The sequence below is a fragment of the Trinickia sp. genome, from assembly GCF_051954495.1.
GTDB lineage: Bacteria > Pseudomonadota > Gammaproteobacteria > Burkholderiales > Burkholderiaceae > Trinickia.
Map to the genome: position 1 here is coordinate 1 of NZ_JBQCHR010000041.1, position 42,398 is coordinate 42,398.

At 65.7% G+C, this 42,398-nt stretch carries 28 protein-coding genes; 8 read left to right on the top strand and 20 right to left on the bottom strand.

Going from position 1 to position 42,398, the window contains the following annotated elements; all coding sequences use genetic code 11:
* The coding region (locus ACTHNR_RS07000; protein WP_440546868.1) for an RNA-guided endonuclease InsQ/TnpB family protein at positions 1–1,165 on the bottom strand (1,165 nt) is incomplete at its 3' end.
* Positions 1,166–1,187: 22 nt separating this feature from the next.
* On the opposite strand from ACTHNR_RS07000, the gene tnpA reads away from it, so the two are divergent.
* Positions 1,188–1,604: an IS200/IS605 family transposase gene (gene tnpA / locus ACTHNR_RS07005; RefSeq protein WP_440546843.1), complete on the top strand. Its 417-nt coding sequence runs from the start codon at positions 1,188–1,190 to the stop codon at positions 1,602–1,604.
* A gap of 220 nt (positions 1,605–1,824) precedes the next feature.
* Here the strand turns inward: tnpA and ACTHNR_RS07010 are convergent, their stop codons facing one another.
* Positions 1,825–2,403 (bottom strand): hydrolase, encoded by a 579-nt coding sequence (locus tag ACTHNR_RS07010; RefSeq protein ID WP_440546844.1) that lies wholly within the window; start codon positions 2,401–2,403, stop codon positions 1,825–1,827.
* Between the two features lie 92 nt (positions 2,404–2,495).
* Here ACTHNR_RS07010 and ACTHNR_RS07015 point away from each other — a divergent pair, with 92 nt between their 5' ends.
* From ACTHNR_RS07015 to ACTHNR_RS07035, 5 genes are all read left to right on the top strand, one after another.
* Positions 2,496–3,206 carry a TetR/AcrR family transcriptional regulator gene (locus tag ACTHNR_RS07015; RefSeq protein ID WP_440546845.1) on the top strand — a complete coding sequence of 237 codons (711 nt, stop codon included), beginning with the start codon at positions 2,496–2,498 and terminating at the stop codon, positions 3,204–3,206.
* Positions 3,207–3,322: 116 nt separating this feature from the next.
* Positions 3,323–4,063, top strand: a complete 741-nt coding sequence (locus ACTHNR_RS07020; RefSeq protein ID WP_440546846.1) for a FadR/GntR family transcriptional regulator — start codon at positions 3,323–3,325, stop codon at positions 4,061–4,063.
* A 218-nt stretch (positions 4,064–4,281) separates the two neighbouring features.
* The gene (locus ACTHNR_RS07025) at positions 4,282–5,496 is read left to right on the top strand and encodes a porin (RefSeq protein WP_440546847.1); all 1,215 of its coding nucleotides are present in this window, start codon (positions 4,282–4,284) and stop codon (positions 5,494–5,496) included.
* 407 nt (positions 5,497–5,903) lie between these two features.
* Entirely contained in the window at positions 5,904–6,086 is a 183-nt protein-coding gene (locus ACTHNR_RS07030) for a type II toxin-antitoxin system RelE/ParE family toxin (RefSeq protein ID WP_440546869.1), read from the top strand.
* A 42-nt stretch (positions 6,087–6,128) separates the two neighbouring features.
* Positions 6,129–6,461 carry a helix-turn-helix domain-containing protein gene (locus ACTHNR_RS07035; RefSeq protein WP_440546848.1) on the top strand — a complete coding sequence of 111 codons (333 nt, stop codon included), beginning with the start codon at positions 6,129–6,131 and terminating at the stop codon, positions 6,459–6,461.
* Between the two features lie 94 nt (positions 6,462–6,555).
* Here ACTHNR_RS07035 and ACTHNR_RS07040 read toward each other — a convergent pair whose 3' ends face one another.
* Entirely contained in the window at positions 6,556–7,473 is a 918-nt protein-coding gene (locus ACTHNR_RS07040) for a LysR family transcriptional regulator (protein WP_440546849.1), read from the bottom strand.
* Positions 7,474–7,580: 107 nt separating this feature from the next.
* Between ACTHNR_RS07040 and ACTHNR_RS07045 the strand changes: the two genes are divergently transcribed.
* Complete coding sequence (locus tag ACTHNR_RS07045) at positions 7,581–8,330, top strand: SDR family oxidoreductase (RefSeq protein WP_440546850.1); 750 nt, start codon at positions 7,581–7,583, stop codon at positions 8,328–8,330.
* Between the two features lie 86 nt (positions 8,331–8,416).
* Here the strand turns inward: ACTHNR_RS07045 and ACTHNR_RS07050 are convergent, their stop codons facing one another.
* The 16 genes from ACTHNR_RS07050 to ACTHNR_RS07125 form a co-directional block, all read right to left on the bottom strand.
* On the bottom strand, positions 8,417–9,223 hold the full coding sequence (locus tag ACTHNR_RS07050; protein ID WP_440546870.1) for a hypothetical protein: 807 nt from the start codon (positions 9,221–9,223) through the stop codon (positions 8,417–8,419).
* A gap of 232 nt (positions 9,224–9,455) precedes the next feature.
* A complete protein-coding gene (locus tag ACTHNR_RS07055) occupies positions 9,456–10,967 on the bottom strand; it encodes an AMP-binding protein (protein ID WP_440546851.1) in 1,512 nt (503 codons plus the stop codon).
* 9 nt (positions 10,968–10,976) lie between these two features.
* Positions 10,977–11,234 carry an acyl carrier protein gene (locus ACTHNR_RS07060; protein WP_440546852.1) on the bottom strand — a complete coding sequence of 86 codons (258 nt, stop codon included), beginning with the start codon at positions 11,232–11,234 and terminating at the stop codon, positions 10,977–10,979.
* Positions 11,235–11,258: 24 nt separating this feature from the next.
* On the bottom strand, positions 11,259–12,866 hold the full coding sequence (locus ACTHNR_RS07065; RefSeq protein WP_440546853.1) for an MBOAT family O-acyltransferase: 1,608 nt from the start codon (positions 12,864–12,866) through the stop codon (positions 11,259–11,261).
* Positions 12,867–12,877: 11 nt separating this feature from the next.
* Positions 12,878–14,089: an alginate O-acetyltransferase AlgX-related protein gene (locus ACTHNR_RS07070; RefSeq protein ID WP_440546854.1), complete on the bottom strand. Its 1,212-nt coding sequence runs from the start codon at positions 14,087–14,089 to the stop codon at positions 12,878–12,880.
* Positions 14,086–15,099 (bottom strand): alginate O-acetyltransferase AlgX-related protein, encoded by a 1,014-nt coding sequence (locus ACTHNR_RS07075; RefSeq protein ID WP_440546855.1) that lies wholly within the window; start codon positions 15,097–15,099, stop codon positions 14,086–14,088. Before ACTHNR_RS07075 ends, ACTHNR_RS07070 begins: the two co-directional genes overlap by 4 nt.
* An 89-nt stretch (positions 15,100–15,188) precedes the next feature.
* Entirely contained in the window at positions 15,189–15,944 is a 756-nt protein-coding gene (locus tag ACTHNR_RS07080; protein ID WP_440546856.1) for a hypothetical protein, read from the bottom strand.
* 39 nt (positions 15,945–15,983) lie between these two features.
* The gene (locus ACTHNR_RS07085; protein WP_440546857.1) at positions 15,984–18,530 is read right to left on the bottom strand and encodes an NfrA family protein; all 2,547 of its coding nucleotides are present in this window, start codon (positions 18,528–18,530) and stop codon (positions 15,984–15,986) included.
* Complete coding sequence (locus tag ACTHNR_RS07090) at positions 18,527–20,761, bottom strand: glycosyl transferase family protein (RefSeq protein WP_440546858.1); 2,235 nt, start codon at positions 20,759–20,761, stop codon at positions 18,527–18,529. The genes ACTHNR_RS07085 and ACTHNR_RS07090 overlap by 4 nt, the downstream gene beginning before the upstream one ends.
* Complete coding sequence (locus ACTHNR_RS07095; RefSeq protein ID WP_440546859.1) at positions 20,758–22,983, bottom strand: cellulose synthase; 2,226 nt, start codon at positions 22,981–22,983, stop codon at positions 20,758–20,760. The genes ACTHNR_RS07090 and ACTHNR_RS07095 overlap by 4 nt, the downstream gene beginning before the upstream one ends.
* An 89-nt stretch (positions 22,984–23,072) precedes the next feature.
* Positions 23,073–24,260 (bottom strand): non-hydrolyzing UDP-N-acetylglucosamine 2-epimerase, encoded by a 1,188-nt coding sequence (wecB, locus tag ACTHNR_RS07100; RefSeq protein WP_440546860.1) that lies wholly within the window; start codon positions 24,258–24,260, stop codon positions 23,073–23,075.
* Between the two features lie 385 nt (positions 24,261–24,645).
* Positions 24,646–26,826: an HlyD family efflux transporter periplasmic adaptor subunit gene (locus tag ACTHNR_RS07105; protein ID WP_440546861.1), complete on the bottom strand. Its 2,181-nt coding sequence runs from the start codon at positions 26,824–26,826 to the stop codon at positions 24,646–24,648.
* A complete protein-coding gene (locus ACTHNR_RS07110) occupies positions 26,811–28,166 on the bottom strand; it encodes an efflux RND transporter periplasmic adaptor subunit (RefSeq protein WP_440546862.1) in 1,356 nt (451 codons plus the stop codon). Before ACTHNR_RS07110 ends, ACTHNR_RS07105 begins: the two co-directional genes overlap by 16 nt.
* Complete coding sequence (locus tag ACTHNR_RS07115; protein ID WP_440546863.1) at positions 28,163–29,077, bottom strand: efflux RND transporter periplasmic adaptor subunit; 915 nt, start codon at positions 29,075–29,077, stop codon at positions 28,163–28,165. The genes ACTHNR_RS07110 and ACTHNR_RS07115 overlap by 4 nt, the downstream gene beginning before the upstream one ends.
* Before the next feature lie 30 nt (positions 29,078–29,107).
* Positions 29,108–30,892: a TolC family protein gene (locus tag ACTHNR_RS07120; protein ID WP_440546864.1), complete on the bottom strand. Its 1,785-nt coding sequence runs from the start codon at positions 30,890–30,892 to the stop codon at positions 29,108–29,110.
* Positions 30,893–30,920: 28 nt separating this feature from the next.
* A complete protein-coding gene (locus ACTHNR_RS07125; protein ID WP_440546865.1) occupies positions 30,921–40,205 on the bottom strand; it encodes a DUF4347 domain-containing protein in 9,285 nt (3,094 codons plus the stop codon).
* Positions 40,206–40,683: 478 nt separating this feature from the next.
* On the opposite strand from ACTHNR_RS07125, the gene ACTHNR_RS07130 reads away from it, so the two are divergent.
* Positions 40,684–41,946, top strand: coding sequence for a multidrug effflux MFS transporter (locus tag ACTHNR_RS07130; RefSeq protein WP_440546866.1), 1,263 nt, complete (start codon positions 40,684–40,686; stop codon positions 41,944–41,946).
* A 9-nt stretch (positions 41,947–41,955) separates the two neighbouring features.
* Here ACTHNR_RS07130 and ACTHNR_RS07135 read toward each other — a convergent pair whose 3' ends face one another.
* Positions 41,956–42,279 (bottom strand): type II toxin-antitoxin system HicB family antitoxin, encoded by a 324-nt coding sequence (locus ACTHNR_RS07135; RefSeq protein WP_440546867.1) that lies wholly within the window; start codon positions 42,277–42,279, stop codon positions 41,956–41,958.
* Positions 42,280–42,398 lie beyond the last annotated feature (119 nt).

Below are 42,398 nucleotides of genomic sequence, written 5' to 3' on the forward strand. Positions count from 1 at the left end.
CCGACTGCACCGGCTCTCCACAGGCTGCAACGCGGTGTCCCCGCGCCAAAATGTTGAGCGCGCCGACAACATCGGCGTTCTCTTCGTAACCGCATTCGACACAGGCGAACTTCGCCTGTGTGGTCCGGTTATCCGCGCTCAGACATCCACAAGCTGGACAAGTCCGGCTTGTATTCACGGGCAGCACGGCAACCAGCCACCCTCCACTCCACGTCAGCTTGTATTCCAACTGCCGGCGGAACTCGAACCAGCCCTGGTCGAGGATGGCTTTGTTCAGCCCCGACTTGGCTCGGACGTTCTTGCCTGGCGCATCGACACGGCCTGCCGCGGACCTGGACATGTTCCGCACCTGCAAGTCCTCGATACACACCATCGCGTGGTTTTTGCTGATCGTGGTCGTGGCTTTATGCAGGTAGTCGCGGCGGGCGTTGCCGATTCGGGCATGGAGTCGCTGGACGCGGGCTTTCGCCTTCTTCCAGTTGTGGCTGAATTTGGTCTTGCGGCTCATCGCCCGCTGCGCGCGGCGCAGGCGAGCCTCATGTTTCTTGAAACTGTTGAGCGGGGCGAGAAAGCTGCCATCGCTCATCGTGGCGAAACGGGCGATGCCCATGTCGATACCCACAGCGCTCATGGCTTGCGGCACCGGCTGCTCGACCTCACGCTCGGTCTGGATGGAGACGAAGCACTTACCACCCGACAAGCTGACCGTGACATTGCGCAGTTCGCCCATGACCGGGCGCGACAGGCGCAGCCTCATCCAGCCCAGCTTGGGCAGGAAGATGCGCCCGTTGGCTTGGTCGAGCTTGAATTGCTTGGGGTCGGGGTAGCGGAAGCTGTCATGCTGCCCGCGCTTCTTGAACTTCGGGAAGGCGGCACGCTTGGCGAAGAAATTCTTGTACGCCCGCTCCATGTCCTTGAGGGCATGTTGCAGCGGATGAACGGGGGCATCCTTGAGCCACGGCGTCTCTGTACCGTTGCGCCACTCGGTCAGGTGCTTGGCCATCGTCACGTACCCGATGAACTTGCCGCCCGCCTCGTAATTGGCCTTCTGCAACGCCAGCGCCTTGTTGTAGACGAACCGGCACGCGCCAGCGAAGCGGCGCATGTCGCGCTGCTGCTCGCCGTTAGGACGAAGCTCGAACTTGAAGGCTTGGAGACGCTGCATCGGACTATTGTACACTTGGTCCATGCGAGAAAATCCAGACATTCGGCATGGCCGACACTGCGTCTTCTTGATGCATGTGCATTTGGTCTTCGTCACCAAGTATCGGCGCGAGGTCTTCACCAAGGAGATCCTGGACGACATGCGCAGCATCTTTGCCAGCGTGTGCCGCGACTTCGAGGCCGAACTGGTGGAGTTCGACGGCGAGGACGACCACGTTCACCTGCTGGTGAACTATCCGCCCAAGGTCTCGGTGTCGTCGCTCGTGAACAGTCTCAAAGGCGTGTCCAGTCGCATGATCCGGCAAAAACGTTACCCCAGTATCCGCAAGAAGTTGTGGGGCGGCGCACTATGGTCGCCGTCCTACTTTGCCGGGAGCTGCGGCGGTGCGCCCATCGAGATCGTGCGCCAGTACATCGAGCAACAGAAAACGCCACACTAACCGCAGGCGAGGACGCCTGCGGCGTCCGCGCTATCCTTCCCCGCCCTGAAGGACGAGGTTTGACGCGCATTTCGATCAAATGCGAAAGCTGGAAAGCCGTGTATCTAGTTCGATTCGGCCCACGCGCCGCCATCGCGGCAAGAGGTGCCGCAGCCGCGAGCGGGCGTGGGGGCATGATGTGTTACGCGCTTGCTCGCGCTTCCTCGCGCATGCTCCGGGCTCACGCACTCAACGCCGCCAGCACCTCTTCTGTCCGACGCACATGCCCGAGGCGGGGAAAGATGTAGCGGACCGATGCTTCGTGTTGTTCGATCGATGCGCAGCTCATGGCGTCTTCGACGAGCACGAGCGAGTAGTTTTGCTCGAACGCGGCGCGCGCCGTCGATTCCACGCCGATGTTGGTCGAGATGCCGCCGAGCACGATCGTTTCGATGCCGCGTCGGCGCAATTGCAAATCGAGTTCCGTGCCGTAAAAGGCGTTCCACTGCCGCTTCGTGATCAGAATGTCTCGCTCGCCCACGCCGAGTTCGGGCGGGAACGTCCACCAATTCTCGGGCAGGCCGCTCGCCGGCACGGGCGTGGGCTGATCGACGCTTTGCTTTAACGTGTCGCCAAAATCGGGGCTGGGGCCAACGCGCACGAGGACCACCGGCGCGCCCGCTTCCCGGAAGCGTTTGAGGAGCTGCACGCTCGCCTCCAGCACAGCGTCGCCCGTGCGCGGGCCTTTGGCGTACGGCAGAATGCCCTGCTGCAAATCGATGAGAACGAGCGCCGTCGTACGGGGATCAAGGGTGTCCATGCTGAATGCCTCGGGTACGGTGATGTCGATCGGGATCGACCGACGAAGACAAAACGGGTTTAATTACGAGGTTACCCTCACAAATTAATTATATGAGGACACCCTCACAAAACGCAAGCGAGGCGCAGGACGACGCTCGGCCCGATGCAAAGGCGCCGCGGCGCGAGCGCGGCCGTGCGCGTGTGGCTGCGCTGCTCGACGCGGCCGGGGCGGAATTCGCGCAGAAGGGCTTCGATGCGGCGACGATGACGGCGATCGCCGCGCGCGCGGGAGCTTCCATCGGCTCGCTCTACCAATTCTTCCCCACGAAGGACGTGCTCGCTCATGCTTTGCTCGAAAGCTATGTGGAAGCATTGGTGAGCGACTTCCAGCAATTGCGCGACGCCGCCGCTACGCTCGATTTGCCCGCGCTTGCGCACCGCCTTGCACGCGCGCTCGTCGCCTTTCGCTCGGCGCACCCGGCGTTCGCCCCGCTTGCCGAGGCGCATGGCGGCGCCCACCCGCTCGCAGCCGGTGTGCGCGAGCGTCTGCGCGGTGAGATCGCGGCGGTGCTGCGCGCGAAAGCGCCGCACATGAAACCGGCGCAAGCGCAGGTGCGCGCCGCCGTGGTTCAGCAGCTGATGAAGGCGGCCGTGGCCGTGCAGGGCGATTCGACGATGACGCATCGCGCCGCGGCCGTCGACGAGCTGGAGCACGTCATGGGCCTGTACTTGCAGGATGCACTCGGCGATTCGATACAAGCGGGCGGCAACTCTTCGGCGGCGCAGCCGAAACGCCGCGTCAAGCAGACGGATGGAGCATGAGCGAGCGAGTTGGCAGTCGCCCTTGCGCCGGGTGCGCCGCCATTCGTCCGTCATCGGACAACCACACGGCTATAATGGGTACGATTTCGTACCGAGTCGTCTCCAAGAGGTAACCGATGTCCGCATCGCCCCTCGCCGCCCCGCCGCGGCGCGCCCGTAACCTGGCTGAACTCGTCGTCGGTCGTTTGACGGAGCAGATTGAAACGAGCGTGTTGAAGCCCGGCGACAAGCTGCCGACTGAAACGCAGCTCATGGAGGCGATGAACGTCAGCCGCACTGTCATTCGCGAAGCGATCTCTCGCCTGCAGGCGGCCAAGATGATCGAAACGCGTCACGGCATCGGCAGCTTCGTGCTCGAATCGCGCGCGAAGGCTCTCGACATCGAGATGATCCCGGCCACGACGCTGCGCGACGTGCTCGCCATTCTCGAGTTGCGCATCAGCCTCGAAACCGAATGCGCCGGGCTAGCCGCGCAACGCGCGCAGCCGGACGACATCGCACGTATCCGGGCCGCGCTCGATGCCCTGAACGTGGCCCGCGATACCGGGCGCGCCAGCGTCGACTCCGATCTGAAGTTCCATATTGCCGTGGCACGCGCCACCGGCAATCGGTACTTCGTCGATATCCTCACGCAACTCGGCACCGCGCTGATTCCGCGCGAGCGCATCGATTCGGCCGGCATCGCGGATGAAGATCCGCAAGCCTATCTCTCGCATGTGAACCGCGAGCACGAGAGCATTCTCGACGCGATCGGCCGGCACGACGCGGAAAGCGCCCGCGCCGCCATGCGCATGCACCTTTCCAACAGCCGCGAACGTCTGCGCCGCGCCTACAAGCAGGCGCGCAGCCACGACTGATCGACCGCGAAGTCATCGTACATCCGCCGTATACGACGCGCCTCGGCGCGTCTTCTTAGTACTTTCCCCACTAAAAAATCGCTTCATCCCTGACTCACAATGCGCCTTGTTGCTAGTCATACGATGACGTATGACATACCACTTGCCGGCACATGCGCGGCGAATTTCCAGCCGAGCGGCAACCGGTCGGCGCGATGCAGGCATCAAACGGAGACAAAATGAACAAGCGCGTATGGAAACTCTCGGCTGCCGCCTTGGCCGCCGGTCTCGCAGCAGGTGCGGCGCAGGCCCAAACCAGCGTCACGCTGTATGGCGTGGTCGATACGGGGATCGGCTATCAGAGCAATACGGCGCCCTCGCTCGGCGCGACGTCCGGTGGAAAGGCCGCGACGAGAATGATCAACGGCATCTGGGCGGGCAGCCGCTTCGGTCTGAAGGGCAGTGAAGATCTCGGCGGCGGCACGAAGGCCATCTTCCAACTCGAAGAGGGATTCAACAGCGCGAACGGGTCGATGAGCGTCTCGGGCCTCGCGTTCAATCGGCAAGCCTATGTGGGCTTGGCCGACGCACGGCTCGGCACGTTCACGGCCGGCCGGCAGTACACGGCTTACTACACGCTGCTTTCGCCGTGGAGCCCGACGACTTGGCTGACTGGCGCATTCGGGGCGCATCCGGGCGATATCGATTCGCTCGACACGAACTACCGCGCGAACAATTCGTTCGTCTACATGTCGCCGAAGATCGGCGGCTTCACGCTGGGCGGTTCGTACTCGATCGGCGGGGAGCCCGGCAGCTTCAACGCCGGCTCGACCTGGAGCGCCGCGGCGCAGTACACCAATGGGCCGCTCGGCATTGCGGCGGGTTTTCAAAGGGTGAACAACTCGGCTGAAGGCGGCGGCGCCTGGGGCTCGTTCTCGACGGTGAGCAACGCCGGCAGCCAGCCCGCGGTGTCGGCGCTGAACAACGGCTATCAGCTCGCGCAGGCGCAGCAGCGCATCGCCGTGACAGGCGGATGGCAATTCACGCCGTCGTTCGATCTGTCGGTGTCGTATTCGAACGTGCAGTACATTCCAGGCCCGAATTCGAAGTTCGCGAGCGAGGCGGTGTTCAATACGTACGGCGCGGTGCTGCATTGGAAGGCGACACCCGCGCTGGATTTGGCCGGCGGCTATAGCTACACGAAGGCGTCCAAGGCTAATGGGGTGAACGACGGCGCGCAATATCACCAGATCGTGCTGTCGCAGTACTACTCGCTGTCCAAGCGTACGGCGTTCTACATGCTCGAGGCGTACACGCACGCGAACGGTCAGACGCTCAATGCAAACGGCGGCGTGATCGACGCGACGGCCACGATCGGCGACGGGTTCAACGGCACGCCGTCTGCATCCAATGGTTTGTTCGCCGCGGGCGTGGGCATCATCCATCGGTTCTGATTTAGCAGCGGTCGTACAAGACAAAGCGGCGATCGGCCGGGCATGCCCCGGCCGGTCGCCGTTTTTTTTCGGGCTCTTAAACAACGATCGCGCGCGAGTCGATCGCGCCTGCATCGTTTGAGGGTTTGTTCGTCTGATTTTCACGGCGAAAACGCCCTGCGGCGGGGTATTTCGTCCATAGTGCGCCCGCTGTTGGCGGCCATGCGCACCGCCGATCGCCCGTCGGCCGATAGTCGAGCATTGGCACTGCTCGACCAAGGTGGCGGCATCTTCGATTGCGCCAACATAGCAAGTTTGCTAACATGCCGCACAATTGGACCATCACCTATTACAGCGATCGAGTCAGGCGCGAGGTCTTCGCTCTACCAGCCGGAATACTGGCTGACTACCTCAGACTGCTCGGAATCATGCAAGAATTCGGCGCTGATTTGCGCATGCCTCATTCACGCGCCATGGGTGACGGACTATTCGAACTGCGAGCCAAAGGTAGGGAAGGCATCGGTCGCGTTTTTTACTGCACGCATGTTGGCCGAGAGGTCGTCATCTTGCATTCCTTTGTCAAAAAAAAAAAACGCCGGAAACGCCCATGAACGAGCTACGCAGTGCACGCTCTCGCCTCAAGGAGGTTCGCGATGTCTAAAAATCCGCTAAACCGTCGGAAGTCCGAGGAATTCCGCCCCGTACGGCATACCGACGAAGACACCAATCGATTGCTAGCCGATCCCGCCGTCGCGGCGGCGTATGCAGCGCTCGAAGACGACTACGCCGCACTTCGCGCACTGCTGGCCGCCCGCCGTGATGCTGGACTGACGCAAGCGCAAGTTGCCGAGCGAATGGGCACGACGGCCTCGGCTGTATCGCGGCTCGAAAGCTCGCTATCGAGCGAGAAGCACTCGCCGTCGTTCGCGACGCTGCGCAAATACGCGACTGCGTGCGGCAAACGACTTGTCATCTCCTTTGCGTGATTAGCGTGCGGCCAACGCCAGCAGTCGCGACTTCCGAACCGGAGCCAAAGGGCAGCTAAGCTGGCACCCTCCCAGTGCGGCATGCATAGACCCACTAACCGAACGCGTCGATCCCCCTAACGATCCGCTTCGCCAGTCTCGGCTGCTTCATCTGTTCGATCCACCATTGCTGTGCGCGCCCATCCTGGTCGCCGCGCCATGCGGCATACAGCGTGTTGGGCTCGCGCGGATCGGCCGTCTTCATCTCCACCAGCGCTCCGCGTTCGAGCAGCGACGCAATTCGATGCCGCGGCAGCCACCCCACGCCGAGCCCCTCGCGCTGAGCCAGGATCTTCGCGTGCATGGTCGGAGCCGCCAGCACCGCCTGCCCGCCCAGCAATCCGTACGCCCGCCCGAGCGTCATCCGTGAGCTATCGGCCACGACCACGGCCCGATGCGCCGCAATGCGCTCGCGCGACAGCGGCGCCCTTTCCCGCGCCAGCGGATGCCGCGGCGACACCGCGAACACCCAGTCCATCGCCCCCAGTTCGAGCCAACGCAGGTGAGCAATAGCGGGCGGCTCGTTCGTCGCCCCGATGACGAGATCCGCGCGGCCGTCGCGCAGCGCCTCCCACGTTCCGCCCAGCACCTCATGCGTCACGCGTAGCGTCACGCCCGAATCGAGCGCATCGAATGCGCGAATCACGGGCAACAGCAATTCGAATTCGATCACCTCGTCGGTCACGATCCAGAACCGATCCTCCCAGCCGCTCGCCACCTGCCGCACGCGACGCGTCAGACGGTCGACATCCTGCATGAGCCGCGCGGCGTCATCGGCCAGTAGCTGCCCCGCAGGCGTGAGCCGCAGCCGATATCCCCGCCGATCGAACAACAGTGCATCGAACCGAGTCTCCAGTTGGCGGGCCGCATGAGACACCGTCGACGGCGCCTTGCCGAGCCGCGCCGCGGCACGCGACAGGCTTCCCGTGGTGCGGATCGCCTCCAAAAGGGACAGCTCTTCTTCCGACAACATGTTCGACTCCTTCGAACGAGTGCATCAGCAAAATCGTATGGCAATCTCGCACAGGGCGTCCATTATGGTTTCACCGTCGTCGAACGACATTTCTTTCGGAGAACATCATGGAACGCTTCACGGGTAAAACGGTATTGGTCACGGGCGGCAGCAGCGGCATCGGCTTCGTCACGGCACAGGCATTCGCGGCGGAAGGCGCGCGAGTCGTCATCACCGGCCGCGACCCGCAAGCGCTCGAACGCGCTCGGAGCGAACTCGGCTCCGCCGTGCTCGCGGTGCGCAACGAGACGGGAACGATCGCCGCCGCACGCGATCTAGCGCGGACGCTGGAGGAAGCGGGCATTCGGCTCGACGCGGTGTTCGTCAATGCCGGCGTCGCGAAGTTCGCCTCGCTGGCGGAGGCGGACGAAGCGGTATGGGACCTGATCTTCGACAGCAACGTGAAAGGCGTCTTCTTCCAGCTGCAGGCGCTTGCCCCGCTGCTGAACCGGGGCGCATCGATTGTACTAAACGGATCGATCAACGCGCACATTGGCATGCCTTTGACCGCGATTTACGCGGCCAGCAAAGCCGCGCTGATTTCGTTTGCGAAGACGTTGTCGGCGGAATTGCTGCCGCAAGGGGTACGCGTGAACGTCGTGAGCCCCGGCCCGGTCGCAACGCCGCTTTACAACAAGCTCGGCCTCGATGCACAGGCGCTCGACTCGGCCGCGGAAAACATCCGCAGTCAAGTTCCGGTCGGCCGCTTCGGCGAGCCGCGCGAAATCGCCGCGACGGTGCTGCATCTAGCATCGAGCGAATCGGCGTTCATCGTCGGCACGGAGATCATCGCCGATGGCGGGATGAGCCAGCTGTAAGCGTTGCGGACAAACGCCGCGCACCATGTCGCGCGCGGCGCATCGGGCGGATGCCGGCACCGTCTGCCGGCGACGTGCGAGACCCTTTAACGATCCTGCGGTTGCCGCTCACCGCCCCCGCGCTCCACGATCTCCCGCACGAGCGTTGGCGACACATAGTGCGGCCCATCGAACAGGTAGGTGCGGTAGCCGCGGTACGCTTCCAACTGGGGCGTCAGTTCAGCCGCCTTGGCCGCGCGAAAACCACCCTTGGGCATGCCGCGGAACGCTTCGGCGATGATGCGCACGCGCGCCGAACCCAAACGCGCGGCGAGCGCGTCGGCATAAGCGCGCGCCACGCGCGGTTCGCGCACGTAGTCGCCGCAGCCATCTTGGAAGAACACGCCGACGTCGTGCGGAAGCCAGGTATCGAGCCACGCCGCCAGCGCCGCACCGCCGATGTTCGAGTTGTCGTACACGCTGATCCAAAGCGGCTTGGGCAGCCGCTCCAGCAGCGGCGTCAGCGCCCGCGCATTCTTCCACGTCGGATCGACTTCCACCGGGAAATACCACCCCGTCACGTTCATCGGCCAACGGGCCGAAGCCAGCGCCAGCGATTGCGCAATGAGCTTTGGAGCACGAGCGCGCGCCTCGGTTTCGTCGAAGCGCCCCGCCAAGCCGACGATCACGTCGCGCGCCCACGGCTCTTTGCCGATGCGCTTCCAATCCGGTAGCCGCGGCGCGGTCGGCATTCCCGCGCCGGGCATCAGAGCCTCGTCGTCCACCGCCGTCCATTGCACAAGTAGATCGGTCACGCCCAGCGCATCCCACGCGCCGTGCGGGTTGGCATGGCTCGAATCCGGCTGCCAGACGATACCCTGCGCGAGCGGCGGCGATACGGCGCCGGCGATCATCGATGCAACCGCGGCCGGTTCAATCGATCCGGCCGCGCCGGTTGGGGCCGCGGCCAAGTTCGCCGACGAGTACGCCGAGGTCGAGATCGAAGCCCACGCAAGCGCCGCGACCGTCGCGAAGCGGGCGGCTGCGGCTGCGTTCACAGTGCGCGCGCCGCCACTATCCCCCGCCATGAACCGCATCCACCGCCAACTCCGTTCAACCCGGCCGGCGCCTGCACGTGTCACCCGCTTATCGTCCATCGCTGCGCACCAACGAGTCGGTCATCGCATTCCGATAATCATCCGCCAAGCGCGCCCGATCGATCTTCGCGTTCACCGTCAGCGGCAACAACCGGCACGGGATCAGTTCCGACGGAATCATGTACGGCGGCAAGCGCTCGGCCAGCCGCGCGCGCCAATCGGCCGGCAGCGCGAGTTGTGCGCCCTCCTCGTCGTTCGCGCCCGTTTCGACGAAAGCGACGATTCGAGCCACTGCCCCGTCGGGCCGGCGCAACGGCACCGCCGCCGCATGCGCCCCGCCGGGCATCGAAGCCAGTGCCGCGTCAATCTCCGCCAGCTCGATGCGATAGCCGTTCAGCTTCACTTGATCGTCGATGCGGCCGTGGCAGAACAGCAGCCCGCGCGCATCCGCGCTGCCGATGTCGCCCGTGCGAAACGCGCGCTGTCCCGCATGCGAGAACATGCGCGTCGCATTCAAATCGGCGCGATTCAGATAACCTCGCATGACGTAAGGGCCAGCGATGCACAACTCGCCGTCCTCCACGAAGACCTCGCCGCCCCGCCGAGCGACGCCGATGGGCAAACGCTCCGGATTCGCGGCCAACACGGCGTCGTCGACGACGATCCACGTCGCCGCCACAGTCGCCTCGGTCGGGCCATAGGTATTGATGATGCGCGCCTGCGGAAACCGCTCGCGCAACCGCCGTGCGAGCGGCGCCGGCAGCATCTCGCCGCAGAACAAGAACGTGCGCAGCATGGGCAGCGATGCCTGCGCGAAGCGCGGGTCGAGCAATTGCTGCTGAGCGAAGGAAGGCGTCGACACCCAAGTGGTGACGCTGGCCCGAACGAGCGCGTCGATGAAGGCCGCCCCGGGCAGGCACGCCGCGCGCGACATCATCACGATCGTGCCGCCCAACGCCAGCGTGCCGAAGACTTCATACATCGACAGATCGAAACTGAACGGCGCTTGATTCATGAAGACAGGCGTCGGACCTAGCGCGAAGTCGCCCGTCATCCACTCGGCCAGCGATTGCACGCTTTCCCGCCCAATCTGTACCCCCTTCGGCTCGCCCGTGGTGCCCGATGTGAACAAGACGTACGCCAGGTTCTTTTCTCGCAGCGTCGCCGGCTGCGCTTGCACGACGGCGTGTGCGGCAACGGCGCTCTGCGCCGGTTCGAATCGTTCGAAGGCGCCGCGGCGTGCGTCGAAGTACACGGCGGCGTCCAATGTACGCGCGATGCGGCGCAGGCGTTCGTCGGGATAAACCGTATCGACCGGCACGAACGGAGCGCCGAGCAACAGCGCGCCCGCCATCGCGACGAAAAACGCGGCTTCCTTATGGCCGCGCACGATGATGGGCACATCGCGTTCGATGCCTTCGGCCATGGCTGCATCGCGCCAAGCGGCCGCGGCGTCGGCAAGCTCGCGCCAGCTCAGCGTCCGGTCGGCGGCAATGACGGCGGGCGCATCGGCGCACCGGTCGGTTTCGACGAATCGGCTTTCGGCAAGATCGAAACGCATTCTCGCCGCCTATCGCTGACCGGCGTTCGATGCGTGCTCCGCGATGAACGCCGCGAGCGCGGACACGCTGGCCAGATGTTCGGCAATCTCGGTGGGCGGAAGCTGCACCCCGAATTCCACTTCGACACGCAGCACGATTTCCACGGCAAGGACCGAATCGACGAGTCCCGATTCGAGCAACGGCGTATCGGCATCGACTCGCCTCAGCACCACCGACTCCACGATCGCTTGGGCCTGTTCCAACAAGCCGGCTTGGATTGACGTCATCGACAACTCCTTCGAATCGAACATTTAGAACTGGAAATAGAGAAAGCGCGCTTCGCCATGCAACTGCGCGGCGCAGACGAGCAGCACCAGCACCACCGCGGCCGTCCAGCGCCACGACGGCGCCCATGCGAAGCGCGCCGGCACGGTAGTCGATGCGCGCTCGAGGGCTGGCGAGAAGCGGCCCATCAACTCGTGCGAATTCGGCGCGAACCAAGCGATCGCCAACAGCAGTGCAAGTTGCGGCGCCGGCATGGCGCGACCCAGCGCAAGGCGTAGCCAACCGAGCACATCGGAGGCGGCATCGAGCGGGGGCCACTCGCCCACGCCGAAGCCGTGCAAGCCGACCATGCCCGCCAGCATCGCAAGGGCGTCGCCCACCCCATGCGCGCGAAAGAACACGAACGCCACCAGCGCGGCCGCGAACGTCGTCAGGACACTCGCGGCATGACGCAGTTTCGGCCACGCCGGTGTCGCACGCGGCGCGCCGGGCTGCGCCGTCGCACGCCAGCTCCGCCAGGCGTGATTGACGGTCAGGTAGGCCGCATGCAGCAAGCCGTAGATCAGGTATTGCAGACCCGCCCCATGCCAAATGCCCGCCAACCCCATCGTGTAGAAGGTCGGCGCCGCGACCGTGGCGACGAAGCCCGAAGGCGAGCGCTGGGCCGCACGGCCGATCGGCAAACCGCGCGCCGCGCGGCGGCGATTGATGCGCATCGAAAGCGGGTAGTACAGGTACGCAGTCAAATAGCGCGTGAGCGTCATATGCCAACGCTGCCAAAAATCGATGATGCTCGTGGCCTTGAACGGCGAATTGAAGTTCAACGGAAACCGCACGCCGAAGAGCTTGGCCAATCCGATCGCCATGTCCGAGTAGCCGGAGAAATCGAAGTAAAGCTGCAGCGCATACGCGAGCGCCGTGCCCCACGCTGCCCACGCGCCGAGTGCGGCCGGTGCGGCGAACCCGGCGTCGGCATAGGCGGCGATCGGATCGGCGAGCAGCAGTTTTTTGGCAAGGCCGAGCGCGAATACGCTCGCGCCGATCGAGATGTTTTGCGCGCGCAGCCGGTACGTTTCAGGCTGCGCGAACTGCGTCATCATTTCCTTGTGATGCAGGATCGGCCCGGCGATCAGATGCGGAAAGAACGTCACGAACTGCACGAACCCCAGCGCGTCGGGCCGCTTGACGATGCGCGCACGGCAATCGAGCAGATAGCCGATCTGCGTGAACGTGAAGAACGACACGCCGAGCGGCAGCACAACGCTGGATGCGGCCGGCGCGAGCCAGCCGTGCGGCGATAGACCGAGCCATGCGATGAGCGCACTCGCCATCGTCGACAAATACTTGTAGCGAACGAGTACGCCGAGGTCGATGCAAATCGCGAAGGCGAGCCACCCGCGCCCGCTGCGCGAGCCGGGCTCGGCGGCGAGTATCGCGCGGCTCATCGCATAGTTGAATGCGATGGAAGCGACGAGCAAGCCGACGAAGGCGGGCGCCCATGCCCCATAGAAAACGAACGACGACAGACACAGCCACAACGCCGCCGTACGCGGCGAACGCGCGCCCGCGGCGTAATAGACGATCAGTGCGATAGGCAGAAAGAGCGTCAGGAAGATGAACGAATTGAACAGCATCGGGGCTCGCCTTACGCTCGGTTGCGGGAGAGAGGGCCGGCGGCGGCCGGTTCAGGCTCAAGCTGGGACGGCTTCGCCGCCGCGGGCCGCTCGGACAGCGCGTCTTCCGACATCTCCCAGATCACCACGCGCAACCCGGCCGGCCAGTTCGGTCGCTCGCGCCACACCGCGGCGAGGGCGCGGTCGAATCGACCATCGTCCACGCTGACGTTCCACACCTCGCGGCCCAAGGCCTGCCCCAGCCGATCCGCGAAACCGCTGCGTCGAGAAAACGAGCTGCCCGCCAGCAACACCTGGGCGGGCGGCGTATCGTCGAGCAAACCGCCGGACGGTTCGGGGCGAATCGTTTCGGGCACTTCGACATCGAGCGCCGGGCGCCAACCGTCGGGCGCCGCGTCGAGTCCCGCAAGCCGCACCAAGTCGCCCATCCGAGGTTTGACGCCGGACGCATGCTCGAACGTAAAGCGGGCGCTCCCGCGTCCCCCGACGAGCGGCAATACCGTCCGCGCGACGACGTCGGCCGCGGCTTGCGCGCCTCGCGCATTCCAATGCACGTCGGTCCGATAGAAGGCCGGACGCACGGCCTTGAGCGCATCGAGCAGATCGACGTGCGCGACGCCCGCTTGTGCAAGCGCCTGCCGCCAGGCATCCCAGCGCGCCGTCATTCGCGGGTCTTGCCGTAGGCCGCACAGCGCTTCGGTTTCGACTCGCGCCTTGTCCGGCACGGTCACGACGACGAGCGTCTTGCCGTCACGACGCAGCGCATCGGCATAGCGATGCAGCGTCGCGATTCGCTCGCTCATCGCAGCATCGTGCGGACCCGCCGGCAGGGACGTCGGCGCGGGGCGCAGGCCGTCGGCATAGAACAGCCACCCAGGGCAGCCTTCGCGCACCTGCGGTCCCAAATCCCCGAGCAGGCGATATCGCGCCGCGGCGCCGGCACGACGCAAAAGCGAGGCGTAGGGCACGTCGATCGCGCGGTCGATGCGATGCATGGCTTCACCGTTGCGCCACGCCGCCCCATCGTCGATCGCGAACTCGGCGTCGGTTCTCGCGTGCGTGACGAGCGAGGCCACGCCGAGCGCCAGCGCGCCCGCGAGCAGCACCAAGAGGCACGCGGCCGTCGGACGGTGCGCGCGTTCGGCCCGACGCGCCTCGCGTTCGGCGGCGGCGTCGCTGCCGCCCCGCGTGCCGAGCTCCTGTCGAACGGCGGTATCGCTCATCGCATCAAAGCCTTGTCCAAACGGTCGAGCCACGCCGCTTCGCTCATGATCGACGTGGCGTCCCATTGGCCAGACGCGCCGGGGCCATAGGCCATCTGCCCTTCGTTGAACTGCCAAACGATGGCCTGCGGCCGCTGCGAAGAGAACGCCGGCGATTCGAGGTAGTCGAGCAGCGTCTTCCACGGGCCCGTGTCGCCGAACTTCCAGGTGAGCCCGACGGGACGCCCGAGCGCATGCGCAAGCCGCTGCGGGAAACCGAGATACGGCTGCACCATGCTGTTGCCCACCACTTGAACGACCGGCGTCGCATCGGCGAGCAAGCCGCCGCCGCCCGTCTCTTCACGGACGATGAAGCGGTCTTTGCCGACCGCGCGCTTGCGCTCCGGTGAAAGCAGCGCGGCCAGGTCGCCGTATTCCATCTCCTCGGTCCAGTCGCCGAGCGCGGGCTGGTCCGTCGGCTCGCCACGCAAGACGCCGGGGGCGGACAAACGATCGGCCGTCGCATCGGCGACCGCTTCGGCCGTATGGGCCGACCAGTGATAGTCGGCGCGGATGTAGGTGCTGTCCTCGCGCGTATCGACGTTCGCCAGCGCGGCGGCCGCGTCCACGAAGTCGAGGCCGGCTTGTTTGCCCTTCGCGAGAATGGCCGCATAGCGCTGTGCGACGGCGGGTGACAGCGCGGCCCCCTCCGGCAGCTTGTCTGCTGCCGCGCGCGCTTTCAGCGGCGCGACGACGAGCGAGCAGCGAACGTCATGCGCCGCGAGCTTGGACACGGCCGCACCGATCAAATCGACGACTTTCAGGCAAGCCTGCGTATCGTCGGCTGCGTAGCTTTCCCAAGCGGGAAACAACCATCGGTCGCGGCCCTCGATCACGCCCTGTGCGGCATGGGCATCGCGCGGCATAAGCGATAAGCCGCTCGCGAACGGCGCTGCCGCAAGGGCGAGCAGCAAGCGGCGTCGGCGCATCGAAGCAACGGCTTTGGAGTCGGAGAAGTACGTAGGTCTCATCGCGAAGGTCGTTCGTCAATCGTCGTTCATGAGTGGACGCGCGGGTGGCCTCGGCTCCACTTCTTGTTGCGTGTCCGCCGCGGGGCCGATCAGCGCGCGCCTCGCGGCCAGTCGAGCGTGTCCAGCACGCCGCGCAGGACAGGCCGCGAGGCGGGGCCGGATAGAAACAGGCTGTAGCTCTGGCCGGCCGCGAGTCGAGGCAGCGCGAGCGGCGCCGAGACGGCATCCCCGCAGATGGCCACGAGCGTCGCCGCCACCGGGTTGATCGAGCGCGCCAGCGCGTGCCTCGGCGCGACGTGCTCGAACACGACCGGTGCGCCGCTTTGCGCGCCGGTTCGTTCCAGGGCGACCTTGCCGTCGCAGCCCTCGGCGAAATTGAATAAGCGCAACTGCGCGCGCAGCGCATCGGTGCTCGCCGCCGGGGCGGCGATCGGCACAGCGCGCCAGGCGCCTGCCTCCGTATGCTCGATCGCAAGCGTGATCGTCGCGCCGACCGTATCGGGGCCGGCGACGGGCGCGCTGCCGGCCTGAAGGACCGGCGCCAGCGCGTCGACTTTCACCTGCAGCGACGTGCCCGGTCGCACGACGTCGAGCGCGGTCGCGGCGCCGGGGCCCAGATCGACGGGCCGCGCCCCGCTCGGCAGAGACACCTTCGCCGTGAGCGTCGAGAGATTGAGCACGCGTAGGTAGGTGGCGTCGGCCGGCGGTTGCGGGCCGTACAAACTCGCGACGTCGTCGGCGGACGCGTACGCCGCGATCGGCGCGGCGCAAACGGCCGTCGCCAATGCGAGCAGACGCAACGTCGCCGAAAGCGGTTTAGAGGCACAGTGTCCTTTTCGAATCATCTTCATCGTCTCGCTAGAAAGTGTCCATGGCGTCGGCCATCAGTACGAAAACACCGCGCCGCAAAACACGCCGCGCGCACGGTCGTCGCCGGTGATCTTCCATCGGTACTGAATCGACAATTCGATCGAAGAGCGCAACGCGTCGTATTTGCCGTCCCGAAACGCGTAGCGCGCGGACACGCCGACACCCGCGCCGATCGGCACGCTTCGATCGACGGTCGTGTCGTAGTCGGCCCCCGCCACCGCAAAGGGAAACACCGTCACGCGCGGGCTGATGCGATCGATCCGGTAGGTGCGGCCCGCTTCCAAGGACGCGGTCGCGTAGTTCGACGCGTGGCTGATGTAGTGGCCGCCTTCGGCATAGCCCGAGACCGTCCACCACGACGGTACGTCGATGCGTCGCTCCGTGCCGATGCCGCCCGAATACGAGAGCCGGGCAAGCCAATCGCCTTGCGCCTGAGAGCCGATCGGAACGATGCGCTCGAACGCCACGATGGCGTCGATGTTCGCGAACGGTTTGCCTCGCACGCCGAACGCCGCCTCGAGCGAGCTCGCGCCGCTCGGCCCGCCGCCTTCAACGCCGAAGCTCTCGTAGCCTCGCGCGTAAAGTTCGAGCATGCGATCGCCCAAGCTGCCGAGCGGGCGCCAATAGACCTCGGCCCCCGTTTGCCAGCTGTTGCTCGTGCTCGGCTGCGGCGCGGCCTGGTAACCGGACTGCAACCCGGCGCCGCGATAGTCGATCGATACGTCGAAGCCCCATCGGCGCGTCGCTTCGGCATGCGCCTCGCGCAGGTCTTCTAGCGCTTGCGCGTCGCGCGCCTTCTGGGCCCCGCGCGGCGCGCGTCGGCCCTCGGCGGCGAGCGCGTCGATCGCTCGCTCGAAATAACGCGCCGAATCGGCGTCGCGATCGGCGGAGGCGGCGGCAAAGCCCGCATCGGCCAAGGTTCCCGCAGGCAACTTGCCTTGCGCGTCGGCGCGGCGGAACGCGGCGAGCGCGCGCGCGTTGTCGCCGGCGCGCAGGGCGACGTAACCGGCGTCGAGCGCCGGCAGCGCATCGAGCAGGCCGTCGGCGATCAATGTGCGCGCGGCGTCGGCCGCCTCGCGCGTTTGCCCCGCATCGTCGAGCGCATCGATCAACGCCACCCGGTGCTGCGCGCTATCGGGGGAGGCCGCGACGGCTTCTCGCGCATAGCGCAGCGCGGCCTGTTTGTCGCCGCCCTCGCTCGCACGCTCGAGCGCGCGACCCGCCGCGAACCCCGGATCGGCAGGCCAGACGTCGCAGCTCGCACCGAAATCCGGGTCGTTTTCGCAATCGACGATGGGCCGCGCGGCCGCCAGCGTCGGCGCCGGCGTCGACGTCGACTGCGCGGCGGCCTGCCGACGAGCGCGTGACAGACGTTCAGCGACGAGCGCATCCGAGTCGTCGCCCGTCGGCTTCAGCGCCGCAAGCCGGTCGACCGCGTATTGGGCGCGAGCCTCTGCCATCCATAAATCGGCCGCGATGGCGCGCGCGCTGTTTTGTGTCGTGCGCGTCGCGTCTCGTATGCGCAGCGCAGCGTCCAGATCGGCGTCGGCTTGCTCCACGCGTTGCTGGGCCGCCCGCGCATAAGCGCGAAACACGTACGGCATGACTTCGGTGTCGTCGTAGGCGATCGCATCGCCGGCCGCTGCCTCGAGCCCAGGCCAATCGCCGGCTTGAATGAGCGCATCGAATAGCCACACGCGATAGTCGATGTTATCGGGCGCGTAGGCCACGGCCTCGCGGCCGATCGCAATCGCCTCGGCAAGATCGCCCGCTTCACGCGCGGCGATCGCACGGCGAGAGGTCTTCGGCGCCAGGCCATTGCCGATGAACGTGCGCCGCAATCGGAGCTCGTCGTTGTCGCCGAAACGCCGCACGGCCTCGACATCCGACTGCCAAGCGAGGACGTCGTTGCCCGCGCCGCTCGCTGCATCGATCAGCAAGAGACGTAGACGAAGCAGATCGGGCCGCAGCGCGATCGCTTGCTGGGCTGCTTGCGCCGCATCGGCGAAGCGCTTCTCGCCGTAGGCGCGGTAGGCCTGTTGCGCAGCCTGGAAAGCCTCGCCGGTCAATACGTCGCCCGGCGCTCCCGATGGGTTTTGCACGCCTGGAGCGCTCGCGCTCGGCCCCTGCGCAAGTCTCTTGGCGGCGGCCGCGACGGCGTCGATTTGCGCCCGGCGCTTGATGAGCGGATGCAACGGCCCGAACACGCCGATAGCGTCGCCGAGCGCGTGGCTCGCCTGAGCATAGCGATGCTGCGCGGCCAGCGCATTGGCGAGCAAGAGCCGCAATTCGACGACATCGGGCCGCTGACGAATCGCCTCTCTCGCACGCGCTTCGGCATGCGCGTAGTCATGTTGCCGATAATCCACGTAGGCCTGGGCTGCCACGCGATAGGCCGCGCCGGCCAGCGGAAGCGGCGCAACGGCGGGCTCGGCCGCATGCGCCGCGCCATGGGCGAACGCGAGACATGCCGCCCCCGCTTGCAGCGTCAGCCGCATGCGGCCTGCGCATCGTTTGGAGAAGGCGTGCCGAATCACGGGATGGAGCCTTGGATGGTTCATGCCAGGGCTCCCGACAGACCGCTCGCGCGCCGCTGCTCCTCGACCACACGCTCGACGGCTTCTCGCGAAACGACGCCGCGCGCCACCATGAAATCGCCGATGCGGCCGTGCCGATCGGGATGGTAGTCGGTCAAGGCCGCTTCGAACGCCTGCCGGCGCACGTAGCCTCGCTCGATCAGCAAATCACCGATTAGCGGCACGGTCGATGCGGAGGGTGCTACACCCGGCGCCGCAGCGTCATTCGTCGATACCGGCCCGGCTTGATCGCCCGCGCTCCCACGCCCGTTTGCATCCGCATTCGCGTCCGTATTCGTATTCGTATTCGCCACGCCTCGCAGCGCGCGAAGGCCGAATGCAATTTCCCCCTCCCGCACGATGCGTTGCTCGATGCCGCCCCCGAGTTCAGCCGCAAGCTGCGCAATCGCGGCATCGCCGAGCGGGCTCGCCGTCAGCAAGACGAGCCGCCCATCCGCGTCCACGCCATGCGGCAGCACGCGATAGCGCACGATCGTGTCGAGCGGCAGCTGTTCCCGATAACGTTCCAGCGCGCCCATATCGAGCGCGCCGCGTTCGATGTCGGCCTGAAACGCAATGGCCTCGGCCAGCGTCTCATCGTCGAGCCAGCCCTTGGCCATCAGCACGCGACCCAGCGGCGCCTCGCGCGCATGCGCTTCGTCCAGCGCGCTTTGAAGCTGATGCGCATCGATCGCTTGCCAGGAGATCAAAAGCTCGCCAATCCTCTGCCGCCGGTCCGCCAACCCGTCCGCCGAAGGAAAATCGTGCATCGTCTTGTCCCAAGCCAGCCGCTTTCCCGTGACGAGGTGCACGATGAACAAACGCCAAGCGCGCGTCACGGCCAAGAAGTTGATGTAGTTCGCAATGACCATGCGCGGCGCCGAGAGAATGCCGTGCTCCCAGCCGTACAAACGCGTCACGAAATACATCCGTTGCACGGCGCGCAGCATCAAGGCCGTAGCGTTGAACCAGAGCAGCGCGCGAAACCAGGCGGCATCGGCAAGCGGTGAAGCGGCGAAAGGCGGTGCGATGCCAAGCGCTTGGGCGAGCGCGAAGAGCAGGAACTGCGCGACGAGCACATACGCGAGCATGCCGACGATCGCGGTCACCGTCCCCTTGCGATCGCGCAGCAGCAAGTATCTATTCGCGAGCGAGCCGGTAAAGCCTGTTTGCCGCCATCCTTGCAGCCCGATGCCGAGCGTCCAGCGCGCGCGCTGACGATAGGCCGTGCGCAGCGTATCGGGGAAAAACTCGCGCACGCACAGCGGCATGGTCAACGTGAACTCGCGCACCGGGCCGAAGCCGAACCAGCTCTTGCGGCGTGCGGCGAACGTGACGGGAAAGCGCGCGAAGATCGACTGCATGCCGAGCTTGGCGAGGCGCGCGCCGACGTCGTAATCCTCCGTCAGGCTCTCGGTGTTGAACGGCTGATTGTCCGTCTGCTCGATCAAGGCGAGCAGCGCCCGCCGAGAAAAACACGTCCCGACGCCGGCCGACGGCACCGCGCCGGCCAGGCTTTCGCGCACCACGAGATCCTTCGCGTGCCATTCGGCGAATTCGTCCATGTACGTGCCCGCGACGAGCTCGAACCAATGGCGCTCGAGCGACGCGACGGGCAACTGGATCATGTCCTTGCGCGGCAGCAGATAGTTGAAGAACTTCAGCTCGATCGGATGCAGCACGTCTTCGCTGTCATGAAGAATGACGCCGGCAAACTCGTAGCCCGCCTCTCGCTCGTGCTTGAAGATCGCTTGAATGACCCAGTTCAAGCAGTCGGCCTTGCAGGTGGGGCCGTCGTGCGGCACTTCCACGCGGCGCAATTGCCGGTAGCGGCGCCGCATGCGCTCGACTTCCGCGATCGTGCGCGCATCGTTGCGGTACGTGCCGACGAATACGATGTAGCGGCGGTAGTCGAGCACGCGCACCATGTCCTCGAGCATCGCGGCGATCACATCGTATTCGAGCCATGCCGGCACCATGATCGCGAGCGGCTGCTCTTCGCGCGCGTGCAACTGCGCGACCGTGAGCGGGCTGTAGCGCCGCCTGACCGTGAATCGCCGATAAAGCTCGCGCGCCCAGTACCACAGGTCGACGAACAGATCGTCGAGGCTCGAGATGAAAATGGCGACGGCGACCACGGCGGCCAACAGTTCGAGCACCGTGAAATAGCGGCCCACGAAATAGCCGCCGTACCACTGCAGCGCCGTCAGGTTCATTGCGCGTCGTCCTTCGCCTGATGGCGGCGGCGCTCGATCCCGGCGACGACGATGAGTGCGACGAGCAACGCCACGATACCGGCGGCGACGAGCCATGGCAGACGACGCGAGAAGCCGTCGGCGCGCGCGCTTTCGGTGACGATTTGCCCCGGATTGCGCGAATCGAACAAACGCGCGACACCGGTCGAGGAAACGAGCGCTACGTCGCCGCGCGCGAGACGCAACGTGGCGGGCACGCGCGGCGCCGCACTGCCGAGCGTACGGTAGGCGATGCCGGCGTTGCCGTTCGCATGCGCAATCGTGAAGACGGCGAGGTTCGAAAGACCCGACACGTCGGCGTAAGCGCGGCCCGATCCGTCGACGAGCTTCAGGCGATCCGTCGACCACTGCGCACGAGGTTCGTTTTCGTCGAGGCCCACGTCGATGGCGAAGAACGGACCGGCAGGCGCGCCGTTCGCGCCGTTCGCCACCACCGACAAGCTCGAATGCGTCGGCGACACGCCGGCCACGTGCGTCAACCGCGCGACTCGCCCGATGCTCTCTGTCGCCTCGTCGAGATAGGCCGCCGGCACGAGCACGTTCGCCGTGCTCGCGTATTGAGCGAGCATGCCGATGAAGTCGTCGCCGGCCGTCGCGGCCGCGAGCGTCAAATGGCTCGTGGGCAGCACGGCCACGGGGTAGCCTTTCGAACGCGCGGCGCAATCGCTGTCGGGCCGGCGCTGGAATACGACGCGCAATGCATTGGTCGGCGCGAGCGCATAGCGCGGGACGTGCGCGGCGATACGCTGCGGCTTGCCGTCGTCGTCGAGCATCGTCGAGGCGATCAGCACACCGTTGAGGTAGACCGAAGCGATGTTGCCGTCATGACGCGGCGTCGGCGCCGCCGCCACATCGAGCACGAGGTCGTCGGGCAATTTGCCGTGGCCGGAAACGGCGGCGAGGTCGAACGAGGCTTCCCACATCGCACGGTCGACCACTTCCAGCGTGCGCGGCTCGCCGCCCAATGCAGCAAGCGAGATGCGGTCGGCGCCGGCATCGGGGGTTTCGTCCAGACGATGCACGACATAGCGATCGGTCGCGCCGATCGGCCGCCAGTCGCGCACGAGCGCCTGGGCCGCGGTCGTATCGCCCACCACGATCGCCGCTTGGCCGGGCAGGTGTGCGATGCGGATTTCGCCGGCCGCGAGCGGGCTGGTGATCGCTGCAAATGTCCGTGAGCGCCATGCATCGAAAGCCTCAGCAGCGGCGGGCGAAGCGGCGGCAAGCTGCGCACGCAGCGCGTCGAGCGCCGCGACGGTTTGCCCGCGCAGCGCGTCGTCGGCAACGACGATGTCCGCGGCGAAGGTGTGCGGCGATTCGAGCGCCAGCACCGCCCCCACCTGCGCGGCATCGGCGAGCTTCACGGCGCCGCCGGCCGCCAGCGCGGCAAATGCCGGTACGGCGCGCAACGCGGGCGGCACGTCCGACGCGGCGACCTCGACGGTCTCGCCCACCGCAGGCCAAGCGCGTGTGACCGGGCGACGCCCCTCCCGATCCAGCAGCGCTTGGATTCGCCAGGCCGTGTCGAACGCGGGTGTGGCGATGCGCTTGCCCGAAATCGCCACGACAGGGGTGATCGGCAACGCGCTCCACGCCGTGCGCACGTCGGTCACGGCGCTCGGGTCGAAGCGATAGGTCAAGCGGGAAGTCGGTGCGATTCGCAGCACGTTGCCGATCGCCGTTTGATCGGTACAGACGCGTTCGTCGATCAAGGACGCCCATTGCAGCCCCACGCGCACGAAGCCGCTCGGGCGCGGCGAACCGTCCACGCCGACGCTCGCTTGCGCGTCGCCTTGCGGTTGCTCGAATCCGCGTGCGAGCACAGGCGCGCCATCGAGCGAAACGACCATCGTCGTGCGGCCGCCGTCCGCGCGCAGGAAGTTGCCGTCGATCTGCAGCGTCGCATTGCCGATGGGCAGGCCGGCTGGAACGGGCACATACAGTTCTTGTCGCGCGTCGGGCGCGGAGAGCACGAGCGGCTCGTTGATGCCCAGATCGGCGAGCGAGACGCTGCGCACGATCGCGCGATGCTCGCCCAGATGCGCGAAGGCATCGGCAACACTGCCCGCGGCCGTATCGCTCGTGCCCGCGCCGTAGGCAAGGTGAGCGAAGATCAAGAAGGGCGTGGCGGCCAGCGTTTGGCGCAATCGCGTCGCAGCGCGCAGGGGAGTGTCGGAGGTCACGGTAGGTCGTGTCGAATGGGTCGAATGGGTCGAATGAACGAATGAAGGCCGGATGCGGGAAGCGGGACGACAGAGCAGGCCCTCTGTCGCTAGTACGTCATGGCTTGCTCCGGCGCTTCAGCCAATGCCGCGCACGGCTGCGCGCGGCTGACGAATTCCTCGAACGGCCGGCCTGCGATCGACGCGGCGATGCGCGCGGCCGCGTGTCCATCGCCATACGGGCTGATCGCCTCTCTCGGCCCCGCGGCCCGCTCGGCGAGCAGCGTGCGCACACCTTCGACGATGACGTCGCTGCGCGTGCCCACGAGCCTCACGGCGCCGGCCGCGAGCGCTTCCGGCCGTTCGGTCACGTCGCGCATGACGAGCACGGGCTTGCCGAGCGCGGGCGCTTCTTCCTGCACGCCGCCCGAATCGGTCAGCACGATGGCCGCGCGCTGCATGAGGCGCACGAAGCCCAGATAGTCGAGCGGTTCGATCAAATGCAGGTTCGGCGTCGCGCCGATACGCGCGCGCGCCGGCCCTCGAACGTTCGGATTCAAATGGATCGGATAGACGATCTGCACGTCGCCGCTGCGTCCGAGTTCATCGAGCGCATCGCAGATCGACGCGAACCCTTCGCCGAAACTTTCTCGACGATGCCCCGTCACCAGCACGATCGGCTTTGTGTCGTCGAGCACCGGCAGATGCGCGTCCAGCTTGGCGCGCAACGCCGCGTCGGCGTCGATGCGCGCCGCGGCCATGTGAAGCGCGTCGATGACGGTGTTGCCCGTCACGAAGATTCGGCCCGGCAAGGCCTCCGCCATCAGATTGGCCTTGGCGCTCTGCGTGGGCGCGAACATGAAATCGCTGATTGCATCGACGACGCGGCGGTTCATCTCCTCGGGCCACGGGCTCGACAGATCGCCCGTACGCAAGCCGGCCTCGACATGGCCGACCGAGATGCGGCGATGAAACGCGGCCAAGGCGGCGGCACAGGCCGTCGTGGTGTCGCCGTGCACGAGCACGCAGTCGGGCCGCTCCTGCGCGAGCACATCGTCGAACGAAAAAATAAGCCGTGAAGCCAAGCCATTGAGCGTCTGATTGGCGGTCATCAATGCAAGGTCGTAACGCGGACGAATATCGAACAAATCGAGCACCTGTTCGAGCATCGACCGATGTTGGCCGCTGACGCACACGATCGATTCCAGCCCGGACATCTCTTCCAGCGCTTTGACGACGGGCGCCATCTTGATCGCCTCTGGACGTGTGCCGAAAACCGACATGACTTTCAATGCCATCGCTGATATTCCCCGTTGATCGAATGCTCTTATGTCGCGATGCATAAACCGGCCTCGCCCGATATTGGGCGCGTATGGCGCGTGCGCCAGCTGGACGCACGCCGCGATTGCAACGCGCTACGACCGGCCGCATTTGCGACGAAGGGGAATTTTCCGAATATTTGCGAATGGCCTTACAAACAAATGTTAAATCGCGGCATCGAAAACGTTAAATTTATTCAACATCGCCGCGCAAACGATTTACATTTGTCCGAAGTTTTATTTGGCGCTGTTTCTTGTTGCTTAATACCACGCACTGTGGATCGGATTGAAGCCGCGGGTAATCTTGAATCAATACGCTTGACACGAGGACATGCGAGGCAGGCCGCGTTGCGGCCGCCTCGCGTCATACCTGGCTTTCGCTGATCAGCACCGCAACAGCCTTGCGGTAGATTTGGCCCAGCAAACTTGCGCGGTCGCCGTCGATGATCACTCGCCCCCGCAAGCGCCGCCACGCCGTGACGCGCGCATCGCGCGACACCGGCACGAGCGCGGCGCGATAAACAGCCGTTTCGGGAACGAGCTTGTTATCGGCGTTCTTGCGTACGGCGACACCGCCGCCGTAAATCGACGCCAGTTCCGTCACGTCGAGCACGCGCGCCGACGAGGTCTCGACGTGAGAGACGACGAGGTCGATGCTCGGGTCGCCGTTCTCGGGGAAGAATCGCGCATGCGCGCCCGGGTGCACGCGCGGCAGATCGGCTTCGCCGATGAACGCCTCGACGGCGGCGGAAGACGGGTCGATCAGCATCGCCAACGCCGTGCGGCGCGGCAGCCATTCGCCTTCGCGCATCGGGGGCACGTCGGTGACGACCCCGGAAAACGGCGCGCGAACGGTGAGCAAGGCCTCTTGTGCCGCGACTTGATCGACCGATGCGATGGCGCCCTGCAACTCTTGCTCGCCGACGGCGATCATGTCCGCCTGTTCGGGATCGAACGCCTGCCCCTTCATCCGGCTCTCGACGCCCGAAAGCGAAGCGAGCGCGACCGCCTTGTGGTATTCGACGGTCGGCGATTCGAGTTCGAATAGCGGTTGCCCGGCCGCCACGGCGGCGCCGTTCGCCGATTGCTTCACGAGACGGCCCGGTTCCGCGACATAGAGCGTGGCCTGCTTGGCCGCGCGCAGCAGCGCCGGCGCCGACACCTCGCGCCGCCATGGCACGACGAGCAGCAAGAGCGCGAATGCACAGCACGCGATCGTCACGACTGCTCGCCGATCCGGCCGCTTGTCGCCGAGGCGCGCATACCAGATACGAAGCTCGCCGGCGATGGGACGCACGAGAAACCAGCCGATCTCGACGCACATCAAAAAGATGCCCAGCGCCTTGAACGCCATGTGATAGACGACGAGCGCGATGCCGAGAAACAGCGTGAAGCGATACACCATACAGGCGAGCGCATAGCCGATGACGATGCGCCGCTTGTTGGGCGGAAAGTGTTCGGGCGGCGGATCGCCGAGCCCGAACAGCGTCTCCCTGAGCCACCAGCGCCCCATCGCAAAGCCGCGATCCTGCAGGTTCGGCACCTCGAGCCAATCGGAAAGCAAAAAATAGCCGTCGAAGCGCATCAGCGGATTGACGTTGATGGCGATCGTCAGCAGCCAGGTCGAACTCGATAGCAAAAACATGCCCGTTCGCAAGGCGCCGTCGGGCAAGACGGACCAAGCGAGCGACGCGAAAATCGCGAGCGTCGTCTCGGCCAGCATGCCGGCCGCATCGATCGCGAGCCGTCGACGGCGGTCGGTGAGCCGCCAGGCATCGGTCGTGTCGGTCCACAACACCGGCCAAAGCACGAGGAACGCAACGCCCATGGCAGGGACGCGACAGCCCATGCGCTTGGCCACGACGCCATGGCCGATTTCGTGGACGACCTTGGCCGAAGCCAGCGCGAGGCCGACGAGCGCCGCGCCTTGCAGCGAGAAAAGATGCAGCAGGCTATGTGTGTATTCATCCCACTGCCGGCTGATGAGATAAAAGCCGAGCGCTGCGAGCGACGCCAGCACGATCGCGAAGCCTCGCGTGAAAACCCATCCCATCCTCGGCACGATGCTCGACAGCACGCGGTCGGGATTGACGAGACGCACCTTGATCGACAGATAGTTCTTCAAAAGCCAGCGCGCCGCGGACAATCGTTCGGCGGCGCGCTCCGCGGCAAAGCGCTCCGTGGCGCGGGCGTCCACAGGCGCCGTCAGCCCCGCGCGGTAAGCGAAAGTCAGCACGTCGAGGACATCCTGCGCTGTCGCGCGTATCGTCGTCTCCTCGGAGATGGAACGCGCCACGGCTTGCGCGTCGCCGAGCGCCCAGCGCGCCAGGACTTCGAATTCCAACCAGCCGATGCGGATGAAGCGATGCCGCGCCGGGTCGTGCAGCGTCCAGGTCGGACTGCCGTCGCCGCCCGCGGGCCCGGGCATCAGCTTCAAGTCTTCGCGCAGCGGCGGCAGTGCAACGGAGGGGACCTCGGCGACGCCATCGCCTGCCTGGGCGACAAGCGGCGCGCCTGGCGACGCTTCGTTCAAATCGAAAGCCATTCGCGCACCACCGTCAACGGACGCCTGAGCAGCCAGAGCGCAAGCGCACGGCGCGGCCCGTAGATCTTCGCCGTTCCCTTCAAACCGAGCCGCAATGCCTGCGCATGCTCGAGCGTTGCGCGGAAGGCGTACGACAGCACCCCATCGGCCGCGACCGTGCTCGAATAGCTCGCGAAGGTCAACTTGCCGTAGGCGGGGCGATCGGGCCGCAAGTTGCTGAAAAACATGACCTCCGAGCCGGGCTCGAACGACACGACGGAACTGGCCGGCACCTCGATCTGCAATTGGGTGCGCGCGGGCGAAGCCACCACCATGATGCGCTCGCCCAGCACGACCGGCTTGCCGATCCACTCGCTGCTGTCGTCGAATATCGCCACGCCGTCCACGGGCGAGACGATCTGCGCGCGGCGCAGCATGTCATCGTCATACGCCAGCTCGGCCTGGTCTTGATCGACCTTGCTCGCGAGCATGGCGAGCCGCGCCTTCGCGCGGTCGTCGCTCAGCGCCTGCTGCGACGTATCGGCATACTCTTCTCGCGCCATGTCGAGCGCCTTCTTGGCGACCTCATAGCGGGTTTGCAACTGCGTTCGATCGAACGAGACGAGCAATTGACCCGCGCGCACGGCTTGATTCGGCTCGACGCGAAGCGAGCCGACCACGCCGTCGAAAGGCGCTCTGACAGCTGCGGGTTCGATCGGCACGATCTCCGCCGGCGCAAGCACCGATTCGCGCACGGGAAACACGGCGATCGCCAGCAAGACGGCGGCGGCGATCGCCAGCGGCCGCTTGCGCGCCGCCATTTGCCGCAGCACGCCAGGCTTCGGATCGCGCCGATGCAGCAGCAAACTCTGCGCGTAGGCGCCGGCCAGCGCGTCCAGCAAGTGCCGATCGCTATCGGTCCAGACATCGGCGCGGCCCAGCAGCAGATAGCCGACGCTCGCCGTATCGCGCCAGACGAGGGGGCACAGCAACGCCTCCGCGGGAAACCATTCCGGCCATTCGTTCGCGAGCGGCTCGGGCAACTGGTCGGGCCGCACGATGCGCGGCTCGACGGCGCTCGCCTCGGGCTCCTGCGTCAAGGCCGCGAACACGCGCTCGAGCCAGAGATAGTAGGGCCCCCCGCGCTCGGCCGATGCGACGCCCGAAAGTAACAGCGGTTCGGCGCCGGATGCATCGGTCTGCCATAACGCCGCCTGCTGATACGGCACGACGCTCGCCGTCTCGTTGACGATGAGAAATCCGAGCTCCTCGCGCGCCGCCGCACGCGCGCGCCGCTCCAACGCGAGGACCGCGCCGAGCCGCAAGAGCTGATAGTTGAGCGCGCTTGCGGGCGAATTCATCGCTGCGAGGTCAGGGTCGCACCGGCGGGCGGACTAAAGATCGCATGACCGCTCATGCCGGGCAGCAGCGTATCGGACTGCGTATCGATACGGCCATAGACCTTGACCGAGCGGCTCACGGCATCGACCTTGCCCGAGAGCCGCGAAAGCGTGGCGGGATACGTTTTGCCCGTTTCGTCGATCGCCACCTTGAGCGGGCTGCCCGGCTTGAGCCAGGAGAGCCACATCGACGGCACGATCATCTCCAGTTCGAGGCTCTTGTCGCTCAGCACTTCGAGCATCGGCGCGCCTGTTTGCAGGTACTGATAATCGTGCGTGTAGACAGCCGAGACGCGTCCGCTGAAGGGCGCGGCGACGGTGCAGTTACCCACCATCGTCTGAGCGGCCTGCACGTCCGCCGCCGCCTGCTTCTCGTCGGCCGCGGCGACCTTGTACTCCACTTCGCTCGACGTGCCCAGCGCTTTCAAGCGCTGCTTGCTTTCGTTCACCGACTTTCGGCTTTCGAATACGGCGCGGGCGTGCGCGAGCGCCGCTTCCTTTTCTCCGCAATCGAAGCGCGCGAGCACCTGCCCCTGTTTGAACCGATCGCCGTCGCGCAACGGAAATTGCGCGAGCCGTCCCGCCATCGGCGCGCCGATCGTGGCGATCGTATCGGCGACGAGCTGCACGCGAATGTCGCGCGCGGGCGACGCCGGTTGCGACGAAGCGGCAGGGGCCGCCGCGTCCGGTGCATGAGGCGGCGCGGAAACCGGCAACGCCTGGGGCTTCGGCGCAGGCGCAGGCGCGGGAGCGGGCGCCGGAGCCGGCGTCTGCGCGGCGAACGCGACGGCGATGCCGGCGCTGACGAGGGCGATGCCCGCGAAAGCGACGAGTTTGCTCGCCTTCGGGGTGTGATGGTGATGCACTTTCATAGCAGTCCTAACCGTCTAACGTCCAAGTCCTTATTGCGCGGCGATGCCTGTTTGCGCCGCTGCGGCGACGGGCAGGGATACGGCCTTCGTTTGCGCCGCGGGCATCGCCGGCGACTGCGCGCCGACGGCCGGCGCGGTTGCCGTCGCAGCGTCAGATGCTGCGGCGGCCGGCGCCCCGAGCGTCGAAGCCGCCGGCAAGGCGAGCGCGACGTCGGGCAGTTGCCCCGCCTCCCAGCCGGCGATCGCCGACTTCACGCGCGCGCTCAGCTGCGCGAGATCGTCGGTGTCGGCATTGGGCGGCACGAGGTCGACGCCGACGGACGTATAAAGGTTCGTGAGCGCCGTATGCACCTGCGCGATGGTGCGGTCGTAGCTGAACTCGGCCACCATCGACGCCAGATCGCGCCGAATGCGGTCCGCCTCGGACTCTTCCTGTGCGCTCGCCTCGTTGGCCGAAGCGACGCGAATCTGCTGTTCGACGTCGTTGATTTGCTTGGCGATGTCCAAGTCTTCGACCGAGGCCAAATACTGCTGGTAGCTCAAGTTGACCTGAGTGAGCACCGCCACGCTGAGCGCGAGGCGTCGCTGGCGCGACACTTCGACCGAGGCTTTGGCCGCCGAGATCGCTTTCGGCCCTTCGATCAAATTCACGAGATTGAACGTGGCGTTCACGCCGAGCTGCGCCCAATTCGGGTTGTACAGATACCGATTGCTGTCGTAGTTCAAGCTGCCGAGCACGCCCACGCCCGGCATCATCTTGACGATTTCCTTGTAGACGTCCTGCTGATCGATCTTTTCCTGGTAGGCCTCTTCACGCAGTTCCGGACGCATGGCCAGGCCGAGCGCCTCGAGCTTGCGCGGATCGACCTTCGCAGCCGTCGTCGACAGATCCAGATCCATCGGCGCGAATTGAATCGGCGCATCGGTGGGCACGTCGATCAGCGAAGCAAGCTGCACGCGGGCCGTATTGAGATCGGTCTGCATCCGGCGCAGCTGTCCGACCACGGACAACATGTTCTGCTGATAATCGAGCCCCTGCAGTTGCGGGACGAGCTTTTGGCGGCTCGCCTCGCGCGAGTTTTCGAGCATCCGGTCGGCCTCGGCCAGCAGCGGCTTCAAGCGCGGCAACAGGCGATCGGCCGCGACGGCCTTCCAATATGCCTCCTGTGTGCTCTTGACGATGTCGTCGATGACCTTGCGGCGGCGCTCGATGGCCGCGTAGGTGCGGTACCCCTGCTGCTTCGCCTGAAAATAGCTCACGCCGAGATCGAGCAAGTTCCAAGAAAGCTCGAGCGAAGCTGTCGCATGCGACGGCTGCTCGGAGAACGAGTACTCGAGCGACTGCTGCTTCGTGAGTTCCGAGACGCTTTGCGCCGCGTTATCGTTGTTGCGCCACGTGTAGCCTGCGTTGGCCGCGAGACGAGGCAGCATCTGCGCGATCGCCAAATCGAGCTGCCGATCCTGCAGCGTCTCCTCGGTTTTTGCGAGGCGAGCGTTGTAGTTGTACTTCAGCGCCCGCGAGATCGCGTCCGACAGCGTAAGCGGTTGCGTCAGCGGCACGTAGGTCGAATAAAGCGTCCGGTAGTCGTCCTGCGCGCGCTTGACGTGCTCCGCTTGGCTGATCGGTTCGGGCTTGATCGCACAAGCGGACAGCACGGCAGCCGAGAGCAGCGTCAAGCCCGCGACCCGCGCGGCAGACATGGCGCGTTCCCGATTAGGACGTCGCCCCGCGTCGTTTCGATCCCCGGTGCTCGGCTCCGACAGCACGGTCCCCTGTCGCCCCCCTGGGAGGCGGTCGATGAATCTGGTCTTCATGTTGGCGTTCGATTGTTGAGTTGTTCAATCAGCTTGCGACCGTGAGCTTCTCGCCCTGCGCGGACACAGCGCCGACCACGGAGTGCACCATGCGGCGCGCCTGCAAAAGCTTTCCGACCGGGCCGGCCTCGCGCAACTGCGCGGAAAACGCCGCGCGTCCGGCGCCTTGTACCGGTGTGGACGTGGGCGACGTCCGGTGCGGCTTGACGTCATGACCGTGGTGCCGTGCGCCGCCCTCGTGCACGTCATGCGCGCCGTGGCCCGAATGCTTCGCCGGTGAAGACGCATGCAGGTTCGACAGCATCTGTTCGAGATCCCTCGATTCGCGTCCGACCGTGATCTGGAACGTGGCCGTCGCCTGATTGCCGAACTGATCGTGCGCCACGATCTCGACTTCCACGGTGCCGCGCGAACCCACCGGCGGCGTTCCCGTGAACGTCAGATTCCGGGCGTCGAAGGTCAGCCAGGCCGGCAACGGTGCGCCGCCGGGCATCCGGGCGTCGTACTGCAGTTCGGCGTTCGGGTAGGTATCGTTGAACAGATCCGACGGCACCGCGATGACGGAGTGCTGCTGCTCGATGATGAAGCGGCTTCCCACCGACCCCGTCAGCCAGACCTGCGGAATGATCGGCTCGCTGTAGAGGTCCGGCCGATAGCCGCGCCCCTCGGCGGGCGGGATTGCGCCGTCGTCGGGGAAATGCTGCTCCGATGAGGCGAACGGCGCATTGGGGTCGACGCGCGGGCCCAGCTTGTTGAAGTCGTTCGGCGCATTGAAGTCGGGAATGAGCCCGGCCTGCTGCGACAGCACGGGGCGATTGCTCGAATTCACCTTCGTCGTCAGCGCAACCGTGGCCGCGCTGTAGGCCGACGTGCCGCCGACCGCGCCAAGGTCCACGCCCGAGGCGTCGACGATGCTCGACGTGCCCGAACTATCGATGAGCCGCACGGCTAGCGCGCCCGGCGTGCCGCTGAACGTTCCCGACGGCAGGAACCGCAAGCTGTCCGTGGCCGCGAGCACGAGCGCGTTGCTGTCGCTCAAACCGTTCGTGGGAACGTCCGTCCACGTCTTGCCGCCGTCGCTCGAATATTGCCAACTTCCCTGTCCCGCGCTGGCGGCGTCGCCTACGATCGCGATGCCGGCTAGCGTATTGGCCGTCGACCCCGTCGGATTGGACGCACTGTGCTGTTGATCGGCGCTATCGTTGAAATCGCCGCCAAAGAGCGTCGCCACCGAACTGCCCGTCGGGTTGCGGTCGTCTTGCTTGACCGGATCGATGCTGGCCGTGCCGCTTGCGATCGGCGCGTCGTTCACGGGCGTGACCGTAATGCCGAGCGGCACCGTTTGCGCACTGACGGCCGTCGTTCCGCCGTGGTGCGCGCCCGATACGTCCACGCCCGCAATCGCGATGTCCGTCGCAGCGAGCTGAGCGCCGGTGACCGTATCCGTCACCGGCATGCTCGACGCGTCGATGAGGCGTGTCGTCAGTTGTCCGGGCACGCCGTTGAAATTCGCGACCGGCACGAAACGCAGTTCGGCCGACGACGAGAGCACGAGCGCATTCGAATCCGTCAGCCCCGTGGTCGCGATCGTGTGCCAGGTCGCGCCGTTGTCCGTCGAATATTGCCAACTGCCCTGGCTTGCATCGGCGGCATTGCCGGTGATCGCGATGCCCGCCAGCGCGTTGGCCGTGGACCCGTCCGGGTTCGCCCCGCTTTGCTGTTGATCGGCGCTGTCGTCGAAGTGCGTGCCGAACAATGCGCCCACGGTTTGCGGCGCCGGCGCGCCGGTGTCTTCGGCAATCGTCGGCATGCTCGCGCTGCCCGATGCGATCGGTGCATCGTTGATCGCAGAGACGTGCAGGGGAATCGTCTCTTGCGCCGACGAATAGGCCGAAGCTGCGGTATTCGTGCCCTGCCCGAACGTGCCCGTGCTCGGCAGCGCCGAAATCGTGCCGTTCGCGACACCGTCGAATTGATCCCAGGCGCGGAAGGTCAACGCATTGTTGACGGTCCCGTTCCAGTTCGCTTGGGCCGGCTCGAAGTAGAGCCGCGTATTGGCATCGGCAACGAGGTGCAGCGCGTTGCCCTGCGAAATCGCCGCCAATCCCCCTCCCGCGAACTGCGTCCAATGCGCACCGTTATCGGTCGAGTACCACCACGTGCCTTCGGTGGTATCGGCGGCCGTGACGGCCACGCCGGCGGCGCCCGGCGCCTGTCCGTCGTGCGCCCCCGCGCCGTCGGGATCGGTCACGTTGCCGTTGCCGGTCAGCTGCGAAACGAGCATGCCGACCGCGCCGGACGGCGCGCCGTTGTCCTCGAGCGACGTGGCCGTGACCGGCTGATTGTTGAGGACGGGCGAATCGTTCGTCGCAACGACGTCCACGGTGGAGACGGCCGCCGTCGTCGTCGCGTGGGTGACCTCATCCGTCACGGAGATCGTCACGTCGCGCGTCGTCGTGCTCGGCGTATCGCTGTTGTCGTAGTAGCTGATCGCGCGCAGCGCGCTTTGCACGGTCGCCGCGTCGAGGTTCGTGCCCGACAGCGTCATGGTGCCGGTGGCGGCGTCGAAACTGGCCGTCACGCCCGAGGGCAACGATCCCGACACGACGAGCACGTCTTCGCCCGGTCGATAGTTGCCGCTGATTTGGACGGTGGCGCCCGAGAACGTGTCCGTGCTCGTGACGGTCACGGTCGGATCGACGGCGACGGCCGCCGCGGCGGGCGACGAGCCGTTAGGTTCGGTGAACGTCGCCGACGACGACCCCGCGCCCGGCACTTCGTTGATCGTGACGAACACCGGCGAGCTGACCATGTTGCCGCCCGTACCTTGCTGGCCCGCGACGTTGTGATCGTCGATCGTGGCGCCGATCCGTATGCCCGTGCTGACGGTCGTCGTATCCGTGCTCGAGTAGGCCAGATTGTCGAGCACCGCGTCGACGGTGGCCGACGTCGCGCCAGCCCCGAACGTGATCGACAGCTTGCCGCCCGCCTGCGTGTAAGTGCCCACGCTCGTGCCGTTGTAGGTGACCGTCCCACCCGCGAGCGCCAGCGGCCCGATCGCGGCGAAGACGTCGGTCGCGCTCGGCGACGGCGTGCTCGAGCTATAGCGTTGCAGCGTCAGCGTGGTGCCGCCGTAGTCGCCGCCGAGCGCATCGAGCTGCGTATCGGTGATCGACGAACCGGGCCCCGACAACCGCACCGGCGCTCCGCCCTCGACGTACGAATCGGTGTTGCCGCCCCACTGCGTGATCGACGGCGCCGTATCGGGCGCTTGGTAGGAGAAATCGACGTTCGCATGGGCGTCGCCGTTCGCCGTGAACGAGGTGGATGCGGGGCTGCCCGTCACCGCATTGCCGTCGTTGTAGGCCAGCGTCTCGTCGGCGGGCAGGCCGCCGCTTCCCGCGCCGGGCAACGTGATGACGACCGTGCCTTGCGGCAGCGCGCCGAACGTGTAGGTGCCGTCGGCCGCCGTCGTCGTCGTTTCGGTGATGACCGTGCCGTCGCCTTCGGTGACCTTGGCCGTGACGGTGATGCCGCCGAGGCCCGTATCGGCCGAGCCGCCCGAGCTCGCGAACGTCGTCGGATCGTTGCCGACGTCTTGCCAAACGCGGCCCGATGCCGTGGCGATCTGCGTCGTCGCCGTGGCGCGGTAGGAATCGGGGGCGCCGACCGAAGAATCGAAATCGCGAGCGCCCGTGGTTGCGCCCACCGCGCCGCCCGTCGAACCGTTGAACGTCTGTTGTCCGGGCAGGCTTTGCCATACGACCGCGGCCGTATCGTTCTGCACCGTCTGCCCAGGGGCCACCTGCACCGTGTAGGTGATGACTTCGCTGCCGCCCGCGGCCAGCTGCCCGATGGCGTAGTTCAAGTCGGTCGAACTCGTGCCGGCCTGGCCGGCTCCGCCGACGCCCGCGCCCGTCGCGCCCACGAACGTGACGTTGTGTTCGTTCGCGACGGCAGGGTCGTCGACCGTCACGTTGTAGGCCGTCGAGCCGCCCGTGTTCTTGACCGTGACCTGGTACGTCACCGTGCCCGTGGCGTTATCCACGGCCGTGGCCGTTTTCGTGACGGTGACGTTCGGCTCCTCGACCGATACGTTGACCGTATTGGACGTCGCGCCGCCGACGGTGAAACTCGTCGCCAGCGCAGCCGCGCCTTGCACGTTCGCGGCTACGTTGCCCACGACCGCGTTGAACTCGACGATGACGTAATTGCCGATCGGCGAGCCGTCGTTATTGGTCAGCGTGCTCAAATCGATGCTGACGTGGCCGCCGCCCGTGGTCACGACGCTTGACGGCAATTGGCTCGTCGGCTTGAACGTCGCCACGTCGCCGCCCGTCGTCGTAAGGGTGGCCGGATCGACGTAGTTGGCGCCGCCCGAGTTGCCGTCTTGCATCTGCGCAACCCCAGAAAGGGCGCCGTTGCTCGAAATGAGGTCGCCGTTCGGGCTCACGAACGCAATCGTGGCGCTGCCGTCGTTCAGATACTCGAGCCCCGGGGGCAACGTGAAATCGAGCGTCGTCGGGTTGGCGCCCTCCGGAACTTGAACGTAGGCGTGGTACGTCACGATTTCGCCGACCGTCGCCTGCACCGCGGTTTGGGTGTTGGTCTGCGAGGGCGTGTGAACGGTGTCCGTACCGTTCGACTCGCCCGTGATCGACAGGACGGGCGAGATTTGCCCGATCTTCACCGTCGCGCTCGCGTTGTCCGTGTATTTGTGTCCCTGCGCCGTGCCTGGCTGCGAATAGTAAGTGCCCGATGCGCCGTCGTTCGGGGTATCGACCGTGATCGACGATCCGGCGCTCTGGTTCGGCGCGACGGTGGCTTGGAACGTGAACGTCGCGGTTTGACCCACGCCGAGCGTGGTCAGCCCCACGGAAAGACCCGACGTATCCGAGGTCGATCCGCCCGAGCCGCCGCTCAGATAAGTCAGCGAACCGGGCACGTAGTTCAGGCCCGCGGGCAGATCGATCAAATCCGACAGGTTCTGCGCCGGCGCGTCGCCCGTGTTCTTGAGCGTGACGGTGTAGGTGAGCCCCTCGTTGCTGTAGACAGTGCCGTTGGCTGCAATCGTCGACCCGGTGTTCGTATCCTTGACCGTGATGGTCTCGGTGACGTGAGGGTCGACCTCGTGGATCGTCGCCGTGGCAGGCGGCGAAGTGAGCGTCGAATCGTAGTTGATGACGACGCTGTTCGTGCGCGCCGTGCCGTCCGCGGGCGTATCGGTCGCGGTGACGGTCGCCGTGTAGACCAGGGTGATGGTGCCGTTCGCATCGACTTGACTGTTCGTCAGCGAACTGCCGAGGTCGAACGTGATCGTGCCGCCCGATACCGATGCGCTCACCGCGCCCGGGCCGCCCGGCGAACTGACGCCGTTGAACGTCACCGAATTGAGACTGCCGAAGGTCATCCCTGCCGGCAGCGAATCGGTCAACGTCACATCGCTTAGGCCATTGGCCGTCGTCCCCTGCGGCAGCGTGACCGTGATCGTATAGGTCACCGTTTCGCCCAGCGCGACGTTGTTGCTGCCCGTGAGCGGAATATCGCCCGTATCGCTCGCCGTCGTGACGGTCTTGGTCACGCTCGGCGCGGCAAGGTTCGCGGTGGCGGTATCGGCCAGCGCCGCGACGTTCTCGCCGATCGCCCGCGCGGACGCCCCGGTGCCCGACACGAAACCGTTGCCGCTCGCCACGCCGCCCGCCACGCTCGCCCAGTTGACGACGTTGCCGGCAAACGTGAGCGTATCGCCCGTTTCCTGGGCCGTCGGCAGTTTCAGGTCGTAGACGACGTAGACGTTGTCATGCGCCGCGATCGACGAACTCAGCTGCACGCCGCCGGCCGAAAAGTACTGCGCCGCCGTGACGCCGGTATCGATCTGATGGCCCGATGCGTCGTAGATCGCGAAGTTCTGCACATCGCTCGTCGAAAACCCCGACGGCAGCGTGCCTTGGATCGTCACGTCGTAGGCGGTCGATCCGCCTTGGTTCTCCACCGTCGAAACGATTCTCGCGAGATCGCCGCCGTCCCCGCCTTTCACATTCAGATTGTCGGCGCTCAACGGATCGCCGGTGCCCGTGAAAGGACTGGTGCCGGCCGGCGTGCCCGCCGGTGCGAACGGGCTGCCGGCGCCGCCGCTCGGCGTGGTGTTCGTCTGCGATGTCCAGGTCACGCCCGTCGAGTTCGACGAATCGGCCGAATACGTGCCCTTCGATGCGCCGCCGTCCCCGACGATGGAAACGACGCCCGTCTTCGTCGCGAGTTCGGGCTCCTGCAGCGGGACTTGCTTGATCGCGGCGGCCGCCAGCGTCTGGCCTTCCGAGTTCGTGTAGGAGCTGCCGCCCTGCGTCGTCAGTTGCAGGCCGTTCGCGAAAGGCTTGTTCGAGACGACCGCGCTGAAATAGACGGTCACCTGCTGTCCGGCGGTATTCGTCGGGTCGTCGCGGTCGCCGAAATGGAAGGAGAGGCTGTTGGCCGTGCCGTCGGTCGTCACGGTCGGCGTCGCTTCGCCCGACAAGGGATTCACGAGCTTGAAGGTGCCCGCCGTCGGAAACGCGTCGGTGCTGTCCTGCGAATAGCTCGAGACGTTGCCGCCGTTGGACAGCGGATCCGTCGTGGAAAACACCGGCAGGGGCAGATACGCGGTCAGGTTCAGGTTGCCGTAGTCGCCCGTCGTCAGCGTATAGGTCATCCCGTAGGTGACCGTGTCGCCCGGCTTGATGTCGGTGAGGTCCGTCGTTTGCCCGTTGACCGCGACGACTTGCAGCACGAGTTGTCCCGGCGCGACCTCGTTCGTCACCGACGAACCGTCCGTGACCGTGCCGTTCGTTCCCGTGATCGTGTGCGCGTTGTTGTCGACCGTCACGACCGCCGCGCTCGTGCCCGTGGTCGGCACGCTGTCGGAGATCTGATCCTTCTCTCGCAGGCTGTCCTGACTGTTCGAGTTCGTGTACTTGTCCAGCACCTTCGCCTTGAAGGTGACGGTCCCTTGCGTCGGACCGCCGCTGCCGTTGACCGCGCCGCCTTGAAGCACGCCCGCGAACGCCGCACCGCCAAGGTTCGCTTCGATCAGTTCCCCAATGCTGAAGGTCAGCGTGGTCGCGCCGGGGTTTGCCGACGAACCGGCATCGTCCCGCGCGTAGTTCCAGTTCGCGTTCGAACCGCTTTCCGCCACCGATTGACCGTTGATCGTCGTTTGAACGTTGTTCGATACGTCGCCGAACGAAATCGAACGGGTCGAGCCGCCCGTCGTCAGCGACAACGAGGGCGTCGCGTAGCCCACATCGGACGGCGTGAGCAGCGTGATGCCATCGCCGATCAGGTCCGCGATATTGAGCTGATTGAGCGAGTAGTAGTCCGATACTTGGAAGTTGATCGAATAGTCGACGATCTCGCCGGGGACGATGTTGCCGTTGGGCGCATCGTCCGTCACCTGGATCGCCAACGACTTCGCGACGAAAGCCGTCGATTCCGTGTTCGCCGAGCTGTCGCCCGAGATGGTCTGCGCACCGGCAGAATGGTCCGCCGATCCCGTCACGGCCGTCCACGAACCCGTGTAGCTGTAGATGGCCGTCGTGTCGATCGTGCGCGGTTGCCCGGCGGAGCCGAGAATCGACGCGCCCGACGCGTCGAACTGCGGCACGAAAACCGGGATCTTGATGACCGTCGGCGTGTTCGCCGCATCGGTGCCGAGCGACGTGAAGGTCACCGTCACCGTGCCGCCGGCGCCGCTGACGCTGCCGGCCTTCGGATTGAACGTGGCCGTGCCGTGCACGCCGCTCGGTTCCGTGAACGAAATCGTCCCGTTCGTGTATTGCACCTGATCGGGCAACGTGAACGTGAAGGTCACGCTTTGCATCGGATCGCTTTGCGTCACCGGCGCCGGTTGGAGCGTAATGACGTAGTCGAACGGAAAGTCGGGGCCCGTCGCGGTTTCGCCTTCGTGCAGATCCGTGGTGGCCGACACGTCGATCAGGGAAACTTGCGTCGCCGCGGTGACGAGACCGTCGCCCGCATTCGTCACGCTCGCGCTGCCCGCCGTTCCTCGGATCGACGGATCCGATGCCGGGTTATTGAGCGCATCCGCACCGTATTGAAAGCCCCCGATCGCCGAAATGTTCAGCGCCTGGCCGCTGTGCATGCTCGACAGTTCGCTCGTATTCGCGACCGAGAACGTCAATTGGATTTGCGCGGCAGGCTCGCCGGGCGTGTAACTGCCGAAAGGCAGCTGCAGCACGTACATCGTGTCGCCCGCCTGGTACCCGGCGGGCGCTGCCACGAACAGCGGCTGACCGCTGCTGTCCAGGGCCAGCGGATGCAGTGCGCCGAGGGTGCCGACATGGCCCGCGATATTGGTCGACAACGTCACTTGGTCGACCGTCACGGCCGTGCCCAGATACGTGGCGCTCGTGAGGGTCGCGTTTTCGGCGGAATCGGTCGGGACGTAGAGATCGATGAACGGCCCGTAGCCGGCGGCGTTCGAAGCGGTGTTCTGGAACTGCACCGTCTCGGTGAAGGTTCCGCCGAGCAGCACGTCGTGCGGCACGGTGCTCCCGACGAAGGACACGCTCGGCACGGGCGTATCGAGCACGCCGTGATAGGCCGCGATCGCTGTGTCGCTGAACGGCGAGCCCACCGCGAGCGCACCGGTCGTGCGCTCGAGCACCCAATCGCCGCCGAGCGAGGCCTCGCCCGTGGCGTCCGTCGAGGCGCCGACTTGCGCACCGGTCAATGCATGAACGGTATCGACGAACTGCTGCCCGCTCGCGCCCTGGCCGACATCGCAACCCCAAAACTCGATGTCGGCGTTCGCGGCGAGGTGGTCGCTCCACGAGGCCACTTGCTGCTTGGCGGCGGCGAGCGCATCGGCCGTGATCGGCGCGCTGCCCAGTTCGATTTGGCCGGCCGAGCCGTAGGTGAGGAATTGAATCGACTTCAGATCCGAGCGCCCTTGCAGCGCTTCGGTCACTTGGCTGATGCCGTCCCGGTTCGGGTCGATGACGACGACCTGCACGTTCTTGCCGACGCTGGACGCGAGGGTTTGCCAGTTCGACACGCGCGGATCGACGAACAGGATTTCCGTGGCTTTCGGATTCGGGGCCAGGGCCGGCACGTCGGCATTGGCGTGCGGCGCGGCGCTGTCGTGCTGCTGCTCGGCGCCGTGGTGCGCCGCTGGAGGCGAGGCGTCGTGCGAATCGTGGGCGTCGGCCGCCGGATGCGGATGAGGCGTTTGGTCTAACGCTGCATGGGTCGTCTTCGCTGCTACCGCCGCCACACTGCCATCGAACAGGTGGCGAGGTTCAAGAATTAGTCTCATCGCATTCCCCGGAGTTTCGCGACCGCAATTTATATGTGCCGATAAAGTCCTACAATATGGCCGCGGGGCGTTTTTCGAAATTTAACAATTCGTTCCGCATAGTGGGAGCCGCTGCGACGCACAGGTCGTCTGAGATCTCAATCCCCTCCGGGGGGCGGGAGGATTCAGACGACGCAGCATTCGTGTTGCTCGCCCAACTGTGGGGAAGGTGTCCGCGGAGGCAATAGTAATACAGCAATATTATTTCTGTGTGACCAGCGTGGTCTGCTGGACCAAGGTGCGGGCGACGAAAGCCAAGCGGGTCGGGGCCATCAAGGAACCGAGCGCGGAGAGGTGTGAAACCGTGCGTCGCTTGCTCCGGAAGCAAGCCGCGGCGTCAGTCACTACAATAGCGGCGATCTTCCCTTCGCCGGGTGTCGAGCGCAGCCACGACCGATGCCCGACCGGCTCGAGCCGGCCAAAGCCATACGTTGCCTAGATGACTCCAACTGTTACAGCCCCCGTCGCCAAGCGCGCGCCGCTGCGCAATTCGCCGCGTTTCCTGCTTTTCTTGATCTGCTTGTTCTCGTCCGCGGGGCAATTGGCGATCGATATTTACGTCCCCGCGCTGCCTGCGATGGCGCGCTACTTCGGGACTTCGCCGCAGGCCATCCAGTCCAGCGTGTCAGGCTACATGGCCGCCTACGCGCTCGGCCAGTTGATCTTCGGCCCGATCGCCGACGCCTACGGTCGCAAACGCGTACTCGCCTTCGGCCTCATCGTCTATACGATCGGCTGCGTGCTGTCGCTCGTCGCGCCGAACCTCGAGACGTTCATTCTTGCCCGGTGCCTGCAGGGCTTCGGGATTGCCGCGACGAACTTGCTCGCCAAGGCAATCATTACGGACTCCTTCTCGGGACAGGCGCTGATGCATGCGTTCACCTACATGGCGATCGCGTGGGGCCTCGCGCCGATCATCGCGCCCGTGATTGGCGCGCATCTTCAAACGTGGTTCGGCTGGCAAGCGTGTTTGGTCTTTCTGCTGATCTATTCGCTCGCCATGCTGGGGGTGCTCTGGCGCTATCGCGAGACACTGCCGTCACCGGTGCGTCTCGAACCGCGCACGTTGATGAGAAACACGCGGATGGTGCTGTCGAGCCCCGTGTTTCAAAGCTGCTTTCTTGCACAAGGGCTTTGCTACAGCATCCTGCTCGTTTTCAATATCGTGGGGCCGTTCATGGTCCAAAGCACGCTGCACAAAGAGCCGACTTTCTTCGGCTATCTCGCACTGGGCATCGGGCTGATGTATTTCCTCGGTGGACTTTCCAATCGTCTTCATGGGCCGCGGCTGCCTAGCGCGGAAACGCGGCTGCGGGTCGGTTCGCGCGTGATGGTCGTCGCCGCGATCGCGATGCTCGTGCTCGCGCTGACGGTCGGCTTGCGCGTGTGGACGCTTGCCGTGCCCGTGCTCGTCATGGGACTTTGCGCGGGCGCGATGTATCCGACACTGATGGCCAAGGGCAACTCGCTGTTCCCGCACATCGCCGGGTTGACGAGCGCGATTCTCGGCTGCGCGCTGCTGCTGGTTTCCTCGGTGATGATGGGGCTCGCGGGGTTCGTCTCCATCCACGTGCTGCTGCCGCTTGCCGTGTTTTTCTTGATCTTGGCGATTACCGTCGTGGTGATGGTGACGAAACTGCTGCGACACCTGAGCCAGGTCGAAGGCGAGCAGGCCGGCGGACAGGCGGCGCCGATCCGGTAAGCGCGGGGCTCAGGCGCAGAGCTTGGCGCTCGCCAGGCGATTGAGGCTGACGCCCTGCTCCACCGCTTGTATGACCAGCGCGCGATGCGCCTGCGGCGGGATGCGAACTTTGAATTCGCCACTATACCTGCGGTCGGCGATCGGTTCTGGCACCGCTTCACCGTTTGCGGCCATATCTCGAACGACATCGGCAACAAGCCGCCTGATGCCGGCCAACGCGCCTTCCAATGTCGGATCAAGCCATGAAAGCGATGGGAATTCGGCGCACAGACCAACGTGCTCCCCGTCCTCCGGCGACCAAGTTACACGATAAGTGAAGTGGTCATCAGTCATGGTTTGGATCGCTCCTTCAATCGATCTATCGCCTCGAGAACCTGCCGCACTTGATATGGCTTGGCCTTGCCCCGATTGCTTTGAATATGCTTTGAATATTCACGCGGGGGTCGCCCTGC

What these genes read in the sequence shown, in the direction of transcription:
- ACTHNR_RS07035 (WP_440546848.1), top strand. Translation starts at nt 6,129, where the DNA reads ATGTCTAAAAATCCGCTAAACCGTCGGAAGTCCGAGGAATTCCGCCCC.
- ACTHNR_RS07080 (WP_440546856.1), bottom strand. Translation starts at nt 15,944, where the DNA reads ATGATTCGAAAAGGACACTGTGCCTCTAAACCGCTTTCGGCGACGTTG.
- ACTHNR_RS07120 (WP_440546864.1), bottom strand. Translation starts at nt 30,892, where the DNA reads ATGAAGACCAGATTCATCGACCGCCTCCCAGGGGGGCGACAGGGGACC.
- ACTHNR_RS07015 (WP_440546845.1), top strand. Translation starts at nt 2,496, where the DNA reads ATGAGGACACCCTCACAAAACGCAAGCGAGGCGCAGGACGACGCTCGG.
- ACTHNR_RS07030 (WP_440546869.1), top strand. Translation starts at nt 5,904, where the DNA reads ATGCAAGAATTCGGCGCTGATTTGCGCATGCCTCATTCACGCGCCATG.
- ACTHNR_RS07135 (WP_440546867.1), bottom strand. Translation starts at nt 42,279, where the DNA reads ATGACTGATGACCACTTCACTTATCGTGTAACTTGGTCGCCGGAGGAC.
- ACTHNR_RS07075 (WP_440546855.1), bottom strand. Translation starts at nt 15,099, where the DNA reads ATGAGACCTACGTACTTCTCCGACTCCAAAGCCGTTGCTTCGATGCGC.
- ACTHNR_RS07070 (WP_440546854.1), bottom strand. Translation starts at nt 14,089, where the DNA reads ATGAGCGATACCGCCGTTCGACAGGAGCTCGGCACGCGGGGCGGCAGC.
- wecB (WP_440546860.1), bottom strand. Translation starts at nt 24,260, where the DNA reads ATGGCATTGAAAGTCATGTCGGTTTTCGGCACACGTCCAGAGGCGATC.
- ACTHNR_RS07055 (WP_440546851.1), bottom strand. Translation starts at nt 10,967, where the DNA reads ATGCGTTTCGATCTTGCCGAAAGCCGATTCGTCGAAACCGACCGGTGC.
- ACTHNR_RS07110 (WP_440546862.1), bottom strand. Translation starts at nt 28,166, where the DNA reads ATGAATTCGCCCGCAAGCGCGCTCAACTATCAGCTCTTGCGGCTCGGC.
- ACTHNR_RS07025 (WP_440546847.1), top strand. Translation starts at nt 4,282, where the DNA reads ATGAACAAGCGCGTATGGAAACTCTCGGCTGCCGCCTTGGCCGCCGGT.
- ACTHNR_RS07045 (WP_440546850.1), top strand. Translation starts at nt 7,581, where the DNA reads ATGGAACGCTTCACGGGTAAAACGGTATTGGTCACGGGCGGCAGCAGC.
- ACTHNR_RS07060 (WP_440546852.1), bottom strand. Translation starts at nt 11,234, where the DNA reads ATGACGTCAATCCAAGCCGGCTTGTTGGAACAGGCCCAAGCGATCGTG.
- ACTHNR_RS07020 (WP_440546846.1), top strand. Translation starts at nt 3,323, where the DNA reads ATGTCCGCATCGCCCCTCGCCGCCCCGCCGCGGCGCGCCCGTAACCTG.
- ACTHNR_RS07040 (WP_440546849.1), bottom strand. Translation starts at nt 7,473, where the DNA reads ATGTTGTCGGAAGAAGAGCTGTCCCTTTTGGAGGCGATCCGCACCACG.
- ACTHNR_RS07130 (WP_440546866.1), top strand. Translation starts at nt 40,684, where the DNA reads ATGACTCCAACTGTTACAGCCCCCGTCGCCAAGCGCGCGCCGCTGCGC.
- ACTHNR_RS07090 (WP_440546858.1), bottom strand. Translation starts at nt 20,761, where the DNA reads ATGAACCTGACGGCGCTGCAGTGGTACGGCGGCTATTTCGTGGGCCGC.
- ACTHNR_RS07050 (WP_440546870.1), bottom strand. Translation starts at nt 9,223, where the DNA reads ATGATCGCCGGCGCCGTATCGCCGCCGCTCGCGCAGGGTATCGTCTGG.
- tnpA (WP_440546843.1), top strand. Translation starts at nt 1,188, where the DNA reads ATGCGAGAAAATCCAGACATTCGGCATGGCCGACACTGCGTCTTCTTG.
- ACTHNR_RS07085 (WP_440546857.1), bottom strand. Translation starts at nt 18,530, where the DNA reads ATGAACCATCCAAGGCTCCATCCCGTGATTCGGCACGCCTTCTCCAAA.
- ACTHNR_RS07125 (WP_440546865.1), bottom strand. Translation starts at nt 40,205, where the DNA reads ATGAGACTAATTCTTGAACCTCGCCACCTGTTCGATGGCAGTGTGGCG.
- ACTHNR_RS07065 (WP_440546853.1), bottom strand. Translation starts at nt 12,866, where the DNA reads ATGCTGTTCAATTCGTTCATCTTCCTGACGCTCTTTCTGCCTATCGCA.
- ACTHNR_RS07115 (WP_440546863.1), bottom strand. Translation starts at nt 29,077, where the DNA reads ATGAAAGTGCATCACCATCACACCCCGAAGGCGAGCAAACTCGTCGCT.
- ACTHNR_RS07105 (WP_440546861.1), bottom strand. Translation starts at nt 26,826, where the DNA reads ATGGCTTTCGATTTGAACGAAGCGTCGCCAGGCGCGCCGCTTGTCGCC.
- ACTHNR_RS07010 (WP_440546844.1), bottom strand. Translation starts at nt 2,403, where the DNA reads ATGGACACCCTTGATCCCCGTACGACGGCGCTCGTTCTCATCGATTTG.